The sequence below is a fragment of the Kitasatospora sp. NPDC057904 genome, from assembly GCF_042887925.1.
GTDB lineage: Bacteria > Actinomycetota > Actinomycetes > Streptomycetales > Streptomycetaceae > Kitasatospora.
Map to the genome: position 1 here is coordinate 635,320 of NZ_JBHVOL010000002.1, position 56,881 is coordinate 692,200.

Below are 56,881 nucleotides of genomic sequence, written 5' to 3' on the forward strand. Positions count from 1 at the left end.
ACGGCCGTGTTCGTGGGGGTCGTGGTCGCGTTCGGGTCCAGCGTGCCGCTCAGTGTCCAGGTGGCGGACGACCCGGCCGGGATCTCCACCGCCGGGCACGTGGCGACGCCGTTGCCGATCGGACAGGTGGTCCCGTCGGACGCCGCCATCGAGGCGCCAATGACGCCCGAGGGCACCTGATCCGTCACGACGACGTTCCGCGCCCGTGAAGGCCCGTTGTTCGTGACCGTCACCCGCCACTGGATCTGTGCGCCCGGCACGACCGGGCTGGTCAGCAGCGTCTTCGAGATGGTGAGGTTGGCCTGCGGGCTGGGCGTGGCGGTCGGCGAGGCGACGGCGGTGCGCGTGGAGGCGGACGGGTCGGGACCGCCGGTGACGGTCGCCGAGTTGGTCGGTGTGGTGGTCGCGTCGGAGGACAGCGTGCCGCTCAGGGTCCAGCTGGCGGTGCCGTTCACCGGGATCTCGACGGCGGGACAGGTCGCCGTGCCGTTGGTGATCGTGCAGGAGCCGCTGTCCTGGTCGTTGACCATGGCGGCGCCGGACACCCCGGTCGGGACCTGGTCCGTGACGACGACGTTGCGGGCCCGGGACGGGCCGTTGTTGGTGACCTTCACCTGCCACGTGATCTGCTGCCCGGGGATCACCGGGCTGGTCAGGAGGGTCTTGGAGACCACCAGGTTCGCCTGGCCGCCCGGCGGGATGGGGTTGGCGGTACTGGTGCACTTCGGCGAGCAGTTCGGGTCGGTGGCGCCGCTCGGCGGGGTGACGGTGGCCCGGTTGTCCAGCGAGCCGTTCGCGTCCGACGGCACCGTACCGGTCAGCGTGTAGGTCACCTGGCCGCCCGCCGGGATGTCGACCGTCGTGTCGATGTCGCCCGTGCCGGAGGGGGTGCTGCCACAGTTGCTGCCGCCGGAGGCCTTGCACGTCCAGGTGAAGGCCTGGATGGCGTTGGGCAGCTTGTCCTTGACCGAGGTGCCGACGGCGTCCGACGGACCGTCGTTCTTCACCACGACGGTGTAGGTCAGCGGCTGCCCGGGCACGTACGGGTTCTTGTCCGGTGTCTTGGTCACCGACAGCCCGGTGGTGACCCGTCCGGGGGTGTCGGCGGTGCTGGAGCAGGTCGGGCCGCAGTTGGCGTCGGTCGTGGCGCTCGGCCTGGTCACCGTCGCGGTGTTCGAGAGCGTTCCGGTGGTGGACGACGGGACGGTGCCGGTGACGGTGTACGTGACCCTGCCGCCGACCGCGATCGTCGCCGTCGTGTCGATGCTGCCGGTACCGCTCGCGTCTCCGCAGCTGTTGCCGGAAGCGGCCGAGCAGGTCCACGTGAAGGCGGAGAGCGCGGACGGCAGGGCGTCCCGGACCGCCGCGTTGACGGCGGGCGCCGGGCCCGCGTTGCTCACCACGACGGTGTACGTCAGCGCCTGCCCCGGGACGTACGTGGTCGGCGAGGCCGTCTTCTGGACGGACAGGCCGACCTGGGTCACCCACTCGATGACGATCTCGCCGTTGCCGCCGTCCGCGTAGCCGCCGCCGTCACCGATGCCGCTGCCGCTCACGTACTGGGCGTCGGTGCGGCCGCCCGAGGTGCCGCCCACGCCGTTGCCGGTGCTGTTGGTGCCGTTGGAGGTCTGCGTGTTGCCGACTCCGGTGCCCTTGTTGTAGCCGGAGCCGCCGCCGCCCATGCCGTTGGGGTCGAGGGAACCGCCGCGCTGGCAGGCACCGCCGCCGCCTCCGTAGTAGCCGCCGCCACCACCGCCGCCGCCCTCGTACAGTGCTGCGCTGGCGCCGCGGCCGCCCTGGTACTGGCTTCCGGCGCCGGTGGCCGCGCAGGCGGTCTGGGTGGCGCCCGCGCCGCCCGCGGTCTGGGTGCCGCCCCGGCCGGAGGCGGTCGGCTGGTTGTCCTGGCCGCCGTTGGTGCCGCCGCCACCACCGGCCGCCGGGGTCAGGGCATCGGCGCCGGGCGAGGAGCCACCGCCACCGCCGGCGATGAGCAGCGGGTTGGTGCCGTAGGCGCCGTTCCACACGGCACTCAGACCGCCGCCGCTGCCGCCGCTCGCCTGGGTCTTGCCCTGGCCGCCCGCGCCGCCGCCGCCGTACGTCGAGCTGGTGCTGTTCATCAGCCCGCCCTGCCCCACGGTGAGGGTGAGGGCCTGACCGGGCGTCACCGCCAGGGTGCCGGTGGTGTAGCCGCCGCCACCGCCGCCGTACTGGCCGGTGTAGTAGGCGCGCGGGGAGCCCGCGCCCCCGGCGCCGAAAACGCGGGCGTACACACTGCTCACGCCGGCCGGCACGGTGAAGGTCTGGTCGCCGCCGCTGTACGTGAACCGTGTGCAGTTGGTGAAGCCGCTGGACGGCGTGCAGGCCACCAGGGCCCGCTGCTCCCCGGGCAGCCCCTGCGGCGCGTACGCGGGCGGGGCGGCGGCGAGCGCGAGCCCGCCCTGGGGCACCAGGCACAGCAGCGCGAGCACGCCCCGCATCGCCGTCGAGAACCGACCGCCGAGCAACGACCTCACCGGAGCCATCCGGCGTCTCCTCTCGCGACCGCGCACCTACGGGCGCAGATGTGCGGGCAACACGACAGTCACGCGAATGCACGCGTGCGCGATCAGAGATAGCCGAGGTAAAGCGCAAGTAAGGACAACCGTGGATCGTGTCATCGTATTTTCGGACCAAGATCCGCGCTTTCGGCCCACAGCCGGACACCGTTCGGCGCAGCATGCGGGCGGGGGCGGAAACGGAGGTGGGCCGGTCCGCCGGGACCGGCCCAGCACGATGAAGGAGCGTCAGCCGAAGGCCGGCACCGTGTCGAGGATCGCCAGGCGCGCGTTGGCCGTCTTGATGCTGCCGCATAGCACCTGCGCGCCGCCGATGCGGTAGTCCTCGCCGCTGCCGGTGGCCTTGATGACGGCGCCCTGGAGGGTGTTGTACTGCTTGTCCTGGAGGTCGTCCTTGCGCAGGTCGCGGACGACGATGAGCTTGCGGACGAGGTCGCCGGCGCCCTGCTGGGTGGCGAGGGCCTTCTTCTGGTCCTCGGGCAGCTTCGCGAAGGCCGCGTCGTTCGGGGCGAAGACGGTGACGTTCTCCATCGAGTCGAAGATGTCCTTGGCCTTGGCCGTCTTGACCAGCGCGGACAGCTGCGAGAGGTCCTTGGCCTGGTCGACGGCGGTCAGCACGGGCGTGCCGCCCATCGCGTCGAGGCTGCCGGGGCCCTGACCGGGCATCGCCGCGCAGGCCTGGCCGAAGGCCTTCTCCGGCGGCGGGGGTGCGACGGCCACCGGGCCTGCCCCGCCGACGCCGACGCCGCTGCAGCCGGCGAGCGGGGCGAGGGCGAGCGCCAGGGCCGCGAGGAGGGCGGGGCGGTGGGTGCGACGGCTCATGCGGAGGTCCTCCTGGGGGGAACCGGTCGAATCGTGCCGGATACGCCCAGATGGTGACATCGCGCCGGGCCGCCGCCCGGGAGGTAGGGCCCGCACCGCACCGCCCGTCACCCGTGCGGCGCCGTCGGCCGTCAGAGGTGCTTGAAGTCCTCGATGGCCGTCCGGACCACCTGGTTCAGCTCGTCGCTGCCGGCGTGCCCGGAGTCCTCGATGATGTGGAGGCGGGCGTCCGGCCACGCCTTGGCCAGTTCCCAGGCCGTGTCCGGCGGGCCGCCCATGTCGTGCCGCCCGTGCACCAGGACGCCCGGGATGCCGGCCAGCTTGTGGGCGTCGCGCAGCAGTTGGTCGGGCTCCAGCCAGGCGCCGTTGCCGAAGAAGTGGGCGCAGATGCGGACGAACGCGATCCGGTCGTCGACCTCGCGGTTGCTGTACATGCCGGGGCTGTTGTTGGGCTCGCCCGAGATGACGGCGTCCTCCCAGGCGAGCCAGTCGGCGGCGGCCTTCTCCCGGACGGCCCGGTCGGGGTTCTCCATGAGGCGGGAGTAGGCGGCGAGCAGGCTGCGCCAGTCATCGCCGAGGGCGGCGCGCTCGTCCTCGGGGACGCCGTCGCGGAAGCGGTCCCAGGCCTCGGGCTGGAAGCGCCGGGCGCCCTGGTAGAGCCACTGGGTCTCGGCGGGCCGGGTCGTCGTGATGGCCGCGACGACGATCTGGGTGACGCGTTCGGGGTGCTGCTGCGCGTAGGCGAGGAGGAGGGTCGAGCCCCAGGAGGCGCCGTTGAGCAACCAGCGGTCGATGCCGAGGTGTTCGCGCAGCCGTTCCATGTCGTCGATCAGGTGCTGCGTGGTGTTGAGGCTCATGTCGGCGGCCGGGTCGCTGGCGTGCGGGGTGCTGCGGCCGCAGTTGCGCTGGTCGAAGCGGATGAAGCGGTAGCACTCCGGGTCCCAGGAGCGGGCGGGCCTGCGCATCGCGCCGGCTCCGGGCCCGCCGTGGACGTTGAGGGCGGGCTTGCCCTCGGGGTTGCCGAGCTGTTCGTAGTAGATGCGGTTGCCGTCCCCGGTGTCGAGGAATCCGGTGTCGTAGGGCTCGGTCGGAGGATAGAGATCAACCATAACCGTCGAGCCTACGGCCGACGGGGGTCGAACTCATCCGATTTGTTTCCGACTTGACGGTGAGTCAGGAGAGGATCAGGAGCGGATCAGGAGCGGCCCAGCAGGTCGTCCAGCTCGGCGGCGAAGAGCAGCGCGGGATCGAAGCCCATCCCGGTGAAGTGCCCGGCGAGCTCCAGGGACAGGACGCCGTGCAGGCGGGTCCAGAAGGACAGCGCCCGGTGCAGCACCTCGGGCGGGGCCGGGTGCCCGCCGTCCCAGGCGCGGTGGTCGGCGAGGTGGGCGTCGAACGCCGTCGCGGGCCCCTCCGGCGCGAAGGCCGTCCAGGCGTCGAGGAGGACCGCCATGATCTCGCCCGAGACGGCGGTGGTGTCGTCGGGGGCGTGGTAGCCGGGGACGGGGGTGCCGTAGATGAGGAAGTACCGGTGCGGATCCTCCAGCGCCCACGCGCGCAGCACGTGCGCCAGCCCCGGCAGGTCGGTACCCGCGGCGGCGGCCGCACCGAGGGTGTCGGCGAGTCCGCGGTAGGCGTCCCGGACGAGCTCGGTGATGAGGTCGTCCCGGCTGGCGAAGTACCGGTAGAGCGCCGGCCCGCTCACGCCCATCCGCTTGGCGATCGCGTTGAGCGAGAGCGCAGAGGCCCCGGCCGTGGCGATCTGCTCCCAGGCGTGCTGCTTGACCTCCGCCCGCACCTGCGCCCGGTACCGCTCCCGCGGGGTGTCCGCACCGGTCGTCGCCATGGCCGCCCCGCTCCCGTCGCTACACGCTGAAGGTTTCGCTAGAAGCTATCACGACCACTGTGCGCCGGCAGGCGCCACAGGATCCCTTGACCTGTCGCCCGCCGAGAGTTAGAACTTATAACGACAGCGAGTGGCTATGCCTCTCGCGATGGCCACTCACCCAATCGTTGGAGGAGCACCATGCCCAGCCTTCGCACCGCCCTGGCCGGCGCCGCCGTTGCCGCGAGCCTCCTCGGCGTCGTCGCCTCGCCCGCCTCTGCCGACTCCGCCCGGAGTTCGCTGACGTGTCGCGGAGAGGGCGTCGACCCGGGGGCCGCCGTCCGCTACCGGGCCTCGACCGTCGTGCACGCTTCGCTCGGCACCGTCTGGCGGCTGCAGACCGACGTCGAGGGCTGGCCCTCCTGGCAGGCGGCCGTCGGTTCGGCGGAGCGGCTCGACGGCGGGGTGCTGCGGCGCGGGTCGGCGTTCCACTGGACGACGCCGATCCCGCCGAACCCCGCGACCACCGCGACCGGCCTGGACATCACGTCGACCGTCCGGCAGATCCGGCCCGGCGCCTGCATCCGCTGGACCGGGCCCGCCGTCGCCGACGGGCTGCGGATCGACGGCGTGCACGTGTGGAACTTCGCGGAGGTCGACGGCGGGGTCCTCGTGGGCACGGAGGAGACCCACACCGGCGCCCAGGTCGACGCCGACGTGCCCGCCGCGACGGCGATCCTCCGGGCCGGGCTCGACGCCTGGCTGCACGACCTCAAGGCCGCGGCCGAGGCGCAGGACGACTGAGCACCCCCGGTCCGGGCCCCCGGTCCGGGCTACGCGGCCTCGCCCGCCGCCTCGGGCCGGGGCATCAGCGCGTCCCACAGCGGCGTCGACTCGCCGCTGTCGCGGGCGCTGAACTCCTGCCAGTACGAGCTCGCCCACACCGTGATCGACGTCGCACCGCGGCTCGCCGACATCCTGACCGGACTCCTCCGGGGGTACCGCGCGGGAGCGTAGGGCGGGAAGGCCCTCCCGGGTACGCGCACTAGACTCACCGCGGCCGCGCCGTGGAGGGCGGTCGTACCCGTGCGTTGTGAGCGAAGGAGCGTCCGGCCGCCCATGGCTGACGAGATCGCCGTCGAGGCCCGGCCGCACCGGCCGCGGCCGGTCGAGGAAGAAGCACCCGGCGAACGCGGCCGTCGGATCGGCTCGCTCGGACTGCTCGTCGTCGGCATGCTCGCCGTGCTCGTCGGGCGGCAGGTCCTCGGTGACCGGACGGGGCCCGCGTGGCTGGAGGCGTGGGGGGCCGTGTTCGTCGCCGTCTGCGTACAGGCGCTGCCGTTCCTGCTGCTCGGCGTGGTGCTGTCGGCCGCGATCGCCGCGTTCGTCCCGGCCCGGTGGCTCGAACGGGCGTTGCCGCGCAACCCGTTGCTCGCCGTGCCGATCGCGGGCGCGGCCGGGGTCGTGCTGCCCGGCTGCGAGTGCGCGTCGGTGCCGGTGGCCGGGCGGCTGATCGCCCGTGGGGTGGCTCCGGCGGCGGCGCTGGCGTTCCTGCTCTCCTCGCCGGCCGTCAACCCGGTCGTGCTCGTGGCGACCGCCGTCGCCTTCCGGGGGCAGCCCGAGCTGGTGGCCGCGCGCTTCCTGGCCTCGCTGGCCACCGCCGTGGCGATGGGGCTGCTCTGGTCGCGGTTCGGCCGCCCGGAGTGGCTGCGGCCGAAGCCGGCGCCCGGCGGCCCGACCGGCCTGCCCGCCTTCCGGGCCTCACTGGAGCACGACTTCCTGCACGCCGGCGGCTTCCTGGTGATCGGCGGGATGACCGCGGCCACCCTCAACGTCGCCGTGCCGCGCGGCCTGCTCGGCGGCCTGGCCGGACTGCCCGGCGTCTCCGTCCTCGTACTCGCCGTGCTGGCCGTGCTGCTCGCCGTCTGCTCGGAGGCGGACGCCTTCGTCGCCGCCGGACTCACCGGCTTCTCCACCACCGCCAAGCTCGCGTTCATGGTCGTCGGGCCGATGGTCGACGCCAAGCTCATCGCCCTCCAGGCCGGCACCTTCGGCCGGGCCTTCGCGTGGCGGTTCTGCGCCGCCACGTTCGTCGTCGCCGTCACCGCGGCGTCCCTGACCGGGTGGTGGCTCCTGTGAGGCGCGAAGTCCGGGCGCTGCTGCACGTCCTGCTCGGGGCGGCGGTGCTGCACATCTCGCTCTTCAGCGAGCTGTACCTGCGGTACGTGCGCAAGGAGCTGCGGCCGTACCTGATCGCGAGCGGCCTGCTGCTCGTCGTGGTCGGGCTGGTCGGTGCGGCCGTCGCCGCACAGGAGTTGCTGCGCCCCGGTCGGCGCACCGGGGCCGAGGACGGGCACGACCACGGCCACGGCGCTCCCCGCACCGCGTGGCTGCTGCTCCTGCCCGTCCTCGCGATCTACCTGCTCCAGCCCCGGGCACTGGGAGCCTTCACCGCGCAGCACTCGGACAGCACCGCCGCCGAACCCGCCGACCCCGCAGGCGGATTCGGGCCGCTGCCCGCGAACGGGCCGGTCGCCCTGCGGCTCGCCGACTTCGACGCCCGCGCCGTCTGGGACACCAGCGGTTCACTCAAGGGACGGCAGGTCCGGCTCACCGGATTCGCCACGCCCGGCCCCGGCGGCGGGAGTTGGTACCTCACCCGGCTGACCATCACCTGCTGCGCCGCCGACGCGCAGACCAGCAAGGTCGAGGTCCACGACGCCGACGCACCGCCCGAGGGGACGTGGGTCGAGGTGACGGGCACGTGGCAGCCGGACGGGCGGAGCGGTGCCGTGCCCGCCCTCGCCGCGGACCGCGTCCGCCGCATCGCCGAACCGGGAGACCCGTATGAGTGAGCACCCGTCGGACCCGGCGGCACGCATGCGGCCCCGGCGCGGTGCGGCGGCCGTGCTCGCGCTCGGCGTCGTCGCCGCGCTCGCCTTCATGCCGTCCGTCCCGGACCGCCACGGCGGGCAGGCCGCACCACCCGCAGCGGACGCGCCGGCCGTCACCGTGCTCGGCGACGGCTCGACCTCCGACACCGGCCCGCAGCCCGGGCAGCCGACTCCCGTCCGGCTCGGACCGGGTGAGCGGCCGCCGCAGTTCGTCGTCTTCTCCTTCGACTCCCCCGCCGAGGGCGACGGCCACCTCTTCTCCCGCGCCCGCGGAGCGGCCAGGGCGAACGGCGCCGACGTCACGTTCTTCCTCCGTGGCGTGGACCTGCTCCCCGCCTCCGTCCGCTGGCAGTACCAGCCGCCGCAACACGAGGTCGGCGCCGCCGCCGTCCCCTTCCCGGCCGACGGGGAGGTACGGGCCACGCTCCAGCAGGTCGGCCGCGCGTGGCTGGACGGCGACGAGATCGCCGACGGCTTCATCGGACAGTTCTGCGGGCCGAAGGGCGGCCGGGACTGGTCGACGGCCGACTGGCGGAGCGAGATCGGCCAGGGCTACTCGATGGTGAACTTCTGGAAGACCGGGACGGGCTTCGCCGACCTGCCCCCGCTGCCGTTCGACTACCAGACGGAGCTCGTCGGCGGCCGGGCGCCGTGCCTGGAGGGCCGGGAGAACCTGCTTCCCGCCGAGCAGGACGCCGGCTGGCGCTACGACGTGGGCTCGCGGGACGACACCGCGCGCTGGCCGGCGCGGACGGACGGGATCTGGGAATTCCCGCTGCTCGCCACGGACCGGACGCCGCAGGCGTACCGCAGCGCCTTCGACCGCACCTACCGGGGCACCCGCGCACCGCTCGTCCTCGACACCGACCTGGGCTCCGGGGACGACGCCGGGCTCCAGGCCGCCGAGGCGGCGATGAAGGACCTGTGCCATCGCGACGGCGTCCGCTGCGTGTCCTTCCGGCAGCTCGCCGACTGGCTCGACGCCCAGGACCCCGCCGTCCTCGCCCGCCTCCACACCCTCGCGCCGACGGACGCACCCGACCCGGCCGCCGTGGCGGGACGTTAGCGCACAGGGCTCACGCCCAGAGGTGCTCCCCGAGCACGGAGCCCTCCCGGGCGCCGGGCAGGACGTACGCGACGGCGGAGGCCGTGTGGTCCAGGAACGGGTTGAGGGCGTCGCGCGCGGCGAGGCGGGTCTGGACACGGGTGAACTGGGCGGGGTCGCGCATGAAGGCGCAGAAGAGCAGGCCGCGGTCGGTGGGGCCGTCGTCGTAGCTGTAACCGCGGCGCAGCATGCGGGCGCCGCCGTCGAGGCGGGGGCTGGAGAGGCGGACGTGGGCGGTGGCGGGGATGACGTAGGAGCCGTCGGGGTTCTTGGCGTAGATGTCCGGGTCCTCGTGCTCGGTGGTGCCGGTGAGCGGGGCGCCGTCGGTCGCACGACGGCCCATCGCCTGGTCGCGGCGCTCCGCGGGGAGGGCGGCGAAGGCGGCGGTGTCCATGCGGATGCGGCGGTAGACGAGGACGGTGCCGTTCTCGTGCGGGCCGGGCGGGCCCCAGACCCACTGGCGGGCGGTCTCGTCGTCGGGGTTGGCCGTGCCGTCCTTGAAGCCGAAGAGGTTGCGCGGGGTGACGCCGGAGGGTGTGGGCGGCAGGAATCCGGACTGCGACCAGCGGGGCGTGGCGCCGGCGGCACGGGTGGCCGCGGCGACGAGTTCGGCGGCGACGGCCAGGGTCCAGCGGTCGTCGGCGCACAGTTGCAGGAGCAGGTCGCCGCCACTGCGCGCCGGGTCCAGGTGGTCTCCGGGGAAGGGCGGCAACTCCCCGAGGGCGGGCGGGACGTCGAGGCCCAGCCGGGATGCGATCGCGGGGCCCACGCCCACCAGTGACGTGAGTCGGCTCCCGGCGCCGCGGTCCAGGCGCGGGTCGGACGGCAGGCCGGAGACGGCCCCGGAGAGGACGCGGGTCAGCTCGGCGAGGAGGGCGCGCAGGGCCTCCCGGTCGGCGGCCGGGGAGTTCTGGGGCAGGTCGAAGGCGAGGAGTTGGGTCGCCTCCTGCTGAGGGAACGTCAATCCTGCTTGCCGGACGCCGTGGAAGGGCGTCGGAGCGGGCGGGCGTGCCACCGGGCGGCCCGACTCGGCCTCGCCGCTCGCCAGTTGACCGGCCGCCGCTCCGACACCGGCGGCAAGCACCGCACCGGCCGCGAACAGCGCCCTGCGCCGGCCGAACCCGGGGGCGGCATCGCGGTCCGGTTGCTGCGCGTTTTCCGGTTCGGTGGGCATGCGCGCTATTGGAGACGATAGAACACTGACTATGCAACTCCTCTCCTCGGGACGTGTGTTCGCCGCGCTGCTGGCAGCCACCGCGCTGGCGGCCGCCGGGTGTTCCTCCGCAGGCTCCGGCTCCGACGCCGCGAAGCATCCGGCCGGGAGCGTGCTGCGGGTGCCGCAGGACTTCCCCACCGTCCAGAAGGCCGTCGACGTAGCCCGCGACGGCGAGACCGTCCTCGTCTCCCCCGGCGTCTACCGCGAGAGCGTCCGCGTCACCAAGGCGCGCCTGACCCTCCGGGGCACCGACCGCAACGGCGTCGTCCTCGACGGCGGCCTCAAGCTGGTCAACGGCGTCACCGTGACCGGGCCCGGCTCGGTGGTCGAGAACCTCACCGTCCACGGCTACCTCGCCAACGGCGTGCTGTTCACGGGCGTCACCGACGAGAAGCTGCAGCAGCGCGGCGCCGGCGGTTCCGCGTACGACCCCCTGGACACCGCCCGCTTCCCGGTCGTCCAGGGCTTCCGCGCGAGCCGGGTGACGGCGTACGGCAACGGGCTGTACGGCATCTACGCGTTCGACGCGCGCGGCGGCGTGATCGAGGACTCGTACGCCTCCGGGCAGGCCGACTCGGGCATCTACGTCGGGCAGTGCAAGCCGTGCGACACGCTGGTGCGCGGCAACACGGTGGAGCGCAACGCCGTCGGCATCGAGCTGACGAACGCCTCGGACGGGCTGTCGGTGCTGGGCAACCGCGTCGTCGGCAACCGGGTCGGCGTCACCGTCAACTCCAACGACCTGGAGGCGCTCGCCCCGCAGCACGGCGCGGTGATCGCCGGGAACGTCGTCGCCGACAACAACGCCTCCGACACCCCCGAACAGGCGGACGGGGGCTTCGGCATCGGTATCGGCATCGGCGGCGGGACGGCCAACCTGGTTCGGCGCAACCTCGTCCGGGGCAACCGCGCGGCCGGCGTGATCGTCACCGACCCGGCCGGGCACCCGGCGAGCGGCAACCGCGTCGAGGGCAACCGCACCGACGGAAACGGCGCCGACCTCGTCCTGGCCTCGGCCGACCCGGGCAACTGCTTCGGCGGCAACCAGCCCGCCGTCCAGAGCCCGGACGGGCTGGAGGGCCTGGCGGCGTGCGGCGCCCAGGGCCGCGGGCCGGTGCCCGGCGGGCGGGCGGCCCCGGTCCAGGCGCCGCCCGGCGTGCCGTTCAGCCAGGTCGCCGCGCCGCCCGCGCAGCCGTCGCTGCCGGACCCGTCCGCGCCCGGCCGCCCGGCCACCGGCCTGCCGGGGGCGGTGGACGCGGACGCGTACCCGCTGCCGACCGACGTCACCGCCGTTCCGCCGCAGCCGAGTTGATCCAAAAGACACGCCATAGCCGTCACGCCGGCGCCGTCCGGGTGACGGGCAGCCCGTGCACGCCGTAGATCCGCATGGTCGTCCTGAGCTGCACCTCCTCGGCGGGGACGGCGAGTCGGAGGTCCTCGGTCGCGGCGTGCGGGCGTGCGGCCCCGACGAGCCGGGCACCGGGGCGTGCGTCAGCCGGTGAGCCACGGCGCTTCGGGGAGCTTCGCCGCGCCGTCCCGCCCCTTGAACTCCACGGCGGTCGGCGTGCCGAGCCCCGGCAGCCGCATCGTCACGCGGCGCAGCGTGCCGTCGCCGTCGACCCAGTACGTGAGGGGCGAGCGGCCGCTGTCGGGGGCGGCGCCCTGGGCGCGGGGGCCGGCGAAGCGGTCGTAGCCGCGGCCGTCGATGCGGTCCGGGCCGAGCCAACGGGCGCCGGACTGGGCGAGCAGGAGCGGGTTGTCGGGCCGGTCCGCGCCGAGCTGGACCATCAGCTGGAGGCCGGAGTCCAGCGGGTCGGCCGTGTAGGTGCGCGGCGACCAGCCGGAGCGGGGGACGTGTTCGGCCTGCTCCCAGAACTCGCCCTTGTCGCCGGTGGGTTCGGGGGCGAGGCCGAGGCCACCGGTGTCCCAGACGATGAGGCCGCGGTCCGGCTGCGCGCCGGGCCCGGTGGTCGTGTAGCGGCCGACGCCTCGGCGGGTCCGGTAGTCGACGACGCCCTCGACGCGGATCTCCACTCCCCCGCCCTCGGCCGCGGTGAGGACCACGCCGACCGGACTGGCCTGGTAGAGGTTCAGTCGCGACAGGGCGAGCCTGGACGCCTCGTCCGTGGTGACCGGCCGCTCGGCCGTCCCCTCGGAGACCGTCCGGTAGGCGACGAAACCGCCAGCGGCCAGGGCGCACACGACGACGGCGACGAGTGCTCCGAGCCGGAAGCGGCGTGGTTTGCGGGGCATGCGGCTGCTTTCCCTCTCAGGTGAGTCACGCCCGTCGGGCGGGTCTCCCGGACACCTCCGGGAGACCCGCCCGATCGAGCCCTTCCGGACCGTCAGCGCCTGGACCTGCGCCTGCGGGTCAGCACGAGCAGCGCCGCGCCGAGGGCGGTGAGCACCACCGCACCGGCCACGGCCGGCAGGAGCGCCCCGCTCGCGCCGGTGCCGGGCAACGTGCCGGGCACCGGGCGGGGTGCGGCCGGCGGCAGCGGGTAGTCCGGGTTACCGGGGTTGCCGGGGCTACCGGGCACGGCCGGGCCGGTCTGCGCCGGCGGCGAGGACGGCGACGGCGTACCGGTCGGCACCGGAGTCGGCGTCGGCGTGGATGTCGGTGTGGGCGTGGGCGTCGGGGTGGGCGTCGGGATGAGCCGGTTGACCATCGTCACCGAGACCCCGGCGTCGAGGTTGTCCGCGGTCAGCACGAGCGGTGCGGACACCGACGGGTCCGGCGCGGAGTAGCCGTCCGGCGGGCTCACCTCCTGCCAGTAGTACGTCCCGGGTGTGCCGCTGCCCTGGCACACGCCGTCCGCCCCGGTGGTGCAGGGCTCACCGACGGGCGTGTCCGGCTTGTCCCCGGCGGCCTGGAGGCCGTCCGTGCCGTTGCTCTCCTTCCAGAGGCGGAACGTGGCCCCGGCCAGCGGTTTGCCGTCCTGGTCGTTCTTGACGACCCGCAGGACGCCCTCCTGCTGCCGGTAGCCGAAGTCGTACGTGTGGTCGTTCTCGCCCGGTCCGCCGGTGGTCAGCGACCGTTCGGGGAACCTCGCCCCGGCCGGGAGGACGCCCTTGGAGTCGATGAAGTGGTTGTCCCCGACGTCGGCGGCGGTGGGCACCCACTGGTAGAGGGGGCCGCCCTTGGCGTAGTCCGCCGGGTTGTCGATCCGGATCGTGTACTTCGTCCGGGGTTTGAGGCCGCCGGTGACGTCGGAGTCGTCGAAGTAGTACTCGCCCCGCGTCGTCGTCCTCGTGGTGCCGACGACCTTGCCCGACTCGTCGTAGAGGTTGACGGTGGCGCCCGGGACCGGGCGCTGACCCGGGTTCTGGATGCCCTTGCGCTCGGGGTCGTACCAGACCCGGTTGCCGATCTGCAGCGGCGCCCGGTCGCACAGGACCTCCAGGTCGCCCATGGAGGCGCCCTTGCCGAACGGCGCGTTTTCCCTGGGCGGGTTGAGCCGGAAGCCGAGCTGCGGGTCCTGCTTGCCGTCCGCCCGCTGGAGGAACGACGTGCCGTACCCGAGGGCGGTGTGGTTGGGGTCGAAGGCGGAGACCGCGATGGTGTCCTCGACCTTGGAGAGCGCCATGCCGGCGAACGCCGTGTTGTGGTGGCCCACCCCGGCCCAGGCGGTGTCGAAGAACCGGTTGCCCCGGGGGGCGAGGCCGCAGCCGCCGTTGGTGTCCAGCACGTAGGTGCCGTGCACCGGACAGGCCTTGTTCAGGTCGCCGCCGGACATGACGCGGGCGGGGGCGCCCGGCCCGACCGCGCCCGGCGCGCGGTCGGCGAAGCGGTCGCGGAAGGCCAGCAGCATCGACCCGTCGGTCTCGAAGCCGATCTCGCCCAGCTCCGGCTCGGGGTTGGCCATGGTGCCGAGACCGCACGGACGGCCGTTCTGCGCCGTCGGGTAGGTGCTCGTCCACGGGAACCAGCCCGCGCCGTCGCAGGGGCCCGAGCCCACGGTGGACTTGCGCGGGTAGTCCAGCGGCTGGTCCAGCACCGGCTTGCCGAACGCCCCGGTGCCGAGGTCGAACGGCAGGACCACCGCGCGCACGTCGGTGAGCTTCCCGGTGGACTCGCCGGAGCACACCCCGCCGAGGTAGCCGGTGCCGTCCTGCAGGCCGAGGCCGAACGGGCGCCAGTCCCCCGCCGCCGGGCAGCCCGGGTCGGGGATCGGGTAGGCGGCCGAGGGCGCCCCGGCGCTCGGGACGGTGGCGTCGTAGCGGTACAGCTTGCGGTCGTCGAGGTTGACGACGAACAGGTCCTTGCCGTCGTCGGTGATCTTGATGCCGCCGAGGCTCTCCTTGCCCGGCGCGTCGACGAAGGCGTCGTCCGTGCCGCCGCCGTGGACGCTCGTGCTGGCGTCCGGGACGGTGGTGAACAGCGTCGTCGTCTTCTGCGCGAGGTCGGTGACGTAGATCGCGCCCGCGCCGCCCGGGCCGTACCCGGTGGTGCGCTTGGCGACCGCCGAGGAGAACACCCGCCGGTCGGCCTTGTTCCACGCGATGCCGAACAGCGTGCCGGTCTCGGCGTTGGTGGCGATGGTCGTGGCGTTCACGCCCTCGCCGTCCTGGCCGCGCGCGCTGTACGGGAAGGAGACCAGCGTGCGCTGTGCGCCGCCCTCGCGGGCCATGGGCTGGCACGTCGTCACCAGCGGCGCGTTCTTCTGGCAGTAGTCACCCGGGTTCCACAGCCCGGTGGTGTAGGACACGTTCCTGCCGCCGAAGAGGTCGACGAACTCCTCGTTGCTGCTCAGCCGGCCGGGCGCGCCGTCCAGCCCCTGACGGGAGGCGAAGGCCGGGAACAGCACGCCCGGCTTCGGATTCACCACCTGCACCCGGTACTTGCCGCCGGTCGCCTTGCTCGTGGCCGGCGCGAGCGTCACCATGCCGTTGGCCGCGGTGGTGCCCTCGACGCCGACGCCGGCGTCGTCCGTCAGCGTCACCTTCACGCCCGCGATGCCCGGCTCCAGCGCGGACTTGTACACGCCGCTCGCGTCCACGGCCCGGACCACCCGGACCGTCACGGACCCGTCGCCCGTCTGCGGGAACGCGGCCGGGGCCGCCAGCAGCGAGCAGCCGCCCACCCCGACGGCGAGCACCGCGACGCTGCCCGCCGCGCGGCGGGCGGATCTGCGCGCGCGGCCCCGGCCCGGTCCGCGCGCGGTGCCGTTGGGCTCTTCGTCTGTCGTCGTCATCCCCTGCTCTCATCGTCCAGAAGGGCGCTGCGGCCCTTGCTCGTTGGAGAGTTCACGGGGTGGCGGGAAACCGCCATCCTTAACGGGAGCTTAAAGCGGCTTGACGCAATCAGGATGAAGAACGGGAACTTTGACGGCTCATCAGACAGAGCCCGGAGCCACCGTCGAACACTTCCGCGAATAGACACATCTCCCCCGGCACTTGTTCACACACGCCGAATGGCGACTCCAAGCGCTTCTTTGAGACCGCCAAAGCTTCCCCAATATGCGACAAACCGGGCAGAGTTGACCTAGTGTCAGATGTTTGCAAAGTGGCTGGTGCGACGACCGGGAAGATCTTGACACCCCTCCGGGACGGCGGTTTCACTGACAGCGCTCCTCCACCGGAGCCACATCTTCCCGAGCCGCACCGGCGGCCGGACGCCCGCACCGAGATCACCCCCGCAGCGAGATCACGTCCTCACCGGGATCCCGCACGTTTGCGCTCGATAGCACCAGGAATGGGAGAAGCCAGATGGGGAGCGGACAGAACACCGACGGTGGCTGTTGTCCCGGCGAGTCACCCGAAGCCAATGAACCATTCCCGCTGACCGAGATCCAGTACGCGTACTGGGTCGGGCGCGGGCCCAATTTCGTCCTCGGCAACGTCGCGCCCCACGCCTACTTCGAGCTGGAGGGCCGCCGGCTCGACCCGGACCTGCTGAACCGCACCTGGCGCCGCCTGCTGGAGCGCCACGGCATGCTGCGGGCCGTCGTCCACGAGGGCGGCGAGCAGCAGATCCTCGCCGAGGCCCCGCCGTTCGAGATCGCCTTCGAGGACCTGTCCCAGGTGCCCGCGGAGGAGGCGCAGGCCCGGCTCGCCGAGGTCCGCCTGGACCTGTCGGAGCGGGTCTACGACCCCTCCGTGTGGCCGCTGTTCGACATCCGGCTGACCCGCCTGCCCGAGCACGACCGGCTGCACGTGAGCCTCGACCTGCTCATGGTCGACCTGGCCAGCATCGCCGGGCTGTTCAGCGAGTGGAGCGCGCTCTGCCGCGACGAGCGGGCCGAACTCCCGCCGGTCGACGTCTCCTTCCGCGACTACGTGCTCGCGCTGGAGAACGGCACCCAGTCGCCGCGGCACAAGCGCTCGATGGAGTACTGGGTCTCCCGCGCCGAGGAGCTCGCCCCGCCGCCGGAGCTGCCGCTGGCCAAGCCCCCGGCGCGCATACCCAAGCCGCGCTTCACGCACCGCGAGTACCACCTCCCGCCGGAGCTGTGGCAGCGCTTCCAGGAGCGCTCGGAGGAGGCGGGCCTGACCCCGACCGCCGTACTGGCGACGGTCTTCGCCGAGACGCTGCGGATGTGGAGCGGCACGCCGAAGTTCGCACTGAACCTCACGCTCTTCAACCGCCTGCCGCTGCTCCTCGCCGAGAACGCGAAGGGCCACCGCACTGTCCACCCCCACCTGCAGAACCTGATCGGCGACTTCACCTCGATCTGCCTCCTGGAGATGGACACCACCGGCGACCTCCCCTTCGAGGACCGCGTCGCCCGCACCCAGACCCAGCTCCAGCAGGACCTGCGCCACCGCTACGTCAGCGCCCTGCACGCGCTGCGCGAGCGGCGCCGGCGCGGCCTGCAGACCAACTTCGAGACCATGCCGGTCGTCTTCACCAGCGGCCTCGGCACCGTCGCCGACGTCTCCGGGCCGATGGCCTACTTCGGCGACATCACCTACCGGCTCAGCCAGACCCCGCAGGTGTGGCTGGACCACCAGGTGGTCGACTTCACCGGCTCGCTGGACCTCACCTGGGACGCCGTCGAGGAGCTCTTCCCCGAAGGACTCCTGGACGACATGTTCGCGACCTACACGGCGGCGGTCCGCGCGCTCGCCGAGGACGACGCGGTCTGGACGGCCGGCCCCGCCCTCGCCCTGCCCGCCGGCCAGGCCACCGAGCGCGACGGCGCGAACGACACCGCGGGCGAGCTGCCCGGGGGCCTGCTGCACCAGGGCCTGCTCAAGGGCGCCGCCGAGCACCCCGAGCGGCCCGCCGTGATCCACGGCGCCGGGACGGTCACCTACGGCGGCCTCGCCGCACAGGCCGCGTCCGTCGCCGAGCGGGTCCGCCGCACCGCCGACGGCACCGGTCTGCGCGACCGCCTGGTCGGCATCACCCTGCCCAAGGGCCCGGACCAGGTCGCCGCCGCCCACGGCGTGCTGCTCGCCTCGGCCGCCTACCTGCCCGTCGGCCCCGCGCTGCCGCCCGCCCGCCGGTCGGCGCTGCTGACCGACGGCGAGGCGCTCGCCGTCGTGACGGACGCCGCGCACCTGGACGCGCCGGACTGGCCCGAGGGCCTGCCGAGGCTGGACGTCGAGGGCGCCGCCGACCCGGCCGCCCCGGCGGACGCCGCCCGGCCCGAGGACCTCGCCTACGTCCTCTACACCTCCGGCTCGACCGGGCGCCCCAAGGGCGTCATGATCGAGCACCGGGCCGCGCTCAACACCGTCACCGACATCAACGAGCGCTTCGGCGTCGGCCCCGGGGACCGCGTGTTCGGCCTCGCCGACCTCGGCTTCGACCTCTCGGTCTACGACCTCTTCGGCACCTTCCTCGCCGGCGGCGCCCTCGTGCTGCCCGACGAGGACAAGCGCCGCGAGCCGAGCCACTGGGCCGAGCTGATGGCCCGGCACGGCGTCACCGTGTGGAACTCCGTCCCGGCCCAGATGCAGATGCTCGTCGACCACGTCGAGCTCACCGGCGAGGTCCCCGAGGGCCTGCGCCTGGTCCTGCTCAGCGGCGACTGGATCCCGCTGGACCTGCCCGAGCGCATCCTCGCACTGTGGCCCGAGGCCCGCGTGATCAGCCTCGGCGGCGCCACCGAGGCGTCCATCTGGTCCAACTGGCACCCGGCCGACGAGGTCCCCGAGGGCTGCCCGAGCGTCCCGTACGGCAAGCCGCTGCGCAACCAGGCCTTCCACGTGCTCGACGAGCGCATGGAGCCGTGCCCGGTGTGGGTGCCCGGCGAGCTGTACATCGCCGGCGCCGGCCTCGCCCGCGGCTACTTCCGCGACCCCGAGCGCACCGAAGCGAGCTTCGTCCACCACCCGCGCACCGGCGAACGGCTCTACCGCACCGGCGACTTCGGCCGCTACCTGCCGGACGGCGTGCTCCAGTTCCTCGGCCGCCGGGACGGCCAGGTCAAGATCGGCGGCCACCGCATCGAGTGCGGCGAGGTCGAGGCCGTCCTCCAGCGCCACCCCGGCGTGGAGAACGCCGTCGTCGTCAAGTCCGCCGACGACCCGACCAACGCGCGCCTGCTCGGCTACGTCGTGCCGGACCGCACCGACGGCTCCCTGCTGGTCACCGAGACGGCGGACCCAGCCGAGGCCGACCGCCGCCGCGCGGCCCTCGCCTCGGCCGCGACCTTCGCCGCCCCCGGCCCCGACGCCGACACCCTGCTCGGCGCCTGGTCCGCACTCGACGACCTGCACGCCGCGGCCGCCGCCGTCGCCTTCCGCACCCTCGGCCTGCCGCACCTGCCCGGCGAGCGCTTCGACCCGTCCGCCGCCACCGCGGCCGGCGTGGCCACCCGCTACGAACGCTGGCTGGCCCGCGCCACCGACGCCCTGGTGCGCCACGGCGACCTGCGCACCACCGAGGACGGCCTCGAAGTGGCCGTCGAGTTCCCGAAGTCCGTCCCCGACACCGTCGCCGACGCCGCCCGCGCCGCGCTCGGCGCCACCCTGGACGTGCCCGGGGACCTCATCGACTGGATGCTCTCGCTGGCCGGCAACGTCGCCGCCATCCTCACCCAGTCCCTGCACTCGGCCGAGCTCTACGCCTCGGACCGCACGCCCGAGGTGTACGCCCGCCTCTTCGGCCCCGCCTACGCCGTCGCCACCGAGGCGGTGGCCCGGCTCGTCGCCGACTGGCCGGCGGACCGCCCGCTGCGCGTCGTCGAGGTCGGCGGCGGCTACGGCACGCTCACGCAGCACCTGCTGCCGCTGCTGCCCGCCGACCGCACCGACTACCTGTTCACGGACATCTCGACCTACTTCACCGACCGCGCCCAGGAGAACTTCGGGGAGCACGAGTTCGTCCGCTACGGGCTGTTCAACCTCGACCAGGAGCCCGAACTCCAGGGCCACGACGGCCTGTCGGCCGACCTCGTGATCGCCGCCAGCGTCCTGCACGACACCCGGGACATCGCCACCAGCCTCGGCACCCTGCGCTCCGTCCTCGCCCCCGGCGGCCTGCTGCTGATGGTCGAACAGACCGCCATGCACCCGTGGTTCGACCTCACCATGGGCCTCCAGCAGGGCTTCGACGGCTGGACGGACACCGCGTTCCGCACCTGGGGCCACCCGCTGCTCGACTGCCCCCAGTGGGCCGGGCTGCTCACCGAGTGCGGCTACGGCGACACCGCGGTGCTCACCCGCGACGGCGACGGACCGGCCGCGGTCGGCTTCGACGTCCTGGCCGCCGAAGGCCCCGCGGAGCAGCGGCGCTTCGACCGCGACGCGCTGCTCGCGCACGCGGCCGCGCACCTGCCCAAGCACATGGTCCCGGCGCGGCTCAGCCCGCTGGAGCGGATGCCGCTCAGCGCCACCGGCAAGATCGACCGCTCGGTCCTCGCCAAGGCCGGCGCCCGGGGCGTGCAGCGCGGACGGCCGGTGCGTCCGCCGGTCACCGACCGGCAGGCGAAGCTCGTCGAGATCTACCGCTCGATCCTCGGCGTGAACCAGATCGACCTCGCCGACGACTTCCTGGAGGCGGGCGGCGACTCGCTGCTCGCGGCCCGGATCGCCGTCTCCCTGCAGCGCACCTTCGGCGTCGAGGTGCCGGTCGCCGTCGTCCTGCAGAACTCGACGGTGGCCGACGTGGACGCGTGGTTCGAACCGCAGCTCGGCCCGGCGAACCCGCTCGACGTGCCGGCGACCGCTTCCCCCGCATCCGACGCACCCCAGGAGGACGTGTGACACGCGACAGGCTCGTCGAGTGGCTCGCCGACTACATCGCCGAACTGCTGGACATCGCGGTCGAGGAGGTCGGCACCGAGCTCCCGCTGACCGCGCTCGGCGTCGACTCGGCCACCACCCTGGTGCTGGCGGCCGACCTCGGGACGAAGCTGCGCCGGCAGGTGCGGCCCAAGGAGATCCTGGAGCACCCGACGATCGAGGGCCTGGCCGAGTACCTGGCGTCGGCCGGTGCCGAGGCGGACGCCCTTGACGCCGGCACCGTTGACGCCGTCGCCGCCGGAACGGCCGAGGTGAGGTGACGTGACCGGCATGGCGGAACCGCACACCCCCCAGTGGACCATCAGGGCACCGGGCCCGTCCGGGCCGCGCACCCTGTACTGCTTCCCGCACGGAGGCGGTTCCGCCGCCGAGTACGTCCGGTGGGGCCGGCAGCTGGAGGGCCTGAACGTCCTGGCCGTCCAGCTGCCCGGCCGGGGCTCCCGGCTCGACGAGGAACCGTGCACGTCGATGGCCGACCTCGTCGACCGGCTCGCGAAGGAGCTGCCGCTCAGCACCCCCTTCGTGTTCTTCGGGCACAGCTTCGGCGCCCTCGTGTGCTACGAACTCACCCACCGGCTCATCGAGTTGGGTCGTCCACTGCCGGAGCGGCTGATCCTCTCCGGCTACCCGGCACCCGAACTGGCCCGGCACGAGCAGGGGTTCCACCTCCTGCCCGACACGGAGCTGCTCGGCGCCGTGAACGAGCGGCACGGCGGCATCCCCGAAGAGCTCCTGGCCGACCCCGAGCTGGCGCGGCTCTCGGCGGCCGGGCTGCGGGCGGACTACCGGATCCTGGAGACCTACCGGTGGTACGAACGGCCGCCGCTGCCCGTACCGTTCACGGTGCTCGGCGGCGACCGCGACCTCATCTCCCGGGAGCAGCTCACCGCCTGGGAGCGGCACACCGACGCCGGGCCGGTCCCGGTCCGACTGTTCCCCGGGGGCCACTTCTACTTCCGCGAACGGCAGCACGCGGCCGTCCTGCGGAACGTCCGGGCGGCGGCGGCATGCTGACGTTCGCCGTCGCCGCGCTCGTCCTCATCATGATCCCCGGCCCCGACCAGGCGCTGATCACCCGCAACGCCCTGGTCGGCGGCCGGGCCGCCGGCCTGTACACCACGCTCGGCGGCATGCTGGGGCTCAGCGTGCACGTGTCGGCCGCGTCGCTGGGGGTGTCGTCGCTCCTGGTCGCGTCCGCCGTGGCGTTCACCGTGCTGAAGGCCGTCGGGACGCTGTACCTGGTGTGGATGGGCATCGGCACGCTGCGCGCCGCCCGGAAGTCGGCGCGGGCGACGGCCGACGCGGAGGCGTCGGAGGCGGCCGGGAAGACCTGGCTGATGTACGTGCGGCAGGGCTTCCTGTCGAACGCGCTCAACCCGAAGGTGGCACTGTTCTTCGTCACCTTCCTGCCGCAGTTCCTCCCCACGACCGGGCACACGCTGGGCCGGGCGCTGGTGCTCTCGGCCGAGTTCGTGGTGCTGTACCTGCTGTGGTTCAGCCTCTACACCGTCACCGTCGACCGCTTCGGCGCCTTCCTGCGCCGCCCGAAGGTCCGCAGCCGCATCGAGCAGGTCACGGGCGTGCTGCTGATCGGCTTCGGCGTGCGGCTGGCACTGATGCAGTGACACCGCTGTGGGGGTGTCCCGACCGGACACCCCCGCACAGGGTTCCCCGACCACGGCCGGGGCCGGGTTCCGCCCGGCCCCGGCCGTCCGACATCATGGCGGGTTCCGACATCGATTCGGGTGGAGAACGGGAGAACGGTGCAGCCGAAGGATCCCAGGACCCGGGCGGGACGATGGGCCGTAGCGCCGCTCGTCGCGCTGGCGGGGCTCGTCATGATGCTGGCCGGCGCGGCGATGGCCACCGTGTGCGTGCTCAGCATCGGGTACCCGCTGCGGCTCGCCGGGGAGCCCGGCCTGCTGGCCGTCTCGGGCTGCATCACCGAGGGCAGCGGCAAACAGGCCCACACCACCTGCTTCGGCACCTTCACCCCCGACTCGGGCGCCGCCGCCGTTCCGACGTCCTACGACGGCTCCCTGCCGGCCCACGCCCGCGTCCCCGTCCAGTACGTCCCCTCCGAGGACACCACCCACCGCGTGGGCGTGGCCTACACCGGCGTCCGCGTCCTCGGCACCTGCTTCGGCCTGTTGACCGTCATCGGCGGCAGCCTCGGCATCGGCCACGCCGTCCGGATCATCGCGCCCCGCCACGCGGCCCGCTGGCGCAAGGCCGTCCCCGAGCGCTTCGCCGGGTGGGTCGTGGTGGTGCTGCTCGCCCTGACGGCCGTCTCGGGCGTGACCAGCGTGGTGGCGTACGTCTTCACGGACTGAGCCGCTACTTCAGGCCGGCGAGGATCCCCTTCGCCACGTCGCTGACCGTCGCGGCCACGGCGTCGTCCTGGAAGCCCGTGTCGTGCGGAACGTAGGCCCGCACGACACGGTTGGCGGCCACGACGGCCAGGCGGTAGTCCCGCTCGTGGAGCGTGGCGTCGTCCTTCGTCGACTGGTGGGCACGGTCGCCGAGCGCGATGGGCGGCTTGGAGGCCGTTCCGGTGTCCTCCTTCGTCCAGTCCGCGTAGAACTGCTGGGCCTGCTCGGCCGTCTTGAAGGTCAGGACGTCCAGTCCGACGAACGTGCCGGCCCTGCCGCCGTTGGCGAACCAGCGGGTGCACGACTGCAGGGAGAACTCGTCCGGGGTCCCGGGGTTGTGCTGCTCCGACTTCCCCTCGGGAGTGCGCTTCTCCTTGCCGAAGAGCTGCTCCAGCCCGCCGGTGTCGACGTTCCGGCACTCTGCAGGCACCGGGCCGAGGGGCGTCGCGGTGCTGCTCGGGGCGAACGCCGGTGCGGCCGCCGCCGTGGGTGCTCCGGCCAGGCCGCTGGGGACGGGCGGGTTCGCCGCCGAATAGGTCGTGCCCGAGCTCGGGTTGAGCACCACGAGCGCCGTGATCCCCACCACGGCCGCCACGGCGACCGCGATCCCGACGAGCAACTGCCCGCGGCGCCCGGCGTCCGTCGGTTCCGGTGCCGGTGCCGGTGTCCGCAGGGCCATCGTCGGGTCCGGCGTCGGGATCTCCGACGGCATCGTCGGGGTCGGGACGGGCTGCGGTGCGTCCTCCGTCCGCTCCGGCGCCGCGTCGAGGTTGAGCAACTCCACCGTCCGACGGCCGATCTGGGCCATCAGCGGGGCCGCGAGCCAGCCGGCGGCGACCAGATCGGCGGCGCCGCCCGGGGAGAGCCGGGCCGCGACCTGCCGCGGGGTCGGCCGCGCGGCCGGGTCCTTGGCCAGGCAGGCCTCCGCCACCTCTCGCAACTCGCCCTGCAGGCCACCGAGTTCGGGATCGCCGTGCGCCACCTTGTACAGCAGGGCGGCCGCGCTGTCCGCGCCGAACGGCGACGCTCCGGTGGCCGCGAACGCCAGCACCGCGCCGAGCTGGAACACGTCCGAGGCCGGGCCCAGCGGCTGGTCCTGCACCTGTTCCGGCGACATGTAGCCGGGCGAACCCACCACGACCCCGGTGCTGGTGAGCGCGGACGTGGCGAGGCTGTCCATCGCCCGCGCGATCCCGAAGTCGATCAGCACCGGGCCGTCCGGCGACAGCATCACGTTCGACGGCTTGAGGTCGCGGTGGATCAGCCCCAGCCCGTGGACCGCCGTCAGCGCCTCGGCGAGCCCGGCGGCCAGCGCCCGCACGCCGTCCTCGGACAGCGGCCCGAACTGCGCCACGGCCTCGGCCAGCGAGGGCCCGGCGACGTACCCGGTGGCGACCCACGGCTCCGGCGACTCCGTGTCCGAGTCGAGCACCGGCGCCGTCCACGCCCCGCCGACCCGGCGCGCCGCGGCCACCTCACGCCGGAAGCGGGCCCGGAACTCGGCGTCCGCCGCCAGCTCCGGCCGCACGACCTTGACCGCGACGGTCCGCCCGCCGGCCGTCCGCCCCAGGTAGACGCAGCCCATGCCGCCCGCGCCCAGCCGCCCGAGCAGCCGGTACGACCCGACGACGGAAGGATCCCCGGCCTGCAACGGCTGCATCGTCACACCACTCCCCGTTCGCCGCCCCGCCGCTGTCCGGCCACGGCACCCGAATGTGCCGCCCAGAGCTTAGCGGTATCCCTCAGACCCGCCCCCGCGCAGCCTGCGCCGCCCGTGCGGCCTGCGCGGCCACCGCCATGGCCCGCCGGGCCGAGGGGTCCGCCGGATGACCGGCGACGAGGTGCAGGTCCGGCCCCCGGTGCGTGGGCCTATGCACTCGTGGCGACGATGCTGGGCGCGGGCTGGGCGTTCCTGCACTCGACGCTCCGGGCGTGGGCGACGTCGGTGGTGCCCGAGGCGCGCGGAACGGCGGTCTCGTGCTCCGTCGCCGCGCTGTTCATCGGCAGCGCGCTCGGCGCGACCCTCGGCCGGGCGCGGCCGACCACGCGCGGTTCGGGCCGCTCTTCGGGGTGGCGGCTGCCGCGACCGTCCCGCTGACCGTCGCGGTCGTGGCCGGCCGCCACCGCTTCACCGCTCGGGGGCAGGAGCCGGCCCGCCGGCCGGGGTGTCCGGGGCGCCCGGGGCCTTGACCAGCGACACCTTCGAAGCCTCCAGCGCGTTCGCGGGCTCCGGGGCCTCGATCGAGTCCGGTTCCGCCCCGCCGCCCGGCTGCTCGATCCGGCTCAGCAGCCGCGCGACGGCGTCCGTGCGCTCCCGCAGGGTCGCGACGTGAGCCGCCCTGGCCGGCTTGACGGGCTCCTCGGCGGGCCGCACCGGGATGCCGCGGCGGCGGGCGGTCGCGATGAGGCTCTCGCCGACCTGGCCGGACACGACGAGCGTGGCGACGGCGAAGCAGCCCGCGTCCAGGGTGCGCTGCCGGCCGAGCAGGCCGCGGTACACGATCCGCGCGGGCACGGCCAGTTCGTCCAGGCGCTGCTCGACCGACCCGCGCTCCAGCGCCGCGAGGACGACCGTGGCCAGCGCCTCGCCGATCTTGGTGACGGCCCACTTGCGGCCCGGTACCGGCGGCAGGAACTCCCGGACCTTGTCGACCTCCTGCTCCAGGGCGGTGGTGGTCAGCACCTCGAAGGCGTTGCGGGTCTGCACCTCCACGACCTTGTCCCACTCGATCTCCTCGCCGTCGAACCCGGCCTTCACCGGCCCCAGGTGCACGGCGCCGACGCCGTCGAGGAGTCCGAGCAGCTTGTGCACCGCGGCGGGGGTGCGGGGGTGCCGGCCGAGCAGCGTGCCGACCGACAGCTTCCACGGCTCGGTGGCGGGCACGGGCGGCGGCGCGACGGACGTGAGCGCCGTGAGCGCCCACCGTCCGCCCGCCACCGACCGGCCGCCGCGCAGCGCGGCCTGCCAGCCGGCCTGCAACCCGGCCTCGCCCCGCTCGGCCGCCACGCCTATCAGCCGCCCCAGACCACCCATCAGATCCCCGTCCTCACATCGGCAACCCGCCGATGGTAGGCGGTCGGGCGAGCGGCCCCCGCACCGGTCGGCCCTTCAGGAGCTGCGCAGGCCCGCCAGGACGGCCCGCTCGACCGGGGACGGAGCGGAGCCGTCCAGGTCGAGCAGCCCGGTCGGCTCCAGCGGGGGCTGGGCGATGAACCGCGGCACCGTCCCGCCGTGCCGCTGGGCGGCGTGTATCAGGAACGGGTGGCACAGGTAGACGTCCCCGGCCGCGCCGGTCGCCTCGACCTCCTGACGGCCCGCCGACGCCGGGACGGCCTCCCCGCACAGCGAGAACCACTCCCGGCCCTCCTCCCCTGCGGCGGTGAGCAGCGGCGGCACGTCGAGGTGCGAGCCGATCCGGATGCGGGTCGGGGCGTCGTCCGGGCCGACGTCGGAGAAGAGGAAGAGCATCAGCAGCGCGCGCCCGCGCGAGCGCAGGCCCACCCGGTACTCCCCCGAGTCCCCGGTCCAGCCGGCGTCGAGGTGCCAGCCGTCGTCGCCCGGGTCCTTCTCGCTCGGGAAGCGGATCGGGAAGGTGCCCAGCCCGAGCGGCGCCGTCCAGCGCCCCGCGCCCACCAGTCGGTCGTACGCCTCGTGCAGGGCGGGGGTGTTGGCCGCCTCGCGGAACGCCGGCGTGGCCATGCCGCCGATCCGCACGACCGGCTCCGTCCACGTCCCCGGATCGTCGGGCGAACAGCCGCTCGCCGCCCACAGCTGAGCGCGGCACTCGTCCACCGTGGCCCGGGGCACGGCGCCCGGGACGCGGACGAAGCCGTCCGCGACGAAGGACTCGATCTCGGCTTCGGTCAGCACCGGCACACTCCACGGACTCGGCAGGTCAACTGCCCCGCAGCCTTGTCGAATCACCATGTGACGGCAAGTCAATTTTCCCACCTGTGGACAACGTGGACAACGCGGACGACGCGGACACATCGACACCGTGGACGACTCCGCGCAGCGGTGCTCCGCCGGGCGACGAAGGCGGGCCCCGTCCGGACGGCTCGGGTCGTCGAGCCGCCCCGGCCACGGCCGCCGGGGCCCGCTCGGCGTGCCGTCGGCGGCGGTGCCGGTTACCGTGTCCGGAGCCGAGGAGCACAGGGCCGACGGAGGGGTGCCGATGACGGACGTCGTCGATCGCGCGGAGCGTGCGGACGGAGCGGACGGGCCGGACCCCAGGGCGCGGCTGCTCGCGCGGGCCGCGGTGCTGTGCGCGGTGGCGGCCGTCGTCGCGATCGCGTTCACCGGCCTGCACGGGCTGCTCGCGGTGGTCGCCGAGCTCGCCGGGCTGGCGGTGACGGCGATCGGCGTGTGGTGGGCGATCGCCCGGCGCGGCGTCCTGCGCGCCGCCGGCGCCGTCCTGGCCGTCGGGGCGCCGGTCGCCGTCGTCGTGCTGGCGTACCACGCGCACGCGCTGCTGCTGTCGGTGATCGTCCTGGTGCTGTGGCTCGCCGCGTTCGTCTGCGCCCGCGCCGCGCTGCGGGCGGCCCGGCCGCCGAAGCCGATGCCCGCCCGGGAGACCCCGCCGCCGCGGCGGCCGGTGCTGATCATGAATCCGAAGTCCGGCGGCGGCAAGGTCGGGCGCTTCCGGCTCGCGGAGCGGGCCGAGGAACTGGGCGCCGAGGTGATCCTGCTCGACACCTCCGCGGAGCAGGACGTGGCCGGCCTCGCCCGCGGTGCCGTCGCCGACGGCGCCGACCTGCTCGGCGTCGCGGGCGGCGACGGCACCCAGGCCCTGGTCGCGGCGGTCGCCGTCGAGCACGGGCTGCCGTTCCTCGTCGTCTCCGCCGGCACCCGCAACCACTTCGCGATGGACCTCGGCCTCGACCGCGACGACCCCGCCACCTGCCTGGACGCGCTGCGCGACGGCGTCGAGCTCACCGTGGACCTGGGCCGGGTCGGCGACCGGCCCTTCGTCAACACCGTCTCCTTCGGCGCCTACGCGGCCATCGTCCAGAGCCCGGAGTACCGCGACGCCAAGACCGCCACCGCTTTGGACGCCCTGCCGGACCTCCTGATGGGCGCCGACGGCCCGCACCTGACCGCCGACGCGGGCGGACGGCGGATCGACGCGCCGCAGGCACTGCTCGTCAGCAACAACCCCTACGCGGGCGCCGACCCCGTCAACCTCGGCCGCCGCCCGCGCCTGGACCGGGGCGTCCTCGGCGTCCTCGGCATCCGCGTCGACGGCGCCGCCCAGGCCGCCGAACTCGCCCTGCGCGGCGAACGGGCCACCGGCCTGACCGTGCTGTCGGCGCGGCGGGTCACCGTGCGGGCGGACGCGCCGGAGATCCCCGTCGCCGTCGACGGCGAGGCGCTGACCCTGCCGACCCCGGTCGTCTGCTCGCTCGCCGGCGGCGCCCTGCGGGTGCGCGTCCCGCGCGACCGCCCCGGCGCCGATCCGTCCCAGCAGCCGCACGCCCCCCGCCTGGACTGGCGCGTCATCGCCCGCCTCGCGTTCGCCCGGACGGAGGCGCGCGGATGACCGCGCGGCGGGCCGGCACCGTCCTGCACGACCTGGCGGCCGTCGACCGCGCCGTCTACGCCGCCGTCGCCGCGACCGACACGCCCGCGCTCGACGCCGGCCTGCGCCGGCTCTCCGCCGCCGCCGACCACTCGAAGATCAACCTGTCGATCGCGGCGGCCCTGCTCCTCACCCCCGGCCGGTACCGCCGCGCGGGACTCGCGGGCGCGGCGGCCGTCGGCCTGGCCTCCTTCACCGCGAACCTCCTCGGCAAGGAACTGGTGCGCCGCCCGCGACCGGACCGCGACGCGGCCAGGGTGATCGCCGGCCGCCACGTCCCGATGCCGGCCTCGGCGTCCTTCCCCTCCGGACACACCGCCTCGGCCTTCGCCCTGGCCACGGCCGTGGGCACGCTCCTGCCCGCCACCGCCACCCCGCTGGGCCTCCTGGCCTGCGCCGTCGGCTACTCCCGCGTCCACACGGGCGTCCACTACCCCGGCGACGTCGTGGCCGGCGCCCTCCTGGGCGGCGCCTGCGCGAGCGTCGTCCTGGCCACGGGCCGGAGGCTCACCGGCTGCTAGCGCCGTGGCCGGGTAGGGCCACGGCACTGGCGCAGGCGCCGGTCAGCCGCTGACGCTGGCGGCGCCCGTCTCGATGTGGCCGGTCGCGCGGCGGGTCCAGGACTGGTCGCTGTTCACGGTGACGGTGAAGTCGTACCAGCCCTGGGCGATCGTGACCGCGTTGAAGTAGTCGCTGACGGTGGCTCCCGGGGCGACCTGGTAGGTCCAGGTGCCGGTGCGGTAGTTGGTGGCGGTGATGGTGAACGTGACGGTCGTGGTGCCGGTGTTGGTCATCGTGAACCACACGGCCGGCTTGCCGGTGTCCGGCGCCGGCGCGTAGGAGGTGGTGGCCTCCGCGGTCTTGCCGGCGGTGGTGGCGTTGCCGGTGAAGCGGCGCAGGAAGCGGTTGGGGCCGAGCACGGTGAGGTCGTACTGGCCGTTGCCGTAGGTGGCGCCGATGTTGAAGTAGTCGCTCGCGCGCCCGTCGGTGCCGGAGGCGGCGTCGTAGGGGGCGACGGTGTACTGCCACGGGCCGCCGCTGCGGTAGGCGTTGGCGTGGATCGAGTAGTGCGCCCAGGCCGTGGCCTGCGGGCCCTGGTTGGCCAGGTCGATCCAGAGCAGGATCTGGTTGTTCGCGTCGTACTCGATCCGGTCGACCCACGCGTTCGGCTGGTAGGGCAGCGCGCGGGCGGGCTTGGTGCCGGGCTCCTGGACGGGCATGGAGTTGGTGCCCGGGGCCGGGTTGATCTGCAGGTTGGCGGTGGCCTGGCTGATGGTGGCGCTGGTGTCGGGCAGCGCGGGCGCGCCGTAGAGGGGACTGGTGAAGTCGAAGGCGCCGGTGAGGTCGCCGCAGACCTGGCGGCGCCAGGTGCTGATGTTCGGGCAGACGGCGGGGGTGCCGATGGCGGCGGTCCAGGTCTCCAGGAAGCGCAGCACGGACGTGTGGTCGTAGACGTGGGAGTCGACGAAGCCGCCGCGGCTCCACGGCGAGACCACGATCATCGGGACGCGGAAGCCGAGGCCGATGTTGGTGCCGTTGTAGAACTCGCCGGCGGTGCCGGCCGGGGCGACGGGCGGGGGCACGTGGTCGAAGAAGCCGTCGTTCTCGTCGTAGTTGAGGAACAGGACGGTCGAGTTGAACACGTCCGGGTTCGCCGCCAGGGCCTGCACCACCAGGTTGACGAAGTGCGCGCCGTTCTCCGGCGGGCCGTCCGGGTGCTCGGAGAACAGCTGGTTGGGCACCACCCAGGAGACCTGCGGCAGCGTGCCGGCGACCGAGTCGGCCCGGATCGCGGCGGCGATGTCGTCCGGGGTGGAGCCGGTGCTGGGCACCGAGGCCATGCCGCGCTGGGCGAGCGGGCTCGAACCCGGGGCGCTGGTGAACTGGTTGAAGTACGCCAGGGCGTTGTCGCCGTAGTTGTCGCTCGCGTTCTGGTAGACCTTCCAGCTGACGCCCGCGTTCTGCAGCGCCTCGGCGTAGGTCTGCCAGCGCAGGCCCTTCTCGTCGCCGCCGTCGTAGGCGGGGCCGCCCGCGGTGCCGGCCGGGTCGATCTGGCCGGACCACAGGTAGGTGCGGTTGGGGCCGGTGGCCGAGAGGATCGAGCAGTGGTACGCGTCGCACACGGTGTAGGCGTCGGCGAGCGCGTAGTGGAACGGTATGTCCTCGCGGGCCATGAAGCCCATGGTTCTGTCGGAGCCCTTGGCGGCGATCCAGGAGTCCATCTTCCCGTTGTTCCACGCCTGGTGCTGGGTGGACCAGGAGTGGTCGAGCGAGCCGTCGCACTGCGCGAGCTGCTCGCCGCTGACGCCCCACCACCACGTGCTGGTCTTGCTGAGCTGCCACGGGTACTGCCGGCCGCTGCCGTTGGGCTGATTGAAGACGCTGGTGCCGCCCGCGATCTGGATCGCGGTGCGGTCGCCGAAGCCGCGCACGCCCTTGAGCGCGCCGAAGTAGTGGTCGAAGCTGCGGTTCTCCTGCATGAGCACCACGACGTGCTTGACGTCGCGGATCGTGCCGGTCGGGGCGGCGGAGGCGCTCGGTACCGCGCCGGGCAGGGCGGCGTCCAGGCCGATGGCCGCGCCGAGGGCGGCGGCCGAGCCGAGGAAGGTGCGGCGGGTGACTGGGGACACGTGAGGCCTCCGAGAAGTATGGACAACTCCGGCGGACGATCCGGCAGCGGAGACTGTCGGGCAGCCAGATGGCTACCGGTCGGTAGCCGGGTGGCGGAGAAGTTACACGCGGCCGACGGTTCGCGGAAGCCTCCGCGGCATGAACACGCCGCCCCGGCCGTGGTTGACCGGTTCACCGTCTATGACGCGGCGCGGCGAGAGCGGATACTGGCCGACCGGCTCGGTTCCGGCACGCACTCCCCGGACCCAACACGTCCTTCTCTCAAAGGGGTTGGCATGAGCAGCAGCACGTACGACTACGTCATCGTCGGCGCCGGTTCCGCGGGCTGCGTGCTGGCCGCGCGGCTGTCGGAGGATCCGGACGTCCGGGTGGCGGTGGTCGAGGCGGGCGGCCCGGACACCGCGCAGGAGATCCACGTGCCGGTCGCGTTCCCCCGGTTGTTCAAGTCGGACGTCGACTGGGACTTCGACTCCGAACCGGAGCCGGGCCTCGGCGGGCGGCGGGTCTACCTTCCCCGGGGCCGGACGTTCGGCGGCTGCAGCTCGCTCAACGCGATGATCTACGTCCGGGGCGCCCGCGCCGACTACGACGGGTGGGCGGCGGCCGGGGCCACCGGCTGGTCGTACGACGAGGTGCTGCCGTACTTCCGGCACGCGGAGGACAACGAGCGCGGCGAGGACGAGTTCCACGGCGTCGGCGGACCGCTGACCGTGAGTGACGGACGCTCCGGACACCCGCTCGCCTCGGCCTTCGTCCAGGCCGCCGGGCAGGCCGGCTACAAGGCGAACGACGACTTCAACGGCGCGACGCAGTTCGGCGTCGGGCGCTACCAGGTGACGCAGCGTGGCGGCCTGCGGTGCAGCGCGGCTGTCGCCTACCTGCACCCGGCCCTCGGGCGGCTGAACCTCACGGTGCTCGCCGGCGTCCGCGCGCACCGCGTGGTGGTCGAAGGCGGCCGGGCGGTGGGCGTGGCGGTCGAGCGCGCCGGGGTCGTCGAGGTCGTGCGCGCCGAGCGGGAGGTCGTCCTGTCGGCCGGGGCGTACGGCTCGCCGAAACTCCTGATGCTGTCGGGGATCGGACCGGGCGAAGCCCTGTCCGCCCTCGGGATCGAGGTCGTGCGCGACCTGCCCGTCGGCCGGGGGCTGCAGGACCACTACATGGCGATGCTCAACTTCCGCACCGGCGCCGACTCGCTGGCCAGTGCGGCGAGCCCGGAGAACACCGCCCTGCTGGAGACGCAGGGGCGCGGACCGCTCACCTCCAACGTCGGCGAGGCCGGCGGCTTCTTCCGCAGCCGCGACGACCTGGACGCGCCGGACATCCAGTTCCACGCCGCCCCGGGACTGTTCCACCAGGAGGGGCTCGGCGCCGTCACCGAGCACGGGTTCGCCTTCGGCCCGTGCGTCCTCGCCCCGACCAGCCGCGGCGCGGTGACCCTGCGCTCCGCGCGGCCGGACGCCGCGCCGCGGATCGTCCACAACTACCTGACGACGGAGGAGGACCGGGCGGCGATCGTCGCCGGGACGCGGATCGCCCTGGAGATCGCGGCGCAGCGGGCGGTGACCGATGTCGCCACCGGGACGTACGGGGACGCGCCGTCCCCGTACGGCTCGGACGCCGATCTCCTCGCGTGGGCGCGGCGCGCCGGCCAGACGCTGTACCACCCGACGTCGAGCTGCGCGATCGGCGCCGTCGTCGACCCGGAGCTGCGGGTGTACGGCGTGGCGGGCCTGCGGGTCGTCGACGCGTCCGTGTTCCCGGCGGTGCCGCGCGGGAACACCGACGCGCCCACGATCATGGCGGCGGAGAAGGCTGCGGACCTGATCACGGGCGCCGCGGAGCCGATCACGGGCGCCGCAGACCCGATCGCGGGCCGGTCCGGGTCCTGATGCCCCATCGAGTCCGCCGCCCGCCCGACGCGCGCGGGTGGGGGCCGCGCACGGCTCGTGGCCTTCACCCGCTCGGCCTATAGTGGAGAACGTGGCCGCCCGTACCCGGCCACCGGGACGACATTCCGAGCGGGGAGGCCCAAGTCGTCCGCCGTGCGCCTCGACGTGAGTCCGTCCGCCGCTTCACCCGCGCGTGGCAGGAGACCGTCCATGTCGAACAACGGCCGGTTGGACCAGATCGACCACCTCGTGGTCCTGATGCAGGAGAACCGCTCCTTCGACCACATGCTGGGGTTCCTCTACCCCGACCAGAAGACCCCGTCCGGGGCGCAGTTCGAGGGCCTGAAGGGAGACGAGAGCAACCCCGGGCCCGACGGCGTGCACACCGTCTTCAGGATCCTCCGCACCACCCCCGACGCGTACTTCATGCCCGGCGCCGACCCCCGCGAGGGCTACGCGCCGACCAACACGCAGCTGTTCGGGACGGCCGATCCCGGCACGCCCGCCCCCGCCGCGACCATGACGGGCTTCGTGACGAGCTTCGTCGACGCACTGCAGTTCGACCCGCTGCACGGCCGGACGGTCCGCCCCGGCACCGGGCCCGGGAACATCATGGGCTGCTACACCCCGGACGCCCTGCCCGTCCTGTCCGGCCTGGCGCGCGGCTACGCGGTCTGCGACCACTGGTTCAGCTCCGCGCCCACCGAGACCCTGCCCAACCGGGCGTTCGCCCTCGCCGGCACCAGCCAGGGCCGGATGGACGACCACCAGCAGGCCGGCACGCCCCCGTTCGACTTCCCGAGCATCTTCGGCCTGCTCGCCAAGAACGGCACGGACTGGGCGATCTACAGCGACGGCAAGCAGCTGACCCGCTTCGACTTCCCGGACACGACCCAGGCCGACCCGAGCCACTTCGGCGGCTTCACCCAGTTCCGCAACGCCGCCAGGACCGGCACCCTCCCCAAGGGCTTCGTCTTCCTGGAGCCCGACTGGAGCCTGGCCGGCAACGACCAGCACCCGGTCCACGACGTCTCGCACGGCGAACAGCTGATGCTCGACGTCTACACGGCGCTGCGCACCGGCCCGGACTGGAACAGGACCCTGCTCGTCATCACCTACGACGAGCACGGCGGCTGCTACGACCACGTGCCCCCGCCCTCCGGCGCCGTCCCGCCCGACGGCGCCCAGGGCGAGTTCGGCTTCGACTTCACCCGCTTCGGCGTCCGTGTGCCCGCGGTGCTGATCTCCCCGCTGATCGCCGCCGGAACGGTCTACCGGCCCGCCGGCGACACCCCGCTGGACCACACCTCGGTGCTCAAGACGATCGAGCAGCGCTGGAACCTCCCGCCGCTGACCGACCGCGACAAGGCGGCCCCGGGCTTCGGCGACGTCCTCACCCTGGACACACCGCGCACCGACGACCCGCTGACCCTGGTCCCGGTGTCCGGCGGCACGACCATGTCCGCGAACAGCGAGTCCTACCTGGACCGGGTCTGCGACGCCCTGGCCCGGCAGGCCTGAGCCCGGAGCCTCAGAGCGCCTTCGCCTGCCAGTAGGTGAACCGCTCGACCGGGTCGCCGTCGAGCGACCACGGCCACGCGGTGACGGTGTCGCCGATCGCCCCGAACACGGCGCCGCCCTCGCGGACGCGGCCGGCCTGCACGAGCGCGTAGGCCAGCAGGTTCAGGTCGGCCAGGGCCGCGGCGTGCCGCAGGTAGCCCTCGCGCGGCCAGGTGGCCAGGGCCGTGTCCAGGGCGCCGGCGGCCCGGGCGTGCGTCCAGAGGCGGCGGGCCAGCAGCGCCTCGACGCCGCCCCTGGCGGCGGTGCGGTCGTGCTCGTCGACGAGGGCCGCGAGCTCCACGCCCACGGACGGCGAGACCGGCGGCGCCGAGGCCCGGAGCGTCTCCACGAAGTCGAGCTGGCCGCTGCGTGAGCCGCACTCCTCCGGCGAGAGGTAGCGCAGCATCTGCAGGTGGGCCTCGCGGTTCCAGGGGTCGCGCGCGGTCACCTCCTGCCAGACGGCGTACAGCTGGTGCGGCTCCGCCCGCATGAGGCGCAGGATCCCGAGCAGCACCACCCAGGGGAGGGGGTCGGACGGGGCGATCTCCGCGGCGCGGTAGCAGTGGTCGGCGGCCGCCCTGGCGTCGTCCATCCGCCCGGCGGCCCGGCCGCGGACCAGCTCGACCCAGCCCTCGAACACCATCGGGTCCGAGCCGCGCCGGCGCAGCCGCCAGGACCGCGCGAACGCCGTGGGCGCGGCGGTCTCGGCGAGCACGGCGAAGCGGTGCGCCCGGCGGTCCGGGTCCCGCGCGGACTCCTGGAGCAGCCGGTCGACCTGGTCGATCTGGATGTCGTCCGGCCCCAGCCGCCCGGCGGAATTCATTTGCCGCCGAACGCGGCCGAGTTGCACGTCATCGAGTTCCGGCCGCACCCGCGGACCGGAAGCGCGGAGCCTTCGGAATATCGACACGCGCCGCAGCGTAGGACCCGAAGGGGAATTTCGGACAGCCCCGGACGGCCCCCGAGAGCGAATTGTTATTTCCGGCCTCCCCGGTGAACCTACCGCTCCGTACGGCAACCGGCCGCCCGGGATTGTTCAGGCAGGTTCCGCATTTGCGCCCCGCGCGGGCGGACCTTACCACTCTCGGTCACTACGAGCCAGTATCGCGCTTCACAAATGATTCACCCCGTCGGCTTGCACATCCGATAGGGCCCGTGGGCAGAATGGGCCGATTTTTAATGACCGCCCCACCCCGCGAAGAACGCAAAGAATTCAACCGGAGAGATACGCGTGAAGCTTCGCGCCCAATACCCGATCAGAAACCCCGCCGAGCCGATGAATTCCCCTGACCGCGCCTCAGAAGCGATCGTCTCCCCGTACGAGATCTCCTTGCTGCGGGCGAGCCGGGCCGCCGTCGAGCCGTACGCCGCCGACCTCCCGGGCCACTTCTACGCGACCCTGTTCCAGCGCTACCCCGAGGTCCGTGACCTGTTCCCGGAGCACATGGAGGTCCAGCACGACAAGCTCGTACGCGCGCTCATGCTCGTCGTCGACCTGGTGGACGAGCCCGCTACCCTCGTCCGGTTCTGCTCCGAACTGGGCCGCGACCACCGTAAGTTCGGCGCCGTCAGCGCGCACTACGCGGCGGTCGGCGAGTGCCTGCTCGCCACGCTGGAGCACTTCGCCGGCTCCGCCTGGACCCCGGCCGTCGCGGCGGCCTGGACCCGCGCCTACACCGCGGCCGCCGGAGTCATGGACGGGGCCGCCACGGCCGACGCCGCCGAGCATCCGGCCGTCTGGGACGCCCGCGTCGTGGACCACCGGCGGCACGGCCGCGACCTCGCGGAGATCACCGTGCGGACCGACCTGCCGTACCCGTACACCGGCGGGCAGTTCGTGAGCCTGGCGACGCCGTGGTGGCCGAAGAGCTGGCGCTACTTCTCCCCCGCCAACGCCCGGCGCCCGGACGGGACCGTCACCTTCCACGTCCGTGCCGTCACGGGCGGCCCGGTCAGCACCGCCCTGGTGCAGCGCGCGAGGGTCGACGACGTCCTCCGGCTCGGCCGGCCGCTCGGCGACATGGTCCTCGACCCGGCCGCGCGCCGGGACGTCGTCTGCGTGGCGGGCGGCACCGGTCTCGCGCCGGTCCTCGCCCTCCTCGAACAGGCCGTCCTGGACGGGGTCCGGCGGCGGACCGACGTCTTCGTGGGCACGCGCGGCACGGACGGACCGCTGGGCCTGGACATCCTCCACCGGCTCGCCGACCAGTACTCCTGGCTCACGGTGCACCCCGTCGTCCACGACGACGACACCCCCGGCGCCGTCACCCGCCTGCCCGCGGCCCTCGCGGCGGCCGGGCCCTGGCGGGACCACGACGCCTACGTCAGCGGCCCCGGCCCGATGATCGTGAGCGCGGCCGAGGCCCTGTACCGCACCGGGGTGCCACTCGACCGCATCCACCACGACCCGTTCGTCCGGCTCGACTTCGCGCTCTGAAGTCGCCCTCGCCGGGCTGCCGAGAGCCTGCCATTTCGGTTCAATTCACCAAAACTCGGAGCTCACAGGGAATTTGACAGTCGTTCGTATCCTGCAGAACAGTTCCCCCCGACGGCGGACGATCATCGACACCACCAGGTCCGCCGACGGGGAGGACTTCACCAATGCGTTCCGGATTCCGGCGGGCCGCCGTCTGCGCCGCCACGGCGCTGGTCGCCGCGACGATCACACCGCTCGTCGGCTCGGCCTCGGCCGACACCGCACCGCCCACGAACGGCTACCTGCAGATCGTCGCCCACGAGGACGACGACATCCTGTTCATGAACCCCGACCTCGCCCGCCAGTACGACGCTCCGTCCACGACGGTCTACCTGACCTCGGGCGAGCAGGCCACCACCACGGAGAGCGCGTGCCTCTACGCGCAGCACCGCGAGGAGGGCGCGCGCGACGCGCACGCCACACTGGCCGGGGTCGCGAACGACTGGGCCTTCGACACCCTCACGCTCGGCAACGGCAAGACCGTCGAGGTCGACACCCTGCGCGGCACCGCGAACCCGGTGCGCCTCGTCTTCTTCCGGCTCTATCAGAGCGGCGACCCGGGCGCAGCCGGCGAGACCTCGCTGGACGACCTCTACATCGGCCCCCTCCCCGACGGAAACGGGCACCTCGTCACGCCGAACCCCAAGCGGACGGTGGGCAGCCAGGGCACGGACGGCGACGAGTGCCGGACCGCGCCGGCCCACCCCGACACGACGCCGGACTACCGCCCCTACAACAACCAGACCTACACCCACGAAGAACTGGTCGCCGCCCTCACCGACCTGATGGGGCAGTACAACCCGGGCATCCTGCTCGCGCAGGATCCGAAGGTCTACCCGCTGGGCAGGGGACACGACGAAACCGGCTACGACTACCGCACGGACCCGCTCAACTACGGCGACAACTCCGACCACCGCGGCGCCGCGCGCTTCGCGGGCGAGGCGGCGGCCGGCTACCACCCCGCCCGGGGCAACGTCCTGCTGCGGTACTACCGCGACTACAACATCCGGCTGCGCCCGGCGAACGTGGACCCGCGCCAGGCCTCGGCCAAGTGGAGCGTCTTCAAGGACTACTACCTGCCGCACGACTCGGAGCTCCACGAGAGCGGCGCGGCCAGCTGGCAGAACCACTACGCGATGTACGAGTTCCGCTCGTACCCGCGCTGGTTCAACGGCACCACCTGGTCGGCCCAGGACGGCACCGGCCTGCTCAACGCCTTCGCGGTGGTCAACGGACAGCCCTCGCAGTGGAAGGAGACCGCGAGCGGCGGGGCGTGGACCGGCCCGGCGGGCCTGGGCGGCGGCGGGCAGTTCGCGCCCTACCTGACCGTGGTCAAGGACGGCAAGGGCCTGCTCCACCTCTTCGGCATCCGCCTGGCGGACGACAAGGGCACCGACAACCACGACGAGATCGTCACGCTCGCGCAGACCTCGGTCGGCGGCGGCTGGGGCGCCTGGACCTCGCTGGGCAACCCCAACTCCGACGACGTCGGCGAGATGATCGGCTCGCCCGTCGTGACGCCCAACGCCAACGGGGCGCTCACCGTCTTCGTGCCCAACGCCGGAGGCGGCGTCAGCGCCGTCACCCAGCAGCAGGACGGCGGTTGGCCGGGCACCTGGGCGGACCTGGGCGGCGCGTGGGTCCAGGACGGCCTCGCGGCGAGCCTGGGCACCGACGGCCTGATCGACGTCTTCGCCCCCACCGTGTCCGGCCACGACCTCCTGCACTGGCGACAGAGCACGAAGAACGGCCCCTTCGTCCCGGACACCGCCTTCAGCGGGCCCACCCCGGCCGGGCCGATCGGCATCGCGCAGACCGCCGGCGGCCGCAAGGAGATCCTCTTCTCGCACCCCGACACCGGGAAGACCGTCAACCAGTGGGTGCAGGCCGACAACACCTGGACCCCCGTCTCCTCGTCCACCGGCGGCCCGGTCGGCGTGGACGGCCCGAGCGCCGTCACCGCCAACGGCCGCATCGTCGTCGCCACGCGCAACGGCGGCGGCGGCGTCAGCCTGGCCACCCAGACCGAGGGCAACGGCGCCTTCACCACGGTCTGGCAGGACCTCGGCTCGGTGATCGTCGGCGCGCCGTCGCTGGCCACCGACGCCACCGGCCGCGTGGTCGTGCTCGCCCTCGGCACCGACGCCCAGCTCCACCTGCGGCGCCAGACCGACGCCAAGGCGGACAGCCCGTTCGCCGACTGGCAGGCGGCCGTCTCCTCCTGACCGCCCCGCTCGCCGCGCCCCCTGACCGCGGATGCCGCGTCAGGGGGCGCGCCTACCCGTTCCCGTGCACCTACCCGTTCCCGTGCACCTGGACGACGGCGTGGCGACCGCTCGTCCGCCAGGCCGTCCCCGTGCCGTCGAGCCGCGCGACGGTGGGGGCGTCGAGGCCGACGATCACGTCCGACTTCAGCGTCCGCAGGGCTGCGACGGGGGACGGGAAGTACCCGGCCGTCTCGGCGAAGCGGGTGGTCGGCGGCCAGCGGCGGTCGCCCACCAGGCGGCGGTAGTTGAGGTCGCCCTTGAGGATCGTCAGGGCCGCCCCGGCGAACTCCGCCCGGAGGTCCTCGGGCATGTCGGCGTACGGCAGCGGCGCGCAGGAGAACGGGTGCGTGCGGACCGCGAGCGTGCCGCCGGCCATCGCCTCCCACAGCCGCTCGCCCACCGCCGAGGCGGCCGGCTCCGGTGCCGCGCACAGGCGTTGCAGCGCGGCGAGGACGTCGGCCGGCGTGGCGTCCGAGACGAAGTACGGCTGCGGCTTCACGTGCAGGACGACCTGTGCGGCCCGTCCGGCGGCCAGGAGGTGGTCGATCAGGACGAGGTCCGGCAGCAGTTCCCGGCCGGCGTTGTCCGCGACGACGCAGACCCGTCCGCCCGGCGTGCGCTCCAGCTCGGCCCACAGCTGCGCGCTGTCGTCGGCGACGAGGTCGGACGCGCCCGGCCCGCCGGTCCCCGCGGTGAGCTGGAAGCTCAGGTCCGCCCGGTTGCCCCACAGCGCGGAGGACAGCAGGGCCTCCGCCCGTCGGGCCGCCGGGAGGCCGTCGAGCCCGCCGAGAGCGGCGAGTTCGTCGTCCACCGCCGGCCCGGCCAGCTCCGCGCCCTTGAACGGCGCGAACGGATCGACGCCCTGCCACGCCCCGGGCCTGAAGTACCCGGTGGCGTCGAGCAGCCGCCGGTAGAAGTAGCTCTCCGCCCAGAGGAACGGCGCCTCCTCCCACGGCGTGCCCCACAGCCCCGCGCCCCACTCCTCCCAGCGGGCGGCGTCCGGCGCGCCGTCCCCCAGCGGCTCCAGCACCCCGGTCGTGCTCTCCACGAGCAGCCGCTCGACCGCCGCCCGCTCCCCCGGCCCGTAGGGCAGGGCCGCGAGCAGGCGCCGGACGAGTTCGGGGTGGCGCTCGTGGAAGACGCCCCGGGCGAAGGACCCCGGGACGTCGCTGCGGATCACGGGTGCGTTCGACACGCTGGGGCTCGTCTCCTCGATGCGGGCGCGACTCGGCGACGGTAGCAGCGGGCCGGCGGCGGTCGCGGACCAATGGAACCGCGGAGATCCTCCCGACCTCGGCCGTCTGCGTGGACGGGCACGGCCCCCAACCCCTCTGCCCCTCGCCCTGAGGTCAGCCGCTGCGGGTGAAGGTCCCGAGGCCCTCGTGGCTGAACTGCTCGACCACCGCGGTCGAGGCCCGCCCGTCGGCGCCGATGGTGAAGGTCAGGCCGGTGAGGCCGACGGCGTTCTCGCCCTTGCTCTGGTAGCTGAAGACGTCGCCGTTGTAGTGCTGGAGCGGGAACTGCTGGTTGTCCGGTCCGAGGCTCATCACCAGCCCGCCGCCCTGCTCGCTCACCGTCATCGGCCCGTAGTAGCCGTTGGCGTACGTCCCCGTGTAGGCCGCGTTCGGCTTCGCCGGGGTGGCGCCGGCCGGCGGCTTCGCGTAGTCGGTCGGCGAGGAGGCGGGCGCCGAGAGGCCCGGCAGGAGCTTGCCGAACAGGCCGAGCCAGTCGACCGTCTCCCGCCCGTACTGGGCGAGGTCGAAGAACTCCTCGGCCACCGCCTCCGGGACGCCGATCGGCTGGCCGTTGGTCAGGACGACGATCCCGAGCTGCTCGGTCGGCAGCAGGGTCACCACGGTGGCCGCGCCCAGGTCGAAGCCGCCGGAGTGGTTCAGCCGGAGCCGGCCCAGGGTGTCGTAGGTGACGTTCCAGCCGAGGCCGTAGAAGCCGGCGTTGCCCGCCGGGGACCTCGGCGGGGCGCTCACGATCTGCGGCACCCGGGTCTCGTTCAGACCCGCCGGGTCGACGATCTGCTTGCCCTCGAAGGTGCCGTCCGCGAGCTGCATCCGCATCCACCGGGTGAGGTCGTCGACGGTGGAGCTCACACCGCCGGCCGGCGACTGCGGGTCCGCGTTCTCGGTGGTGCTGACCTGCCAGCCGCCGGCCGTCTTGACGTGCGGCGTCGCCTTGTTCGCCGCGCTGTCGTAGGCGGAGCGCAGGGAGCTGGTGGAGTTCATCCCCAGCGGCTTGTAGAGGACGTCCGCCGCCAGGTCCTCCCAGGCCACCCCCTTGGCCTTGGCCACGGCCACGGCCGCCTCGGTCAGGCCGTAGTTGGTGTAGGCGTAGCTCGCGCGGAACGGCGAGAGCGGCTGGTCGCGCAGGTGCTGGAGGATGTAGTCGCGCGGGTAGCCGAGGTCCTCCAGCAGGTCTCCGGCGTGGTCCGGCAGGCCGCTGCGGTGCGAGAAGAAGTCGGCGATCGTCACGTGGCTGCTCACCCACGGGTCGGCCAGCGCGAAGCCCGGGTCGTACTTCGTGACCGGGTCGTCCCACTGCACCGCCTTCTGGCCGACCACGCCGGCGACCACGGTCGAGGAGATCGGCTTGGAGACCGAGGCGAGCTGGAACACCGTGTCCGGGTCGACCGGCTCCGGCCGGCCGAGCTGGCGGACCCCGAAGCCCTTCGCGTGGATGACCTTGTCCTTGTAGACGACGGCCAGCGACACGCCCGGGACGCCCGTCTTCGCCATGGCGTCCTGCACGTAGCCGTCGATCTTGTCCACCGCGGAGGACACCTGCTGATCGGTCAGCTGGGGCGCCTGCTGCGCGGGCGGCGCGGTGGCCGGGGCGGACGAGGCGCTCGGGGTGGGGGCGGCCTCGGGACCGGTGCCGGCCGCGGACGTGCACCCGGCGAGCAGCGCGGTGGCCAGCAGCGGGGCCGCGGTGCGCAGCCCCGGCCGGGCGGCGGTCCGGCCTGGCCCGGGGACGGTCCGCCGGGCTGCGGCGTGACGATGCATGAAGGTCCTCCCTCGTCCGGGCCGTGCCCGGGATCCGGCGGCGCCGCCGTCCGCCGCACGGCGCCGAGTAGTCGACGGCCCATACCCGGCGCGGCCGCCGCCGTGCGCCGCCGCCCCCGCATTCCACCCGTCCGGCGGCGCGGATGCCGCCGGCCCGCCTACTCGACGTCCTCGACGTACTCGACGATCTGCATCATGCCGAGGTCCTCGTGCTGGAGCTGGTGACAGTGGGCGACCGTGCGGCCGGTGAAGTCCTCGTACCGGACGAGGAAGGTGACGCGGTCGCCGGGTTTGCCGCCGGCCAGGCCGACGGTGTCGTGCCAGACCGGCGGGTCGAGCCGCGTGCCGTTGCGGTGGGTGACGAGGACGTGGTTGGTGTGCAGGTGGAAGGGGTGGTTGAAGGCGGGGTTGGTCTCGTCGGTGCGGACCGTCCACCGCTCGACGGTGCCGAGTTTCAGCGTGTGGTTGACGTGCCGCGGGTCGAAGAGGCCGTAGGCCGGGTCGCGGGCGGCATCGCCGGCGGGGTCGGCCGCGGGGGTCGGGTGGGTGCCCAGGCAGCGGAAGGCGTTGGGGAACGGGGCCGCGAAGACGCCCGGGTCGACGTGGAACACGACTTCGCGGTCCGCGTCCGGGTTGGCGACGTCGCGCTCGTCGAGGAAGGGCTTGCCGGGCGGAAGCGCGGTCGGCAGGGCCATCGGCGGCTCGACGGGCGGGCCCGCCACCTCGACCGTCATCAGGGGAGCGGACACTCCGGCGGCGCGCAGTTCGTACGTGCCGGGCTCGCAGCCCTGGACGAGGACGTCGGCGCGGTTGCCCATGGCGAGGGTCACGGCGTCGGAGGCGACGACGGCGGGAAGGTCACACCGTCCTGAGCGATCTGATGCAGCGTCAATTTTGATTCGCCACACGTGACTTGGAGCGACAATTCCCCGAAGGCGGTGGCGGCGACGAGTCGCCAGCGCTGCACCTCGCCCGGGCGCAGCGTGAGGGTGGGGTTGACGGCGCCGTTGACGGTGTAGGTGGCGGGCACGGCCGCGAGCGCGCCGCCCGACGTGAAGTCGGGCACCCGGCCGTCCTTGAGCCGGAGTTCGTTGACGCACACGACGATGTCGGCCGCCGCCGCGATCTCCGGCACCTCGTCGACGTCGCCCTCGACGACGAGGACCCCGGCCATGCCGCCGACGATCTGCACGGACGTGGCCCCGTGCAGGTGGGGGTGGTACCAGTGGGTGCCGGCCGGGTGGTCCGGCGGGACGTCGACGGTCGTCACGTAGCGCGGCTCCGGGGCGCCGGCGGCGACCTCGTCGGCGGTGCGCGGCGCGAACGCCCGGTGGACGTTGTCGGCGTCGCCGGACGGGGAGACGTGCAGTCCGTGGGTGTGCAGGTTGAAACTGTTGAAGTCGTGCGGCCGGTTGTGGTCGCCGGCGTGGGCCGGGTTCGGCGGCAGGCCGTTGACCTGCGTCAGCCGCAGGGTGTCGCCGCCGCGCACGCGCAGGGTCGGGCCCGGGATCGTCCCGTTGTAGGTGCGCGTGGTGACCCGGCCGCAGCCCGGGACGGCGACGTCCGTGAAGCGCACGTCGAGGGTGCGCTCGACGACCCGTGCGGACGAGCCGGGCACCGGCTGCGAGGCCCACACGACCGGCTGGGGGAACTCCCCCGGCGCCGGGGCGAGCGGCGGGGCGGCCGGGGGCGCCGCCGTGCTCCGGCCGGCGAAGAGCCCGTCGGACGCCGCCACGAGGACGGCGGCCGCGGGGACGGCCTTGAGCACCGACCGGCGGGCGATTCCCTCTTTTTCGCTCATAGCGGGGCAATCTAGATCAACCGCACAGGGGCGGTCCGGAGGCACACCGCAGTGGGCGGTACTCGGGCAGCCCGGGCGCCTCAGGCGGCTCAGGCCACGGGCGGGTAGCCGCGCATGCGGACGAGGTCGTGGGTGAGGCGGGTGAAGGCCCGGGCGGCGGCGCTCTCGTAGGCGTCGGTGCGCCGCAGGAGGGCGACGGCGCGGGTCGGGAGGGCCGGGTCGAGCGGGACGGGGGTGAGGCGGGGGTGGTCGTGGGTGACGGCGTCGGGCAGGACGGTCGCGAGCGGCGTGCGCTGCACGACCTCGGTGAGCGCCTGGATGGAGTCGGCCTCGACGGCGATGCGCGGGCTGATGCGGTGCCGCGCGAAGTACCCGTCGATGTGGCCGCGCGTGGCGAAGTCCGCGCTGAGCAGGGCGAGTTGCCGATCGGCGAGCTCCCGGACCGGCAGCGGCCGGCCGGCCGGGCCGGCGGCGGGGTGGTGCGGGCCGGTGACCAGGGTGAGCGTCTCGGTGAACAGCGCGGTGGCGGTGAGGCCCGCCGGGTGGGGGCCCTCGAAGGCGATGCCGAGGTCGAACTCGTCGGCCAGCAAGCCGGTTTCGATGCGGTCCTGGGTCGCCTCCCGCACGGTCAGGGCGATGCCGGGGTGGCGGGTGTGGAGCTCGGCGACGAGCGGGCCGACGAGGTAGGCGGTGAACGTCGGGGTGACGGCGAGCCGCAGCCGGCCGCGCGAGAGGTCCTGCACGTCGTGGACGGCCCGCTCGGCGGCGGCGAGGTCCCGCAGCGCGCCGCGCGCGTGGTGGGCGTACGCCTCGCCGGCGTCGGTGAGGCGCACGGTGCGGCCGGTGCGGTCCAGCAGTTGCGTGCCGAGGGTCCGTTCGAGCTGCTTGACCTGCTGGGACAGCGTCGGCTGGGAGATGTGCAGCTCTTCGGCGGCGCGGGTGAAGTTGCCGTGGTCGGCCACGGCGAGCAGGTAGCGCAGGTGGCGCAGTTCCAGGGCCATGGAGCAACTATAGACGGCATCGATGGAAACCATGGTTCATGCGTCTTGGACACTATAGGCACAGGTCATGCATGGTGGATCTCACCAAGGCCCGACGGGCCGGGCCGCTGTGAAGGCCCGGCCACACGAAAGCCCCGGCCGCACGAAAGCCCGGCCGTCATGAATGCCCGGCCGCCATGAAAGGGAGTGACCTCATGCCCGACCTCACCGAGGGCCTCGCGCAGTTCCAGCGGGACGTCTTCCCGGCCAAGAAGGAGCTCTTCGCCCACCTGGCCGCCCACCACGCACCCCACACGCTGTTCATCGGCTGCTCCGACGCCCGCGTCGTCCCCGAGCTGATCACCGGGTGCGAGCCCGGCGAGCTGTTCGTCATCCGCACCGCCGGCAACCTCGTGCCCGCCTACACCCCCGGCGCCGACGGCGTCGCGGCGAGCATCGAGTACGCCGTCGCCGCGCTGGGCGTGCGGGAGGTCGTCGTCTGCGGCCACTCCGCGTGCGGTGCCATGACGGCGCTCGCCCACGGCCACGACCTGAGCGGTGCGCCGGCCGTCGCCGACTGGCTGCGGCTCGCCGACGCCTCGGTGGCCCGCACCGCCACCACCGAGGACGTGCCGGCCCTGGTCCGGCAGAACGTGCTCGCCCAGCTGGCGAACCTCGCCACGCACCCGTCGGTGGCCCGCGCCCTGGCCGGGGGCCGCATGACCCTGCGGGGCTGGGTCTTCGACATCGCCACCGGCCGCGTCGAGGAACTCCGGGCCACCGCCCCGCTCGCCGCCTGACGCCGACTCCACTTCCGGGCGGCCCCGTTCGGCGCCTCCCGGCCCCCATGATCCCGCCCGCACCGCGCGCACGACGCGCGTGAGCGGCGCCCACCGAAAGGAACCACCCGTGGTGCACGCCCAGTTCGACCCGACCGCCCGCCAGGCCCTCGCCGTCGCCGCCGTCGACGCCAAGACCCGCAAGGACCTCTCCTGGCAGCAGATCGCCGACGTCTCCGGCCTGTCGGTCGCCTTCACCACCGCCGCCGTCCTCGGCCAGCACGCCCTGCCGGAGTCCTCCGCGAAGGCCGTCGCCGAGCTGCTGGGCCTGGACAAGGACGCGGTGATGCTCCTCCAGACCATCCCGACCCGCGGCTCGATCCCCGGCACCGTCCCCACCGACCCGACGATCTACCGCTTCTACGAGATGCTCCAGGTCTACGGCACCACCCTGAAGGCCCTGGTCCACGAGGAGTTCGGCGACGGCATCATCTCCGCGATCAACTTCAAGCTCGACGTGAAGAAGGTCGCCGACCCCGAGGGCGGCGAGCGCGCCGTCATCACCCTGGACGGCAAGTACCTGCCGACCAAGCCGTTCTGACCCTGATGGGGGCGGGCCCGACCGGGCCCGCCCCCCTTTTTTCTGAGGAACCCGCCATGGAATTCGGCCCGCGCACGAACACGGTCATCGACAAGGTCGCCTGGATCCGGGTCGAGGACGGCCGTCTCCTCGCCGCCCGCACCCGGGGCCGCGAGCTGTACTACCTGCCCGGCGGCAAACCCGAGCCCGGCGAGACCGACGAACAGGCCCTCGTCCGGGAGGTCCGCGAGGAACTCGGCGTCGCCCTCGACCCGGCGACCGTCACGCCGCTGCTGATCACGCGGGCCCCGGCGGACGGCAAGCCCGCCGGAACCGTCGTCCGCACCGCCTGCTACACCGCGGACCACACCGGCGTCCCCGCACCGCACGGCGAGATCGCCGAGATCGCCCACCTCACCCACGGCGACCACCCGCGCGCCAGCCCCGCCGCCCGGCAGGTACTCGACCACCTCGCCGCCACCGGCCTGCTCCTGCGCTGGTAGGCGACCGGTCGGCCGTGAACGGCCGGCCACGCGCCCGGCAGTGGATCAGTAGAGGCCGTGGAACGGCACCAGCGAGAGCAGCGCCCCCACCCCGGTCGCCATCAGCCCGAAGCGCGCCGCCCGGGCGCCCCGGCCGCCCGCGGCGGCGGACACCCGCGGTGCGCTCTGCCGGGTCTCCGGCGGCGCGGTGTCGATCTTGGTGAGCGCGACCCGCCCGGCGAACTCCGCCCCCGGCCGCCGGCGCACCCGGACGTCCCACGGCCGCGCCGGATCGTGGTCCACCACGACGGTGCGCCCGACCCGGAAGTCGTCCAGGTCCATCAGGTTCACGACCACCGTCGCGTCGGCCCGGTACGCGCGGCCGCCCGTCGGCGCGACCGTCAGGTCCAGGCGCAGCGGGATGTCCGGGCCCTCGCCGGTCGCCCGGGACGCCTCGATCCGCGCCATCGCCGGCTCCAGCCGGGGCGGCTCCGTGCCCGCCGCCGCGCGCCGCCGGGAGCCGGCGACGAGCAGGGCGATGGCCCCCAACGCCGTCCACGGCACCAGGTTCGCGCCGACCACCGTCAGCGTGACGGTCGTCCCGACGTCGTCGGCGGCGATGCCCGCCACGATCGCGCCGATCTCCCCGCCCAGCAGGACGCACAACAACAGTCCGGCCCAGTACACCCCGGCTCCTCCACTCGCTCGGCGCGCATCGTACAGCCGGGCGCCGCCCCGGACTGCGCCGCATGCGAAGGGCCCTGACGGCGGGGTCGGTCGCCGGGCGCCGGGCCGGCCACCGGGTCAGTCGCCGGGCGCCGCCGGCGACGGCCCGGCGCTCAGGCGGTTCGACGCGCGGGCCAGGAGGTCGACGAGCAGGGCGCGTTCCTCGGCGCTGAAGCCGTCGGCGATCCGGCGTTCGATGGCGACGGCCTCCGCGTCGGCGCGCACCAGCAGGGCCTCTCCCTCCTCGGTGAGGCGCAGCTCCGTCACCTTGCGGTGCCAGGGGTGCGGCTGCCGGGTGATCAGGGCCTTGGCTTCGAGGTTGGCGAGCACGGTGGCGATGGTCTGCGGCGTGACCAGGCAGGCGCGGGCGAGCGCGGCGGCGGACAGGCCCGGGTGCTCGTCGAGCGTGTAGAGCGCGACGTACTGCGGCACCGTCAGCCCGAGGGGCCGGAGCGCCGCGTGCTTGGCCGCCATCAGCTCCTGTTCGACCCGCTTGATGTGCAGGCCGAGGCGTTCGGTGAGCGGCATCTCCATGGGGGCGATCCTACGCCACCGGCTCATCGCACCCTGGTTCATGACAGAACCCTAATTCTCATAAGAGCCCTGTTGACTATCAGGGCTCTGTTACATGTAAGGTCTCTGCCATTCCCACTCCCCGTCACTCCCGGAGGCACCCCATGTCCAGCCGCGCACCGCTCGACCACGTCGTCGCCGGGTCCGGACCGGGCCTCGTCCTGATCCACGGCACCGGCGCCGACGCCACCTCCAACTGGGGCGGTCTCATCGACCTCCTGCGCGACCGGTACACCGTCGTCGCCCCGAACCTGCCCGGCGCGGGCGCCACCGCCACGGACCCCGCACCGCTCGACCTGGACGACCTCGCCGACCGGGTCGTCGCCACCGCCCGCGCGGCCGGCCTCGACCGCTTCCACCTGGCCGGCCACTCGATCGGCGCCGTCGTCGCCACGGCCGTAGCCGCCCGGCACCCCGGGGCCGTCACCTCGCTCGCCCTGCACGCCGGCTGGCTCCGGACGACGCCGCGCGAGGCGTTCATGTTCGACCTGTGGGCGCGCCTGCTGCGCACCGACCCGGGCCTCCTGGCCCGCGAGTTGATCCTCGCCGCGATGGGGCCCGGCCTGCTCGGCGCCCTCGACGAGGAGCAGTTCGCCGAGATGGCCGCCGGCTTCACGGCCATGCTCGACGACCGCGTGCTCGGCCAGATCGAACTGGACTCCCGCGTCGACCTGCGCGAGGCGGCGGGCCGCGTCACCGCCCCCACCCTCGTGGTGGCGAGCGCGGACGACCGGATCGTCCCGACCCACCACCAGCGCGAGTTGGCCGCCGCAGTCGAGGGAGCCGAATACGTCGAGCTCCCCGGCGGACACGGCCTCCCGTTCGAGGACCCGGCCCTGCTGTTCACCCTCCTCGCCGACTACGTGGACCGCCGCCAGGCACTGGAGCCGGCGCGGTAGGTCCGCCGGCCGCACGCGGCCGAGGCGGCAGCGGCCGCACCGGTGGCGGCCCCGAGCCCGGCGGCACCGGATCGGCGGGGGCCTTCTACGGTCGCCCTTGGACGGCCGAGCAGGCTTCGACCAGGGCATCGACCACGGCGCCGATGGCGGGACGCGCGGCCGACGTGGACCGCCACACGGCGAAGACCCGGCGCCGCGGGCCGTCCGCCACGGGCACGAACCGCACCGGAGCGGTGATCGGCTCACGTCCGAGGTGCGGGATGATCGCGATACCGAGTCCCGCCGCCACCAGGGCCATCTGCGTCGCGTGCTCCGAGGCGGTGTGGGCGATACGGGCCCTCCCGAGGCTGCGCACCAGCCATTCGTGGCACAGCTGCCCGTCTCTCGAGGTGATCCAGTCCTCGTCGGCGAGGTCGTCCAGGCCCAGTGCCCGGCGGCCGACGAGCCGGTGCTCCGGAGGCAGGGCGACGTCGTAGGTGTCGTCGAGGAGAGCGCGGCGGTCCAGCCCCTGGGGCAAGGACCGCGGATCATCGGTCCAGTCCTCGCCCACGGCCAGGTCGAGCAGTCCGCGCCGCACCGCCGGGACGGCTTCGCAGGGCTCCTGCTCCCGCGCCGACACCGTCAGCTCCGGGTACCGCGACCGCAGAGCCCGCAGAGCGGGCGGGAGCAGCGCGCGGGCGGCGGTGGGAAAGGCGGCGATCGTGAGGCTGCCGGCCACCGTTCCGCGGTGCTGCGCCATCGTCGCCATGATGCGCTCGGCCTGTTCGAGGAGTTCCGCGGCCTGCCCGGCGAGGAGGGTGCCGGCCTCGGTCAGGCGGATGCCCCGGCCTTGACGTTCCGCCAGGTCGGTGCCGGTCTCCTGTTCGAGCCGTGCCATCTGCTGCGAGACGGCCGAGGTGGTGACGTGCAGGAGCCGTGCGGCGCCCACGACGGATCCGGTCGTCGCCACCGCGTGCAGCACCCGCAGGCGTTCGAGGTTCAACATCTCAGTGATGCTACGAGGTGTGGTCCACAGGGATTCACTTGTGCTTCGCGGTGATCGAATCCAGAGTTGGCGGAGTGCGCCAGGTCGTTCTCATCGGGGGAGCACCGAAAGCCGATCGCTCGGGTTCGGTGCGATGCGGGGCCCGGGAGACCGGACGCCCCCGACCTGGCGCACCGAACGGACGGCAGCGGGACGGCCACCGGACCGAGCGGGAGCGCGCCCTGACCCCGCCCGGCCGGCTCAGTCGCCGAGCTCGTGCCGGACGGAGCCCGGCTCCGGTTCCCCGAGCTCGATCCCGTTCTCGTCGAGGCCGTTGACGATCCGCAGGCGGCGCGCCTCGTGACCGTCGCCGAAGTCGAACTCCACCCCGACCGTGCCGACGTCCAGGTAGCAGCGTCCCGATTGCGGTCGCCGTTCGACGAGCGCGACCCCGCGCAGTTCCCGGCCGACGAACGGTTCGAGGCGGTCGTCCCGGTGGGACCACTCCGGCGTGAACTCGGACTGCTCCCACCCCGAGACGGCCGCGGACGTGTCGATCGTGTCCCAGCCGATCGAGAGGTCGTGGAGCTTCGAGTGGCAGATCTCCACCCGGACGCCGTCGAAGTCCAGCACCACCGGGCAGTCGGCGAACCAGTCCCCGTCCTCGGCGAAGCGCACCACGGCGAAGCCCGTCAGCCGCCGCCCGACGAGCCCCGCCAGGCGAGCGGCGTGCCGCTGCCGAACCGCGTCGATCCCGACGAGAAAGGTCGGGCTGAAACCTGAGATCCCCATGTCCACGGGCCCCAGTTTCGCTTCCCACCGCGCCAACGGACAACCCGTCACCGGTAGTAGGGTGAGCGCCGCCATGCGCGCGCGACGAAACGACCTCTCGTACGACACCCACCGCCCCGCGCTCTCGCTCGACGCCGCCGGGCCGCGTGAGCCAGGGTTGCGGGTCGAGTGCGCCGACGGCGGCCGACTGGTGCTCCGGCAGGGCGTCACGACGCTGCTCCTCGGCCGGGTCGAGCCCGGCCACTGGGGCGTCGCGGTGCACCGCACCGGCCGGTACCGGTCGCCGGTCCCGCCCATCAGCGCGGCCTGCATGCGCCGGCGGCCCGACTGGCTGCACCAGTTCGCGGACCACCTCGAACGGGCGGCGCACGGGCCCCTGCACGCCGGCCGGTGGCTCCTGCGGAGCGGGGACCTGCCGCCGGACGCCCGCCCGGCGGACCTCGTCACCGACTGGCCCGCCGCCCACGTCGGTTGGGACTGCCCCGGCTGGAACGGCGTCGTCCCGCTGCGCCCGCCGGGCGACCCGGCCGACGCCAGGGTCCGGGCACACCGCAAGCACGTCCGCGACGGGACCCTCGCCCCCGTCCTGCTCTGGCGGGTCAGCGCCCTGGACGGCTACGTCCTCCTCGACGGCCACGACCGGCTGCTGGCCGCCCGCGCCGAGGGCGTCCACCCGCCGTACGTGGTGCTCACCCGCGGCCTGGACCCGGCGCGGCGGACCCGCCGGGCCGACGAGGCCGCGGCGCGCGTGCCGCGCCTCGAACGCCACGGCGACCGCGCCCGCCGGGCCGCGCTGCACGCGCTCGGCGAGGCCGCCGCCCGGGCCGAGCTGGAGAGCGCGCCCACCGTCGCCTGGCCCCTCCCCGGCGGCGCGCCCGCGTGGGACGCGCTCGCCGCGGCGGACGCACCCGGCTGGTCCGCGTAGGGCGTGTCCCTCGATCCGAAGGACACGCCCTGGCTCAGCGGGCCTCCGCCGAGGGCGACTTGACGGCCGTGAACCGCAGCGCCCGGTCCGTCACCGGCCCCTCGACCAGCCGCTCGACGTCCTTCTCGTACGCCATCTCGACCGTCCACGGCCCGCGCGTGCCCGCCCGAGGGAAGGCCGCGATCCCGCGCTGGACGTAGCCGGAGCTCAGGTCCAGGAACGGCACGCGCTCCACGAGCGGATCGTCCAGGACGGGTTCGACGATGCCGTGCCCGTGGGCGTCCATGTGGTCGAGCAGGCGGCAGAAGTGCCGGCAGACGAGGTCGACCTTGAGCGTCCAGGAGAGGTTGGTGTAGCCGAAGGCGAACGCGAGGTTGGGCACGCCGGAGAGCATCATCGCCTTGTAGACCGTCGTGTCCGCCGGGTCGACCGGCCGGCCGTCGACGCTCAGCCGCACCTTGCCGAACGGCGACAGGGTGAGCCCGGTGGCCGTCACCACGAGGTCGGCGGCGAGCTCCCGGCCGGAGGCGAGCAGGACGCCCGTCCTGGTGAACCGCTCGATCCGGTCGGTGACCACCGAGGCCCGCCGGGCCGAGATCGCCTTGAACAGGTCGCCGTCGGGCACGATGCACAGCCGCTGCTCCCACGGGTCGTAGCGCGGCGTGAAGTGCGTGTCGACGTCGAAGTCCTTCGGCAGCCGGCGGCGGACGTCGGCGATCAGCACGCGGCGCATCAGCTTCGGCGCGCGCATGCAGGCCCGGTAGAGGCCGCGGCCGAGCAGGATGTTCTTGCGGCGCACGATCCGGTGGGCGAGCCGGGGGCCGAGCAGCCGCAGCAGCACGGCGGCGATGCCGTCCTCGGCCCGGGCCGAGAGCACGTAGCCAGGCGAGCGCTGGAGCATCGTGACGTGCCCGGCGCGGACGGCCAGCGCCGGGACGAGCGTGACGGCGGTGGCGCCGCTGCCGATCACGACGACGCGCTTGCCCTCGTGGTCGAGGTCCTGCGGCCAGTGCTGCGGGTGGACGACCCGGCCCTCGAAGTCGTCGAGGCCGGTGAACTCCGGTGCGTAGCCCGCCTCGTGGTCGAAGTAGCCGGTGCCGAGGAAGAGGAAGCGGGCGGTGAAGGTCACCGGCTCCGCGCTCCCGGCCGTCTCGGCGGTGACCGTCCAGCGTCCCGTCTCCGACGAGAACTCCGCGCCGGTCACCCGGTGTCCGAAGCGGATCCGCCCGGCGATCCCGAACCGGGTGACGGTCTCCCGCAGGTAGTCCAGGATGCTGTCGCCGTCCGCGAGGAACTTCCGGCTCGTCCACGGCCGGAAGCCGAAGCCGAAGGTCGGCATGTCCGAGTCGGACCGGATCCCGGGGTAGCGGAACTGGCGCCACGTGCCGCCGATCGCGTCGTGCGCCTCCAGGACGGCGAAGGACGTGCCGGGGCGGCGCGCCTTGAGGTGGCAGGCGGCGCCGATGCCCGAGATGCCGGCACCGATGATCAGCACGTCGACGTCCGTGCCGGGCGCCTCGCTGGTGGTCCTGGTCGTCACTCGTGCCTCCTGGCCGTCGCAGTGCTCGGGACATGTCGGTGACGAGCATCTCCCGAGGACGCCGAAACGTTCCACCCCGCCTCCGTGGCCGCCCGCCACCCGCCGGGCGCCGGGACGGTGGATTCCCGCCGCCCGGCACGGGGATCCACCGTCCCGGCCGGGTCACCGCGGCCGGAGGTCCAGGACGAGCTCGCGGGGCAGGCCGTGGGTGTCGTGGAGGTAGTGGAGGTCGTCCTCGGTGAGCGGGCCGCGGAAGCGGGGGCGGGAGAGCACCTGCCGGCCGCGGTCCAGGAGCCGGCCGAAGCGGTGCTCCTCGTCGAGGAGGGTCCGGCGGACGACGTCCGGGTCCACGTCCTGGCGGAAGCGGTCCAGGGTGTGGCGGATCAACTCGTCCGGCAGGTCGCCGAGTCCGCGCTGCGGGTCGTCGCGGCGCAGCACGGTGAGCACCCGGCGCAGCAGGCGGCGCAGGACGTAGCCGCGGCCGGTGTTGGACGGGCGGACGCCGTCGCCGATGACGACGATGCCCGAGCGGAGGTGGTCGGAGACGAGGCGAAGGGACGGCTCGTCGAGCTCCCAGAGGGTCGGCAGGAGGCGGCGCCAGGGGTCGAAGACGTCGCACTCGAAGACCGACCCGCGGCCCTGGAGCAGCGAGGAGAGCCGTTCCAGGCCGAGGCCGGTGTCGACGTTGCGCTGCGGGAGCGGGACGAGCGAGCCGTCGTCGAGGCGGCGGTGGCGCATCATGACGTGGTTCCACACCTCGACCCAGCGGTCGTCCTGCGTGGGCGTCGACCGCGGCGGGGTGTCGCCGGTCCACAGGAAGATCTCGGAGTCGGGGCCGCAGGGCCCGGTCGGGCCGTTGGACCACCAGTTGTCCTCGACGGTGAGCTCGACGGGGACGCCGCGGTCCTGCCAGAGCTCCAGCGAGCCGGTGTCGGGGCCGACCCGGTCGTCGCCGCCGAAGACGGTGACGTGGAGCAGGCCGGGGGAGACGCCGAGGCCGTCGGTGAGCAGCCCGTAGCCCCAGTCGAGGCTCTGCGGGCCCTCGTAGTCGCCGAGGGACCAGGTGCCGAGCATCTCGAAGACGGTCAGGTGGGTGCGGTCGCCGACCTCGTCGAGGTCCGTGGTGCGCAGGCAGCGCTGCACGTTGACCAGGCGCCGGCCGAGCGGGTGCGGGCGCCCTTCCAGGTGGGGCGTGAGGGGGTGCATGCCGGAGGTGGTGAACAGCACCGGGTCTCCGGGCGGGGGCAGCAGGGTCGAGCCGGTGATGCGGTGGTGGCCGCGGTCCTCGTAGTACTCGATGAAGGTACGGACGAGCTGGTCGGTGTTCATGGGGTGGCTCCTTCGCGTGCGGGCCGGGCGGAGGCACCGGACAACGAGTCCACGCGATCGTCGGAACCGAGGAGGGAACACCTCGAAGGCACCACCGGCGGACCGTTTCCGGTCGCCGGGGGGAGGGGGTACGTCAGGCGGCGGCAACCGGCGAGCTGGTCGCTCGCGCGGCTGCGGTGGTGCTTCGGTCCATGACGTCCATGCCACCGAGGTTAACGCCCCGGGCACACCGCGTGCCAACCGTTTTCCGTGCGCACCCCGCTCACCCGCACGACGGCTCCCGGGGCCGCCTTCGGACCCCGGGAGCCGTCCTCACGCGGCGGACGTCACATGTTGATCATGTGGCCGGCCAGGCCGTGGATGGCCTCCTTGACGGCCTCGCCGAGCGTCGGGTGCGCGTGGACGTTGCGGGCGACCTCGTGGACGGTGAGGTCCCACTGCTGGGCGAGCGTCAGCTCGGGGAGCAGCTCGGTGACCTCGGGGCCGATCAGGTGCGCGCCGAGCAGTTCGCCGTGGGTGTCGTCGCAGATCACCTTGACGAAGCCGATCGGGTGGCCGAGACCGTGCGCCTTGCCGTTGGCGGTGAAGGGGAACTTGGCGACCTTGACGTCGTAGCCGAGCTCGCGGGCCTGGGCCTCGGTGTAGCCGAAGGAGGCGATCTGCGGCTGGCAGTAGGTGGCGCGCGGGATCATGGCGAAGTCGACCTCCATGGTCTCCGCCCCGCCGATGGTCTCGGCGGCGATCACGGCCATCGTCTCGGCGGCGTGGGCCAGCATCAGCTTGGCGGTCACGTCGCCGATCGCGAAGATGTGCCCGGCGCTGGTGCGGCCGCGGCCGTCGACCGCGATGGCGCCGCGGTCGGTGAGCTTGACGCCGGCGTTCTCCAGGCCGTAGCCGTTGACGCGCGGCGCGAAGCCGATCGCCTGGAGCACCTTGTCGGCCTCCAGCACCTGCTGCTGCCCGTCCTTGGTGACGGTGACGCGCACCTTGGCGTTCGGGTCGCTGTCGTCGATCGACTCGACGCGGGTCGAGGTCAGCACCTCGATGCCCAGCTTGCGGTACTGCTTGGCGAGTTCGGTGGAGACCTCGACGTCCTCCAGCGGCACCACGCGGTCCAGGAACTCGACGATGGTGACCTTCACGCCGTAGTTGTGCAGCACGTAGGCGAACTCGACGCCGATCGCGCCGGCGCCCGCGATGATGATGCTCTCGGGCAGCTGCTCGGTGAGGATCTGCTCCTCGTAGGTGACCACGCGCTCGCTCAGGCTGGTGCCGGGCAGCAGGCGGGTGGTGGCACCGGCCGCGATGATGCAGTGGTCGAACGTGACGACGTCGAAGCCGCCGCCGCTGAGCGCGACCTGGAGGGTGTGGTCGTCGACGAACGTGCCCCAGCCGTCGTACTCGGTGATGCCGTTCTTCTTCATCAGGTAGTGGACGCCCTTGACCCGGCCGTCGGCGACGGCGCGGCTGCGGCGGAAGGCCTCGCCGAAGTCGAAGCTGACCCGGCCCTCGACCTTGATGCCGAAGGTCTTGGCCTCCTTGGTGAAGATGTGCGCCAGCTCGGCGTTGCGCAGCAGGGCCTTGGAGGGGATGCAGCCGACGTTGAGGCAGACGCCGCCCCAGTACTTGGCCTCGATGATCGCGGTCTTCAGGCCCAGCTGGGCGGAGCGGACGGCGGCGGTGTAACCGCCGGGGCCCGCGCCGAGGACGACGACGTCGTAGTGCGTGCTCATGGTGCTGACTCCTCCGAGGGTGTCACGGTGGTCCTGATCTCGGTCCCATGGTGGCAGGACCGGGCCCGGCGCACCCACCGGGTCTCGGCGGGCACGCTCCGCGCGGCACCGTACCCGTCCGGGGGCGCAATTGTCAGTGGTGTCCGCCTCCGTGATCGATGTCGCAGGTCACCGGGGTGGGCCGGCGGACGGGTTCGCGCGTTCGACGCCGGGTAGTCGGTGTACCCCTCGGCGCCGCCCGTGTACATCAGGCCGTCGCGCAGGGGGTTGAGCGGCGCTCCGGTGCGCAGGCGCTCGACCAGGTCGGGGTTGGCGAGGAAGCCGCGGCCGAAGGAGATCAGGTCGGCACCGGCCGCGAGCAGGCGCCCGGCGGCGG

Annotated in this window: 47 protein-coding genes and 1 pseudogene (1 of these 48 cut by a window edge); 22 read left to right on the top strand and 26 right to left on the bottom strand. The window is 73.7% G+C overall.

The features are described 5' to 3' along the window. The 4 genes from ACFVSN_RS08150 to ACFVSN_RS08165 all read right to left on the bottom strand — a co-directional run. A partial coding sequence (locus ACFVSN_RS08150; RefSeq protein WP_387954066.1) for a glycine-rich protein occupies nt 1-2,522 on the bottom strand: 2,522 nt, incomplete at its 3' end. A gap of 261 nt (nt 2,523-2,783) precedes the next feature. After that, nucleotides 2,784-3,377: a fasciclin domain-containing protein gene (locus ACFVSN_RS08155; protein ID WP_380507843.1), complete on the bottom strand. Its 594-nt coding sequence runs from the start codon at nt 3,375-3,377 to the stop codon at nt 2,784-2,786. Between the two features lie 131 nt (nt 3,378-3,508). Then, nucleotides 3,509-4,486 (bottom strand): prolyl aminopeptidase, encoded by a 978-nt coding sequence (gene pip / locus ACFVSN_RS08160; protein WP_380444837.1) that lies wholly within the window; start codon nt 4,484-4,486, stop codon nt 3,509-3,511. Between the two features lie 86 nt (nt 4,487-4,572). Next, nucleotides 4,573-5,223, bottom strand: a complete 651-nt coding sequence (locus ACFVSN_RS08165) for a TetR/AcrR family transcriptional regulator (RefSeq protein ID WP_380444838.1) — start codon at nt 5,221-5,223, stop codon at nt 4,573-4,575. 180 nt (nt 5,224-5,403) lie between these two features. On the opposite strand from ACFVSN_RS08165, the gene ACFVSN_RS08170 reads away from it, so the two are divergent. Next, nucleotides 5,404-6,006: an SRPBCC family protein gene (locus ACFVSN_RS08170; protein WP_380444839.1), complete on the top strand. Its 603-nt coding sequence runs from the start codon at nt 5,404-5,406 to the stop codon at nt 6,004-6,006. 29 nt (nt 6,007-6,035) lie between these two features. Here ACFVSN_RS08170 and ACFVSN_RS08175 read toward each other — a convergent pair whose 3' ends face one another. Then, nucleotides 6,036-6,179, bottom strand: a complete 144-nt coding sequence (locus ACFVSN_RS08175; RefSeq protein ID WP_387954068.1) for a hypothetical protein — start codon at nt 6,177-6,179, stop codon at nt 6,036-6,038. A 142-nt stretch (nt 6,180-6,321) separates the two neighbouring features. Between ACFVSN_RS08175 and ACFVSN_RS08180 the strand changes: the two genes are divergently transcribed. The 3 genes from ACFVSN_RS08180 to ACFVSN_RS08190 are packed head-to-tail and all read left to right on the top strand — an operon-like array spanning nt 6,322 to nt 9,162. Then, nucleotides 6,322-7,341: a permease gene (locus ACFVSN_RS08180; protein WP_387954070.1), complete on the top strand. Its 1,020-nt coding sequence runs from the start codon at nt 6,322-6,324 to the stop codon at nt 7,339-7,341. After that, the gene (locus ACFVSN_RS08185) at nt 7,338-8,057 is read left to right on the top strand and encodes a TIGR03943 family putative permease subunit (RefSeq protein WP_387954071.1); all 720 of its coding nucleotides are present in this window, start codon (nt 7,338-7,340) and stop codon (nt 8,055-8,057) included. Before ACFVSN_RS08180 ends, ACFVSN_RS08185 begins: the two co-directional genes overlap by 4 nt. Continuing rightward, nucleotides 8,050-9,162 (top strand): hypothetical protein, encoded by a 1,113-nt coding sequence (locus ACFVSN_RS08190; RefSeq protein ID WP_387954072.1) that lies wholly within the window; start codon nt 8,050-8,052, stop codon nt 9,160-9,162. Before ACFVSN_RS08185 ends, ACFVSN_RS08190 begins: the two co-directional genes overlap by 8 nt. A gap of 10 nt (nt 9,163-9,172) precedes the next feature. Here ACFVSN_RS08190 and ACFVSN_RS08195 read toward each other — a convergent pair whose 3' ends face one another. Continuing rightward, nucleotides 9,173-10,375: a Dyp-type peroxidase gene (locus ACFVSN_RS08195; RefSeq protein ID WP_387954074.1), complete on the bottom strand. Its 1,203-nt coding sequence runs from the start codon at nt 10,373-10,375 to the stop codon at nt 9,173-9,175. A gap of 31 nt (nt 10,376-10,406) precedes the next feature. Here ACFVSN_RS08195 and ACFVSN_RS08200 point away from each other — a divergent pair, with 31 nt between their 5' ends. Further along, nucleotides 10,407-11,729: a right-handed parallel beta-helix repeat-containing protein gene (locus ACFVSN_RS08200; protein ID WP_387954076.1), complete on the top strand. Its 1,323-nt coding sequence runs from the start codon at nt 10,407-10,409 to the stop codon at nt 11,727-11,729. 179 nt (nt 11,730-11,908) lie between these two features. Here the strand turns inward: ACFVSN_RS08200 and ACFVSN_RS08205 are convergent, their stop codons facing one another. Both ACFVSN_RS08205 and ACFVSN_RS08210 read right to left on the bottom strand, forming a co-directional pair. Then, nucleotides 11,909-12,670, bottom strand: a complete 762-nt coding sequence (locus tag ACFVSN_RS08205) for a hypothetical protein (protein WP_387954077.1) — start codon at nt 12,668-12,670, stop codon at nt 11,909-11,911. Between the two features lie 92 nt (nt 12,671-12,762). Continuing rightward, nucleotides 12,763-15,612 (bottom strand): SdrD B-like domain-containing protein, encoded by a 2,850-nt coding sequence (locus ACFVSN_RS08210; protein ID WP_387954078.1) that lies wholly within the window; start codon nt 15,610-15,612, stop codon nt 12,763-12,765. Nucleotides 15,613-16,126: 514 nt separating this feature from the next. Here ACFVSN_RS08210 and ACFVSN_RS08215 point away from each other — a divergent pair. The 5 genes from ACFVSN_RS08215 to ACFVSN_RS08235 all read left to right on the top strand — a co-directional run bounded on the left by ACFVSN_RS08215 (nt 16,127) and on the right by ACFVSN_RS08235 (nt 22,947). After that, nucleotides 16,127-20,575 carry an amino acid adenylation domain-containing protein gene (locus ACFVSN_RS08215; protein ID WP_387954080.1) on the top strand — a complete coding sequence of 1,483 codons (4,449 nt, stop codon included), beginning with the start codon at nt 16,127-16,129 and terminating at the stop codon, nt 20,573-20,575. Continuing rightward, nucleotides 20,572-20,874 carry an acyl carrier protein gene (locus ACFVSN_RS08220; RefSeq protein WP_380444849.1) on the top strand — a complete coding sequence of 101 codons (303 nt, stop codon included), beginning with the start codon at nt 20,572-20,574 and terminating at the stop codon, nt 20,872-20,874. Before ACFVSN_RS08215 ends, ACFVSN_RS08220 begins: the two co-directional genes overlap by 4 nt. Before the next feature lie 10 nt (nt 20,875-20,884). Next, nucleotides 20,885-21,628, top strand: a complete 744-nt coding sequence (locus ACFVSN_RS08225) for a thioesterase II family protein (RefSeq protein WP_387588719.1) — start codon at nt 20,885-20,887, stop codon at nt 21,626-21,628. Further along, complete coding sequence (locus ACFVSN_RS08230) at nt 21,622-22,239, top strand: LysE family translocator (RefSeq protein ID WP_387954082.1); 618 nt, start codon at nt 21,622-21,624, stop codon at nt 22,237-22,239. The genes ACFVSN_RS08225 and ACFVSN_RS08230 overlap by 7 nt, the downstream gene beginning before the upstream one ends. 138 nt (nt 22,240-22,377) lie before the next feature. Continuing rightward, a complete protein-coding gene (locus tag ACFVSN_RS08235) occupies nt 22,378-22,947 on the top strand; it encodes a hypothetical protein (RefSeq protein WP_380444851.1) in 570 nt (189 codons plus the stop codon). A gap of 4 nt (nt 22,948-22,951) precedes the next feature. Here ACFVSN_RS08235 and ACFVSN_RS08240 read toward each other — a convergent pair whose 3' ends face one another. Continuing rightward, a complete protein-coding gene (locus ACFVSN_RS08240) occupies nt 22,952-24,646 on the bottom strand; it encodes a serine/threonine-protein kinase (protein ID WP_387954084.1) in 1,695 nt (564 codons plus the stop codon). A 219-nt stretch (nt 24,647-24,865) separates the two neighbouring features. On the opposite strand from ACFVSN_RS08240, the gene ACFVSN_RS08245 reads away from it, so the two are divergent. Beyond that, nucleotides 24,866-25,084 carry a hypothetical protein gene (locus ACFVSN_RS08245; RefSeq protein WP_387954086.1) on the top strand — a complete coding sequence of 73 codons (219 nt, stop codon included), beginning with the start codon at nt 24,866-24,868 and terminating at the stop codon, nt 25,082-25,084. A gap of 30 nt (nt 25,085-25,114) precedes the next feature. Here the strand turns inward: ACFVSN_RS08245 and ACFVSN_RS08250 are convergent, their stop codons facing one another. Both ACFVSN_RS08250 and ACFVSN_RS08255 read right to left on the bottom strand, forming a co-directional pair. Then, nucleotides 25,115-26,020, bottom strand: a complete 906-nt coding sequence (locus ACFVSN_RS08250; protein WP_387954087.1) for a hypothetical protein — start codon at nt 26,018-26,020, stop codon at nt 25,115-25,117. Nucleotides 26,021-26,095: 75 nt separating this feature from the next. After that, on the bottom strand, nt 26,096-26,857 hold the full coding sequence (locus ACFVSN_RS08255) for a phytanoyl-CoA dioxygenase family protein (RefSeq protein ID WP_387954089.1): 762 nt from the start codon (nt 26,855-26,857) through the stop codon (nt 26,096-26,098). Nucleotides 26,858-27,161: 304 nt separating this feature from the next. Between ACFVSN_RS08255 and ACFVSN_RS08260 the strand changes: the two genes are divergently transcribed. Both ACFVSN_RS08260 and ACFVSN_RS08265 read left to right on the top strand, forming a co-directional pair. Then, a complete protein-coding gene (locus ACFVSN_RS08260; protein WP_387954090.1) occupies nt 27,162-28,526 on the top strand; it encodes a diacylglycerol/lipid kinase family protein in 1,365 nt (454 codons plus the stop codon). Next, a complete protein-coding gene (locus ACFVSN_RS08265; protein WP_387954092.1) occupies nt 28,523-29,086 on the top strand; it encodes a phosphatase PAP2 family protein in 564 nt (187 codons plus the stop codon). Before ACFVSN_RS08260 ends, ACFVSN_RS08265 begins: the two co-directional genes overlap by 4 nt. Before the next feature lie 42 nt (nt 29,087-29,128). On the opposite strand, the gene ACFVSN_RS08270 is transcribed toward ACFVSN_RS08265, so the two are convergent. Next, the gene (locus ACFVSN_RS08270) at nt 29,129-31,195 is read right to left on the bottom strand and encodes a phosphocholine-specific phospholipase C (RefSeq protein ID WP_387954094.1); all 2,067 of its coding nucleotides are present in this window, start codon (nt 31,193-31,195) and stop codon (nt 29,129-29,131) included. Nucleotides 31,196-31,471: 276 nt separating this feature from the next. Here ACFVSN_RS08270 and ACFVSN_RS08275 point away from each other — a divergent pair, with 276 nt between their 5' ends. After that, the gene (locus ACFVSN_RS08275) at nt 31,472-33,085 is read left to right on the top strand and encodes a GMC family oxidoreductase (protein WP_387954095.1); all 1,614 of its coding nucleotides are present in this window, start codon (nt 31,472-31,474) and stop codon (nt 33,083-33,085) included. A gap of 210 nt (nt 33,086-33,295) precedes the next feature. Then, nucleotides 33,296-34,606 (top strand): alkaline phosphatase family protein, encoded by a 1,311-nt coding sequence (locus ACFVSN_RS08280; protein ID WP_387954096.1) that lies wholly within the window; start codon nt 33,296-33,298, stop codon nt 34,604-34,606. A gap of 10 nt (nt 34,607-34,616) precedes the next feature. Here the strand turns inward: ACFVSN_RS08280 and ACFVSN_RS08285 are convergent, their stop codons facing one another. After that, nucleotides 34,617-35,468: a hypothetical protein gene (locus tag ACFVSN_RS08285; RefSeq protein ID WP_387954097.1), complete on the bottom strand. Its 852-nt coding sequence runs from the start codon at nt 35,466-35,468 to the stop codon at nt 34,617-34,619. 453 nt (nt 35,469-35,921) lie between these two features. On the opposite strand from ACFVSN_RS08285, the gene ACFVSN_RS08290 reads away from it, so the two are divergent. Then, complete coding sequence (locus ACFVSN_RS08290; RefSeq protein WP_387954098.1) at nt 35,922-37,082, top strand: globin domain-containing protein; 1,161 nt, start codon at nt 35,922-35,924, stop codon at nt 37,080-37,082. Nucleotides 37,083-37,246: 164 nt separating this feature from the next. Then, nucleotides 37,247-39,346 (top strand): hypothetical protein, encoded by a 2,100-nt coding sequence (locus tag ACFVSN_RS08295; RefSeq protein WP_387954099.1) that lies wholly within the window; start codon nt 37,247-37,249, stop codon nt 39,344-39,346. A gap of 70 nt (nt 39,347-39,416) precedes the next feature. On the opposite strand, the gene ACFVSN_RS08300 is transcribed toward ACFVSN_RS08295, so the two are convergent. The 5 genes from ACFVSN_RS08300 to cynR form a co-directional block, all read right to left on the bottom strand. Next, nucleotides 39,417-40,583 (bottom strand): damage-control phosphatase ARMT1 family protein, encoded by a 1,167-nt coding sequence (locus tag ACFVSN_RS08300; protein WP_387954100.1) that lies wholly within the window; start codon nt 40,581-40,583, stop codon nt 39,417-39,419. Nucleotides 40,584-40,737: 154 nt separating this feature from the next. Beyond that, complete coding sequence (locus ACFVSN_RS08305; RefSeq protein WP_380436948.1) at nt 40,738-42,402, bottom strand: serine hydrolase; 1,665 nt, start codon at nt 42,400-42,402, stop codon at nt 40,738-40,740. Nucleotides 42,403-42,560: 158 nt separating this feature from the next. Further along, nucleotides 42,561-43,232: a multicopper oxidase domain-containing protein gene (locus ACFVSN_RS08310; RefSeq protein WP_387954102.1), complete on the bottom strand. Its 672-nt coding sequence runs from the start codon at nt 43,230-43,232 to the stop codon at nt 42,561-42,563. Next, nucleotides 43,229-44,203 carry a multicopper oxidase domain-containing protein gene (locus ACFVSN_RS08315; RefSeq protein ID WP_387954103.1) on the bottom strand — a complete coding sequence of 325 codons (975 nt, stop codon included), beginning with the start codon at nt 44,201-44,203 and terminating at the stop codon, nt 43,229-43,231. Before ACFVSN_RS08315 ends, ACFVSN_RS08310 begins: the two co-directional genes overlap by 4 nt. An 89-nt stretch (nt 44,204-44,292) precedes the next feature. Beyond that, nucleotides 44,293-45,204 carry a transcriptional regulator CynR gene (cynR, locus tag ACFVSN_RS08320; protein WP_380436952.1) on the bottom strand — a complete coding sequence of 304 codons (912 nt, stop codon included), beginning with the start codon at nt 45,202-45,204 and terminating at the stop codon, nt 44,293-44,295. Nucleotides 45,205-45,398: 194 nt separating this feature from the next. Between cynR and ACFVSN_RS08325 the strand changes: the two genes are divergently transcribed. The 3 genes from ACFVSN_RS08325 (at nt 45,399) to ACFVSN_RS08335 (ending at nt 47,045) form a co-directional block, all read left to right on the top strand. Beyond that, nucleotides 45,399-45,983 (top strand): carbonic anhydrase, encoded by a 585-nt coding sequence (locus tag ACFVSN_RS08325; protein WP_387954105.1) that lies wholly within the window; start codon nt 45,399-45,401, stop codon nt 45,981-45,983. Between the two features lie 109 nt (nt 45,984-46,092). Beyond that, the gene (gene cynS / locus ACFVSN_RS08330; RefSeq protein ID WP_387954106.1) at nt 46,093-46,563 is read left to right on the top strand and encodes a cyanase; all 471 of its coding nucleotides are present in this window, start codon (nt 46,093-46,095) and stop codon (nt 46,561-46,563) included. Between the two features lie 56 nt (nt 46,564-46,619). Further along, entirely contained in the window at nt 46,620-47,045 is a 426-nt protein-coding gene (locus ACFVSN_RS08335) for an NUDIX domain-containing protein (RefSeq protein WP_387954108.1), read from the top strand. Between the two features lie 45 nt (nt 47,046-47,090). Here ACFVSN_RS08335 and ACFVSN_RS08340 read toward each other — a convergent pair whose 3' ends face one another. Beyond that, entirely contained in the window at nt 47,091-47,711 is a 621-nt protein-coding gene (locus ACFVSN_RS08340) for a hypothetical protein (RefSeq protein ID WP_380436958.1), read from the bottom strand. 117 nt (nt 47,712-47,828) lie between these two features. Beyond that, nucleotides 47,829-48,284: a MarR family winged helix-turn-helix transcriptional regulator gene (locus ACFVSN_RS08345; RefSeq protein WP_387954110.1), complete on the bottom strand. Its 456-nt coding sequence runs from the start codon at nt 48,282-48,284 to the stop codon at nt 47,829-47,831. A gap of 143 nt (nt 48,285-48,427) precedes the next feature. Here ACFVSN_RS08345 and ACFVSN_RS08350 point away from each other — a divergent pair, with 143 nt between their 5' ends. Next, nucleotides 48,428-49,222, top strand: coding sequence for an alpha/beta fold hydrolase (locus ACFVSN_RS08350; protein WP_387954112.1), 795 nt, complete (start codon nt 48,428-48,430; stop codon nt 49,220-49,222). An 85-nt stretch (nt 49,223-49,307) separates the two neighbouring features. Here ACFVSN_RS08350 and ACFVSN_RS08355 read toward each other — a convergent pair whose 3' ends face one another. Then, a complete protein-coding gene (locus ACFVSN_RS08355) occupies nt 49,308-50,207 on the bottom strand; it encodes a LysR family transcriptional regulator (protein ID WP_387954113.1) in 900 nt (299 codons plus the stop codon). 240 nt (nt 50,208-50,447) lie between these two features. Beyond that, nucleotides 50,448-50,978, bottom strand: a complete 531-nt coding sequence (locus ACFVSN_RS08360; protein ID WP_387954115.1) for a hypothetical protein — start codon at nt 50,976-50,978, stop codon at nt 50,448-50,450. A gap of 73 nt (nt 50,979-51,051) precedes the next feature. Here ACFVSN_RS08360 and ACFVSN_RS08365 point away from each other — a divergent pair, with 73 nt between their 5' ends. Then, the gene (locus ACFVSN_RS08365) at nt 51,052-51,903 is read left to right on the top strand and encodes a hypothetical protein (RefSeq protein WP_387954117.1); all 852 of its coding nucleotides are present in this window, start codon (nt 51,052-51,054) and stop codon (nt 51,901-51,903) included. 34 nt (nt 51,904-51,937) lie between these two features. On the opposite strand, the gene ACFVSN_RS08370 is transcribed toward ACFVSN_RS08365, so the two are convergent. The 4 genes and pseudogenes from ACFVSN_RS08370 to ACFVSN_RS08385 all read right to left on the bottom strand — a co-directional run. Continuing rightward, nucleotides 51,938-53,443: a flavin-containing monooxygenase gene (locus ACFVSN_RS08370; protein ID WP_387954119.1), complete on the bottom strand. Its 1,506-nt coding sequence runs from the start codon at nt 53,441-53,443 to the stop codon at nt 51,938-51,940. A 162-nt stretch (nt 53,444-53,605) separates the two neighbouring features. Continuing rightward, the gene (locus tag ACFVSN_RS08375; RefSeq protein ID WP_387954121.1) at nt 53,606-54,772 is read right to left on the bottom strand and encodes an alanine--tRNA ligase-related protein; all 1,167 of its coding nucleotides are present in this window, start codon (nt 54,770-54,772) and stop codon (nt 53,606-53,608) included. A gap of 326 nt (nt 54,773-55,098) precedes the next feature. Beyond that, nucleotides 55,099-56,505 carry a dihydrolipoyl dehydrogenase gene (lpdA, locus tag ACFVSN_RS08380; protein WP_380492342.1) on the bottom strand — a complete coding sequence of 469 codons (1,407 nt, stop codon included), beginning with the start codon at nt 56,503-56,505 and terminating at the stop codon, nt 55,099-55,101. Between the two features lie 206 nt (nt 56,506-56,711). Then, nucleotides 56,712-56,881: pseudogene (locus ACFVSN_RS08385) on the bottom strand (alkene reductase); its annotated part runs 838 nt beyond the window's last position; the annotation flags it as partial.

Coding starts and splice junctions, on each gene's coding strand:
- ACFVSN_RS08155 (WP_380507843.1), bottom strand. CDS start 3,377: ATGAGCCGTCGCACCCACCGCCCCGCCCTCCTCGCGGCCCTGGCGCTC.
- pip (WP_380444837.1), bottom strand. CDS start 4,486: ATGGTTGATCTCTATCCTCCGACCGAGCCCTACGACACCGGATTCCTC.
- ACFVSN_RS08165 (WP_380444838.1), bottom strand. CDS start 5,223: ATGGCGACGACCGGTGCGGACACCCCGCGGGAGCGGTACCGGGCGCAG.
- ACFVSN_RS08170 (WP_380444839.1), top strand. CDS start 5,404: ATGCCCAGCCTTCGCACCGCCCTGGCCGGCGCCGCCGTTGCCGCGAGC.
- ACFVSN_RS08175 (WP_387954068.1), bottom strand. CDS start 6,179: ATGTCGGCGAGCCGCGGTGCGACGTCGATCACGGTGTGGGCGAGCTCG.
- ACFVSN_RS08180 (WP_387954070.1), top strand. CDS start 6,322: ATGGCTGACGAGATCGCCGTCGAGGCCCGGCCGCACCGGCCGCGGCCG.
- ACFVSN_RS08190 (WP_387954072.1), top strand. CDS start 8,050: ATGAGTGAGCACCCGTCGGACCCGGCGGCACGCATGCGGCCCCGGCGC.
- ACFVSN_RS08195 (WP_387954074.1), bottom strand. CDS start 10,375: ATGCCCACCGAACCGGAAAACGCGCAGCAACCGGACCGCGATGCCGCC.
- ACFVSN_RS08200 (WP_387954076.1), top strand. CDS start 10,407: ATGCAACTCCTCTCCTCGGGACGTGTGTTCGCCGCGCTGCTGGCAGCC.
- ACFVSN_RS08205 (WP_387954077.1), bottom strand. CDS start 12,670: ATGCCCCGCAAACCACGCCGCTTCCGGCTCGGAGCACTCGTCGCCGTC.
- ACFVSN_RS08210 (WP_387954078.1), bottom strand. CDS start 15,612: ATGACGACGACAGACGAAGAGCCCAACGGCACCGCGCGCGGACCGGGC.
- ACFVSN_RS08215 (WP_387954080.1), top strand. CDS start 16,127: ATGGGGAGCGGACAGAACACCGACGGTGGCTGTTGTCCCGGCGAGTCA.
- ACFVSN_RS08225 (WP_387588719.1), top strand. CDS start 20,885: ATGGCGGAACCGCACACCCCCCAGTGGACCATCAGGGCACCGGGCCCG.
- ACFVSN_RS08230 (WP_387954082.1), top strand. CDS start 21,622: ATGCTGACGTTCGCCGTCGCCGCGCTCGTCCTCATCATGATCCCCGGC.
- ACFVSN_RS08240 (WP_387954084.1), bottom strand. CDS start 24,646: ATGCAGCCGTTGCAGGCCGGGGATCCTTCCGTCGTCGGGTCGTACCGG.
- ACFVSN_RS08250 (WP_387954087.1), bottom strand. CDS start 26,020: ATGGGTGGTCTGGGGCGGCTGATAGGCGTGGCGGCCGAGCGGGGCGAG.
- ACFVSN_RS08260 (WP_387954090.1), top strand. CDS start 27,162: ATGACGGACGTCGTCGATCGCGCGGAGCGTGCGGACGGAGCGGACGGG.
- ACFVSN_RS08265 (WP_387954092.1), top strand. CDS start 28,523: ATGACCGCGCGGCGGGCCGGCACCGTCCTGCACGACCTGGCGGCCGTC.
- ACFVSN_RS08275 (WP_387954095.1), top strand. CDS start 31,472: ATGAGCAGCAGCACGTACGACTACGTCATCGTCGGCGCCGGTTCCGCG.
- ACFVSN_RS08280 (WP_387954096.1), top strand. CDS start 33,296: ATGTCGAACAACGGCCGGTTGGACCAGATCGACCACCTCGTGGTCCTG.
- ACFVSN_RS08285 (WP_387954097.1), bottom strand. CDS start 35,468: ATGAATTCCGCCGGGCGGCTGGGGCCGGACGACATCCAGATCGACCAG.
- ACFVSN_RS08290 (WP_387954098.1), top strand. CDS start 35,922: ATGAATTCCCCTGACCGCGCCTCAGAAGCGATCGTCTCCCCGTACGAG.
- ACFVSN_RS08295 (WP_387954099.1), top strand. CDS start 37,247: ATGCGTTCCGGATTCCGGCGGGCCGCCGTCTGCGCCGCCACGGCGCTG.
- ACFVSN_RS08305 (WP_380436948.1), bottom strand. CDS start 42,402: ATGCATCGTCACGCCGCAGCCCGGCGGACCGTCCCCGGGCCAGGCCGG.
- ACFVSN_RS08315 (WP_387954103.1), bottom strand. CDS start 44,203: ATGAGCGAAAAAGAGGGAATCGCCCGCCGGTCGGTGCTCAAGGCCGTC.
- cynR (WP_380436952.1), bottom strand. CDS start 45,204: ATGGCCCTGGAACTGCGCCACCTGCGCTACCTGCTCGCCGTGGCCGAC.
- ACFVSN_RS08325 (WP_387954105.1), top strand. CDS start 45,399: ATGCCCGACCTCACCGAGGGCCTCGCGCAGTTCCAGCGGGACGTCTTC.
- ACFVSN_RS08335 (WP_387954108.1), top strand. CDS start 46,620: ATGGAATTCGGCCCGCGCACGAACACGGTCATCGACAAGGTCGCCTGG.
- ACFVSN_RS08345 (WP_387954110.1), bottom strand. CDS start 48,284: ATGGAGATGCCGCTCACCGAACGCCTCGGCCTGCACATCAAGCGGGTC.
- ACFVSN_RS08350 (WP_387954112.1), top strand. CDS start 48,428: ATGTCCAGCCGCGCACCGCTCGACCACGTCGTCGCCGGGTCCGGACCG.
- ACFVSN_RS08355 (WP_387954113.1), bottom strand. CDS start 50,207: ATGTTGAACCTCGAACGCCTGCGGGTGCTGCACGCGGTGGCGACGACC.
- ACFVSN_RS08360 (WP_387954115.1), bottom strand. CDS start 50,978: ATGGGGATCTCAGGTTTCAGCCCGACCTTTCTCGTCGGGATCGACGCG.
- ACFVSN_RS08365 (WP_387954117.1), top strand. CDS start 51,052: ATGCGCGCGCGACGAAACGACCTCTCGTACGACACCCACCGCCCCGCG.
- ACFVSN_RS08375 (WP_387954121.1), bottom strand. CDS start 54,772: ATGAACACCGACCAGCTCGTCCGTACCTTCATCGAGTACTACGAGGAC.
- lpdA (WP_380492342.1), bottom strand. CDS start 56,505: ATGAGCACGCACTACGACGTCGTCGTCCTCGGCGCGGGCCCCGGCGGT.